Origin of the sequence: Methanobrevibacter boviskoreani JH1 (assembly GCF_000320505.1) — an archaeon.
Lineage (GTDB): Archaea > Methanobacteriota > Methanobacteria > Methanobacteriales > Methanobacteriaceae > Methanarmilla > Methanarmilla boviskoreani.
The window spans coordinates 57,672-107,381 of record NZ_BAGX02000016.1; the positions used below are offsets into that span (position 1 = coordinate 57,672).

Genomic DNA, 49,710 nt, shown 5'->3' on the forward strand with positions numbered 1-49,710 from the left:
ACCCTAATAATAAGGTTATCGTAACCTCTGTTGAAAGAGCTATACAACTTGGCGCAGATGCAGTGTCCATACATGTAAATGTAGGTTCCGAAACTGAACCATACATGTTAGAATCTTTAGGAGAAGTTGCTGAAACCTGCAGTCAATGGGGTATGCCACTTCTTGCAATGATGTACCCACGTGGACCTAATATAAAAGATGAACATGATGTTAATCTTGTAAAACATGCAGCACGTGTAGGTGCAGAACTTGGAGCAGATATTGTAAAAACCAATTATACTGGAGATCCAGCTAGTTTTGAAGAGGTTGTGGAAGGTGCATTAGTACCTGTCATTATTGCAGGTGGTCCTAGTGTAGATTCAAATAAAGATTTACTCCAAATGACCAAAGATTCCATTGAAGTCGGCGGTGCAGGAGTAGCATTTGGCCGTAATTTCTTCCAAGCTGAAAATCCTGAAAAGATAACAAAAGCAGTTTCAAGTATTGTACATGATAATGTTGATGTTGAAGATGCTTTAGAAATACTTAAATAAACCAAAAAATATCAAAAAATAAATTAAATATATAAATACCTATCATATAGGATTTATAAAATTTAATCTATTTTCAAAATCAAAAAGGAGATATGTAATGTCAGAAAAATTTGCTTGGATATTAAACCCACTAAGTAGTTGGGATGAAACAAAAGAAATGATTACAACATCTCTTGAATCTGGAATTGACCATATTGTAAATTTTTCAAGTGAAAATAATGAGAACATAAGAAAACTTGGAAATATAAATATTGTATCAAATAGTGAAGATAGTGATATTTATCTTGTTGGTATTTCCTCTGAGGGAGATGGAACACTTGAATTAGATGAAAATTTAGATAAATCTAAAGATTTAGCTGAGGCAAAAAAATTTAAAAACTTAAATAAACCAGTATGTGCCTATATAGAGATAACTGATAAGAATCATGAACAGTTAGCAGTTAAACTTGGAGATTATTGTGATTATTTAATTCTTGTTGGAAAAGATTGGACTGTAATCCCACTTGAAAACATTATTGCTGACTTACAAACTAAAGATGTTAAACTCATAGCAGCTGTAGAATCTGTAGAAGATGCAAAAGTAGCAATTGAAACTTTAGAAGTAGGTACAGATGGTGTTATCTTTGAACCTAAAGACTTTAATCAGATCAAAGAAATTTCAAAATTGATTGAGAATTTATCTCAGGAAACTTATAGTCTTAAAGATGCAACAGTCACCAATGTAACCCCACTTGGCTCAGGCGATAGAGTTTGCATAGATACTACTGCAATAATGGAACCAGGTGAGGGAATGCTTATTGGTTCATATTCAAAAGCTATGATTTTTGTTCACTCCGAAAGTTTAGAAAGTGAATATGTGGCATCAAGACCTTTTAGAGTTAATGCAGGACCAGTTCAAGCATATGTAATGGTTCCTGGTGGAAAAACACGTTATCTATCAGAGCTTGAAGTTGGAGATGAAGTATTAATAGTCAATACTGATGGTGAAACAAGAAAGGCTTATGTTGGTAGATCTAAAATAGAAAAAAGACCACTCCTATTAATTGAAGCAGAATATGAAGATGTAAAAATCAAAACATTAGTTCAAAATGCTGAGACAATTCGTGTAGTAGATAACGATGGAAAACCTTTATCTGTTGCTGACTTGAAAAAAGGAGATAAGATTAAGGTCTTCATAGATCAAAAAGCTCGCCATTTTGGAATGAGTATTGATGAAAATATTATTGAAAAATAGATACTTTTTATAAATTCAAAAAAACACAATAAAATTAAGTTTTTAACTTAATTTTTATATTTTTTCTTAAAAACAACTACTTTTTTTATGATGATATTATGAGTGATAATATTCGAAGTTTTCTTGCAATTGAAGTAGATAAAAACCTTCTTAACAAAATCAACACAATTGAAGATGATTTTAAACAAATTGACGCCAATATTAAATATGTTCCAAGTAAAAACATGCATTTTACACTAAAATTCTTTGGAAACATTGATTTAGAAATGATAGACAAGATTTCAAAATCAATAGAAAAAGTAATTAAAAACTATGAGCCATTTGGACTAAAAATTAAAGGATCAGGTGCATTTCCAAATGAAAAAAGAATAAAAGTTATTTGGATTGGAATTGAGGAAAACCCAGAACTTAAAAGTCTTCAAAAGGAATTAGATCATGAGTTTAACAAATTAGGTTTTAATCTCGAAAGAAATTATATTTCTCACTTAACAATCGGTAGAATGAAAAGCGGAAGGAATAAGAATCAGGTCCAGAATAAAATTAAAAAATATAGGGATTATGAGATTGGTGATATGTGTGTTAGGAAAATATATCTTAAAAAAAGTACATTAACACCGAATGGTCCAATATATGAAAATATAAAAGAGTTTAATCTTTAAACTTTATAATTTCTAATTATCCACTTTTAATATAAACATGATTTAAATCAATTCTATTTAAATATAAAAATATAACTTTAAACTAATTTTTATAATCTTATTCTAATTCAATCATCATAATTTTAGAAATAAAAGAATTATATTTATGTAAAAATTTTAAAAAAAAATCAGTCAAAACATAAATATAACTTTAAACTAATTTTTATAATCTTATTCTAATTCAATCATTATAATTTTAGAAATAAAAGAAAATTTACCTAAAACTTAATATATTCTTCTAATTTTTTAAATTAAAAAAGAACACTGATTAAATAAAATAGGCAAAATGAAAAATTCTAAAAATAATTAATTTAAAAAAAAGAAAAAATAGTCAAAAGATTGACTATCTTAAAAAATCCGATTTTTATTTTCTTACAGTTATCTTGCTGTTCATTGTCTTAGCATTAAAGGTACCGTCACCTGCAAATGCAGTCTTAATGGTATAAGTACCTGCCTTGGTAAATCTAACTTTCAAAGTAGCTTTACCATTCTTGTCAGTCTTTAAGGTATATGTCTTACCATTAACAGTAACCTTTAATGTTCTACCAATAGCATTAACATAAGATGATTTATCAATTGCCTTAACACCTTTTAAATTGAAGGTTAGGGTCCTGTAAGATCTAACTTTAACAGGATTGGTTCCTTTAACAGTGATAGTGGAAGATTTTTTAGTAACTGTAATCTTATTTACAACAAAACTACCGTTACACTCATCATCACCTAAAAATGCAGTAGCAAAAGTATAGACACCTGCATTTGCAAGGTTGATTTGAAGACGAGCACCACCGTTTTCATCGGTTGTACGATTGTAAACCTTACCATTAAAACCAATACTAATATGTTTACCAGCTAAAGCATTACCCTCAGAATCCTTAAGTGCAACAACAAAGTATCCACCACGCTCACCTTTATAATAATCAACAGCAGTCTGATTAAAATCAGAAGAAACAATTTGAGTAGCTAATTTTTCAGGTCTAGGAACCATTAAAACTTCAATAGATTTATTATTAGCTAAATAAGGATTTTTTCCATCATATACAGCTGTTAGATTAATATTACCAGATAAACCACTGATTTTTGCCATACCATTGTCATCTGTAACTAATGTTTGATTAACCGGTGTACCGTTAATTAAATAACCGATATCTGCATTATTAATAGGATTACCATTAGCATCAACTAATTTAACAATAACATTAGCTTTATTATCAAAACTAAATTCAAAATTAGTTGGAATTAATACTGATACTTTGGTTTCTACGTTTGATGGTAAATAATCATCAGTTCCTTTGTAACTTAATACTACATCATGATCTCCTAAGGTATTAAATTCTTCAGGAGTAAATTCAACTTTACCACCGGTAACAGTAACTTGATAATCTACACCATCAATATTAACTAAAACATCACCGTCAATTGGATTAGAATCCTCATCAGTTAATGTAATTACAGCAGCATTACCTCCAATAACAACATTTGGAGTAATATTAAGTTTTGATGACTTATAGATTGTAGTATTATAAGTTAATACTTGATCATCTACAGTAACATTTAATGTTTTATTACCGGTACTTGGGAAAGCAAATTCCACATTAACTGGACCACTAATATTACCATTTAAAGGAGTAATTGTACCATCATCACTTTCAAATTTAAAAGTTCTTACTGGTAAATTACCATTATAATCAGTTAAGTTTTCACCATCAAATCTTTTAAAGGAGAGTGTTGTATTTTGTGCTAAGTTTCCATTTGTAACATTATCTAATGTTAAAACTAACCAGTTTCTGAAATTAACAGTACTTGATTTAGAAGCATTTACAAATGTATAAACAGGTTGACTATTATTTCCAAACCAATTGTTTTCAAAGCTAATGTTACCTAATGCAATGTTCTGATATAAGCTTACATAAAATTTACCATTAGAGTTTTTAGTACTCTCATTAAACAGTATTACATTGTTAGACATTAAAACATTAGTTCCATTATAGGCTATTGAAATTGTAATATTTGTAATATTATTAAATACACATCCATCCACTAATCCGAAACCATCTTTAATGTTACTTATTTGGAATGCTTGAATATTATTAAATGTAGAATTGACAATAGTAGTATTTCCCATTAAATTAACGGAAATACCATCAGTTCCCCATTTTTGTTGACGATATCTATTACCATATTTATCAGTATCCATTACTTCAGGATGATCTTCAAATATATCATTTGAATATATGATAGTTCCATTGTTAAATAGATTATTGGAAAATAGTGGGTTATCTACTCTTGAAGGTCCCCACCATGATGCTTTTTGACCATATCCTACATTTCCTTTACCAATAATGTCCAATACTTCACTTCTGGTTTTGTTACTTGTAACAAATTTGGTTTCATTTACCTCAGCATTGCCAGTGTTATAGATTCTGTAGAAGAAGCCCATATAGCCGGAACGTAAATCATCCTCAAATAAAGAAGATAAAATAGTCATCTTACCACTATTATAGATAGTACACTGACTTGCATGGTTTAATATGAAACTTGAATTGATAATTTCTAATTCACCAGTATTATAGATTGCTGAAGCAATTTTAGAGTCTCCGTTATTAAAGAATGTAGAATTAACAACAGTTAATTTACCGTCATTATTAAATACTCCACCATTATAACCATTGTTCTTTGTAAAGTTAACATTTTCAATATATGCATTAGCCCCATTTGGGATAATTATATTATCAGATACTGGAGTATTCATATTACTTTGATTGTATTTAATTACTCCACTAGTAAATGTTAAGTTAGATAATACAAATTTGCCAGCACCAGGGGTGAGAGTAATTGAAGGTTGGAATACAGTATCTATTGGAGTTTCATCCATTATAGTTTTATCCATTCCTCTACCATTAATTGTAATATAAACGTTACCAGAAAAGTTTAAGTTAACATTACCTGCACCGGTGAAATTACCTTCTAATAATTCAAGGAAAATATTTCTTGAATTCATAATACCTACTTCATATGCATGATTTATAGTTTTAAATGGATTATCAATAGAACCATCACCAGTTTCATCTGATCCATTAGGAGATACATATAAGGTAATGTTTTCACGTTGACTTACAATATTTACTGTAATAGTACTCTTTTTGCTTGTAGAATTACTTCCTCCTAAAGAGTAGGTACCATTTAAAGTATATGTTCCATTACTAAATCCAACATAAATTAAGGTTGAAGTTCCATTGATTAATGGAGATTGACCTAAATAAGTACCATTAATATAGAATAATACATATCCACCAGATATCTTATTACCCATATCATCGGTAACAGTTGCAGATAAGTTATCTGACAATTTAGTAGTGGTTAAATCATCATATACCACATCAACATTCATATTAGAACTAATTCCATAAATCTCACTACCTTCAACAGTAGCGTTATTACCTTCCATAGTGTTATTTACAAAAGTGACATTACCTTTATATCTACTAAAGAAAGTATCGGTTGAACCTGCAGCAATAGCTCCACCATAACTTGCAGTGTTGTTATAGAATCTGTTATTGGATACTGTGATATTTAAGGTAGGATCTATTGCAAAAGCACCACCACAGGAAGAAGCAGTGTTATTAATAAAGAGACAATTATTAACTATAGCAATTAAATCTCCACCGGTCATAGAACCATGAGGATAATTAATAGCTGAACCGTTAGTTCCTTTATTATTAATAAAGGTACAATTATCGATTATGTATGAAACACCTTCATGTCCACTTACACCCTGAGATGCAGTAATTGCGCCATTACTATTGTTTTCAAATAAGGAATTGAAAATATTAGAAGTACGTAATGTTAAAGCAGTATTACCTGAAACACCACTGAAAATAGAATTTGTAACATTAGAAAGACTTACTGTTGCTGAAGAAGATAAAAATATACAATTATCAATTTTAGCATTACAAACATCTAATGCACTGGTAACATTTTCAAAAATACAGTCAGTAATATTTAATCTAGATTCGTCTGATTTTACAGAACAAATAGAAGAATTTGAATAATGATTTCCACCAACAAAAGTTACATTACTGATATCACCAGAAACATGTTCACCGAAATTAAAGTATCTTGTATTAGATTTATTATTTATAATTGTTGTTTTGTTATAGGAATCACCGATGATTTTAATATAACCTGGAGTATTTAAATTAAATCCAGTATTTCCATCAGCAGCATATTCACCTTCACCCATATGGACATATACATTAACATTGTTTTTAAATCCTTCAGTAATAGCTTTGTTTAAAGTTTTATATGGATTATCTGCAGAACCAGTACCATTCTCATCGTCACCATTTGGAGAAACATAAATGTGAACAATAGTTCTATTTATGTAAAAGTTAATAGCTCCATTATTAAGGGTTTGAGTTTGGTTGTCTTGACCTTCATAATAACCTGTAATTACATGGACACCATTATCAAGTAATTTAGTTACACTAATAGATGCCTCACCATTTTCTAGTGTATTGTCTCTACTACTAACTTGATTACCGTCAATATAGAAGTATACATATCCACCGGATATTTTATTACCCATATCATCAGTAACAGTAGCAGTTAATGGGAATGTTGAAGTTCCAACATTTACAGTTTCATTATTCATAAATGATATATTAAGGCCAGTTACATAACTACCTGAATAGATATAGAAAGGTGCATTATTGCCTAATTCGGAAACAGTGTTATTTGTTAAATTAATTAACTTACCATTAAGTAAATAAAAAACATCTGCATTTTTACTTTCAGATGCGGAACAATTAACAAATTTATTGTTTTTAATGTTAAAATTAGTTATACCTTTATTACTACCTAATAAACGACCTACTCCACCGTCTCTTCCTTTAATATTATTAAACTCACAGTTAATTATATTAAAGTACTCAGAAGCAGCTGACATATAACCATAATCTAATGCTCCACCTTGACCATCCCAACCTGATTGTTTAACAGAACAGTTTATGAATTTGGTGTTTTCAAAACTTACGTTTCCACCTAAATTAGCTGCTCCGCCTCTCTGAGAAGCATAGTTGTTAATAAACAATGAGTTTTTAACAGTAGTGGTGGATAAAGCACCGGTGTATATGGAACCTCCATAAGATGTTGCATTGTTACTATCAAATATACAAGCATCAAAGCTTACATTACCATCATTAGTAATTGCACCACCGGTATTATCCTTACAGTTAATAAAACTAATGTTAATAAAGTTTACACGAGAATCAGCAGAAATAGTAAATAATTTATACTGACCTTCACCATCAATTATAGTTTTATTATAGCCCGCACCTACAAATGTTAAAGAACCATTGTAATTATTATGTGCAAAGTTAATATTTATCATATTATTTCCATCACCGGAAAAAATACCTTCTGAAAGATGAATAACTGCATTATCTGATTCATTTACTTTGGATAATGAGGCATTAATAGTTTTTAATGCACTAATATTACTTTTACCAGTATTAGAATCATCACCAGTAGGAGAGACATAAATATCATTATTTATATCATTTCCATCACGTGATATATTATTTTGAGTATTTGTATTAACAGCATTTAAATTATTATTAGTATTTAAATCATTGGCTGTGTTTGCTGAAATATTATTTGAATCAGCAGCACTAACAGCAGAAACTGTTAAAAAAACACAGATAAAAAAAGTTAATACAAATATTATCTTTTTATTAATCTTTTTTACCTCCATTACATCTATTCTATTTCAAAAAAATTGTTTTTTCAAAATGTCAAAAATAATTGATAAAACATAAATTAATTTTGACAAAATTAATATATCGATAATAGTATTTATTACTTGTTAATTGAATTTTAAAAAAATTAAAATAATCTTAAACATATTGTTTAATTATACCATAAACAGATAAAAAACGAATTAAAACCATTTAAAATGGTTAAAAAAGCCATAGGAACTTCAAACTAAAATAGAATTAAATATCTATCAAAAGATAAGAGATATGATTTAAATCGCCAATAAAAATATAAAAAAACTTAATATGTATAAAATTTAATATATATATCGTAATCAAATTAATTTTATATTCTATAAATAATAGTTGATTTTTAATGATTTTAGTTAGAAATTAGAACAAAATTTAATTTGATTAAAAATCTAAACGGAGGTGAAAAGATAAAGAGAAAAAATTTGAATTATTATATTATCTTACTATTAATTATTTTATTAACATTAACTACAATAAGCACAATTAATGCAAGTAACAATACAGGCCCTAATACCAGTGGATTATCGAGTAACCTAACAATTAACCATGATTATAAAGATTTAACTATTGAAAATAATTCAATTATAAAACAAAAACAGATAAAAGATATTTCAATTACAGAACAGAACCAAACAAACAATGATTCAAGATCTTTAGACAATGCCAAAACTTCTAAAGAGAATATTAAAACATCACGCAATATTGAAATGAAAAATAAAGACAATAAAACAAGTAATATTTCTATAAAACCGACTAAACCATTAAGATCTAATAGTGATTATGCCGGAAAAACAATAGAAATTACAGATGACAATTACGAGAAATATTTTAATAAATATACTGGTTATTTATTATCCGATGATACATTTAAAGATGGAGACATTCTTAAAATAGGGAATGTTACTAATAGAATCTTTAAATTAAATAAAAAACTTTATATCACAAGTATAAGTCCAAATGATATAATTAGAAATGGAGCAATATATTTATTAAAAGGTAGTGATGGTTCAGTAATTACTAAAATCAATATTCAAAACAAAGAATCGAATATTAATATCAATGGAGTAAATATTGGATTATACTATGGAATCTATTTAAACAATACAAATAACAACATTATTTCATTTAATAAGTTTAATAATACAGAATGTAACTTCGGTTTTGCATTCTATGCATACAATTCATCTTACAACAATATAATATACAATTCATTCCACACTGGAAACTCCCGTACTGAATCTACAAGTTGTTTAGTAATGGATCTCTCTAATTACAATAACATTTCATATAACAATTTAACAACAGTTCAGTCAAATTGTATTTATTTTAATCATTTAGGATGGATGGGAGCAACTGACGTATGTATTGGAACTTTAATTTCAAATAATTATATGTATAGTGAAATACCTTCCCAGATGTCCTATGGTATGCAAATAGTCTATGGAAAACATAATAATACTAAAGTTATTAATAACACCATTGAACATGTATCTGACGCTATTAATCTTGATGGAGAAAATGTTACCATAACAGGCAATAAGATTTTAGATAATACCGAATCAGGAATTGCAGTAAAAAACGGAGGAAACGCCCTAATAGAAAACAACACTATTTTAACCAATAGAAGTGTGTTAAAAGGTATAATATCCAATGTGAATAATACTACAATATCCAATAATTACATATCTATGAGCAATGGTGCATATTCTGCTATAGACGTTTATGTTAATAGCAGCTGTTATGACAACATTGTTAAATTAAATACCTATGGTATTGGTATTGTTACATTTAACAACAATACAATATTTAACAACACAATTATAAACAATAAAGACTCAGGAATACAATTTAACGGATCAAATAATAGAATCCATGAAAACTATATCGAAACAAATTCAAGTGGAATAAGTGCTAATAGCCCTCAAGTAAGAATTAAAAACAATACTATTCTGGCAAACACCATATTTTCCGATGGTGAAGGTATCTATACCAATGGTTTAATTTATAACACAACTATTGGAAACAATATAATTACCACAAACGCTACAGGTATAAGAAGAGAGATAACCGATAATAAAAGCGATAATCTATTTGATAATATTATTAATGGAATATTAACAGATCCAACGGCAATTACAATTAATGATAATAACTTCTACGATTTCTTTACAAAGGATGGATATTTAAATTACACATTTAAAGAACATGCAAACAGGGTCATAATCTTTGGAATAATAACTAATAAGAAAATAGTAATCAATAACAAAATGGTTTTAATGTCTAATATGGACAATAACTTTTTGTATAATGTTACAATTGACCTAGTTTCAGGTTCTGATGGTACCATTATTAAAGATTTAACCTTTTATAATTTAAACAATGATAAAGCAATTACAGTAAATAATACAAACAATATTCAAATAACTGGAAATAATATTACCCTAATAAACAACAATAAAAATAACCATATAAATGGAATCTCAATTATTAACTCAGATGACGATGAAATAGCAAATAACAACATATATATTGAAACCAATACAAAAGCAGATGGAATCAATCTATCAAATAATAGTAGTTCATTATTAATATCCAAAAACAATATTGTTATAAAATCATATGATGATGCTAAAGGAATATCCGCTGAGCTATTAAACGAAAGTAAAATACTTGACAATTACATTAATATTTATATTTTAAATAATTCAGGATACGGAGTTTACATTAATGGAGGAAATACCTCAAATGGTACTAACATTGATTCAAATAGAATTATCATAAAAGGAAACTCCAATGCATATCCAATATTTTTAAACAATGTTAAAAACTTTACAATCAATAACAATGACATTAACACCAAATCAGATAGTAGTAAAACTATCATAATTAACAACGGATCCCATGTTAACATCAATAAAAATCAGATTACTGCAATAATTAACAAGGAAAATGGAAATGATTCAATATTTAACATATCAAGAAAATCAAATAATATTCAAATAAATGATAACTCAGTTGATTCCAATATTAAGGATATTTTAAATAAATATAAATATTCTCTTAATGTTGATATAAAGAATACCAACTACATTATTGGAGATTATAATTTCTTAAATTATTTCACAAGCAAAACTAATGGAAGACTAAATGGTTTAATCAAATCAAATGATAAAATTTTATTTAAAAACTTATCAACCGTTGATTCATTCATAATCGACGTTCCATTAAATATAAGTTCTTATGATGGAAATTCAATTATCTCATCTACAATAATATTTAATAAAAACGGCTCTAATTCAATCATCTCAGATTTAATATTTAATCAAGTAAGAATCATATTGAACAATACTGAAAATCTTAAAATCTACAATAATATTTTCAGAATCAATAATACTAATTCCAGTCCAATAATTATAGTGGATTCTGGTTTAGATAACAATGTTTCAAGTAATGAAATTGTTTTTGATAATTGTTCTAATGTTGAGTTTTTAGATATTAAAGGTAGTAGAAATAGTGTTTTTAGCAACAACATTATTCAAGGAAATACCACTGGATTATTTACATTAATAAATAATGAAAATTCAAGAGAGACTAGAATTACAAACAATAAGATTGTGTTAAATACAGATTTAGTAAAATTAATCGAATCAGTTAAATCCAATAATACAGAAATAAGTTCTAATGACATTGAGATTCAAAACCTTAAAGGTTATGGATATTTCGGAAATAATACCATTAATGAAACCATTAAAGAAAACAATATTCTCATAATAAATAAACCATTAAACAGTAGCAATCTAGAGGATATAACCAAGGATTTAATAACTGGAAATCAAACTGGCATTTACTCTTTAGATTCCAATTCAATATTAATTGAATATAACCACATAGAGTCTTTAAATTCCGAAAATGATTATTGTGTATATATTCCAAGTGAATCAAGTAATACATATGTTAGATTGAATTATTTAGTAAGTGATAATAATAGAAAAACCGCAAATAGTGCTGTTTACTTTATTAATTCAAAAGTTTATGACAATAGCCCTTACGAAATCTACATTTCACCAAAAGGTAGTGACGAAAATGGGGATGGAAGTAAAGAAAATCCTTATAAAACCATTGCACGTGGATTAAGTAAAGGAATTAATAGCGTTATTTATTTAGATGATGGAGATTATTTTGAATCTAATTTAACTATACTAAAAAATATTACATTATCTGGAATAAACCCTGGAAAAGTAACAATAAACCTTAATCAAAGCCAATTATTTACAGTTGATAAAAATGGATCATTAACTGTTGAAAAAATTAGATTTATTAAAGGAAACTCAAGTAATGGTACAGTTTTCTTAAATAAAGGTAGATTAAATATTGTCAATTCAACATTTGAGGATAATAGTGCAACTAATGTAAATAAAACAGAGGTATCTGGTTTTGGTGGTGTAGCTACAAATTATGGAGATTTAAATATAATCAACAGTAGTTTCAGTAATAATATTGCTCATAAAGGAGGAGTAATTAGAAATTATGGAAATTTAATGGTAAATCAATCTAAATTTTATAATAACTCTGCTAGTGAAGGTGGAGTCATATATAATCAAGGAAATTGTAGTCTATACAATTCTAACTTTAATAAGAACACTGCTATTAATTCAACAAAATTCTGTATAACCTACAAATCACGTAACGAGGATGTAAGTAAATGTTGCAATCTTGGTTCAGGTGCTGTAATATTTAATATGGGAAATTCCTCATTAGTTATAAGAAATTGTAAATTTGATTCAAACAATGCAATTAATGGAGGAGCTATATACTTCAATGGAGGTTCAAATTCTACCCTTGAGATATATAATTCTATATTCAATAAAAACAAGGCTTCAAATAGTGGAGGTGCAATTGACGCATCTACAACTAAGCTTATAATTAAATCTACAAACATTACTAAAAACGAGGCAAATAAGAATGGTGGAGGGGCATCCCTCTCATCAGATAATGGAATAATTGACAGTTCATCGATTATTGGAAATATTGCCAATAATGGAGGAGGACTTTATCTTTCAGGAAATATTACAATAACCAATAGTTTTATAAGCAATAACACCGCATCTGAAGGTGGAGCAATAAATTATAATGGAAATTATAAATACAACCACTTTACTAATCATGTTAACATTTTCAACTCAACTATAAATGGTAATCGTGGTTTAAATACAGGTGGTGCTATTCAAAGTGCTTATGGAAATATAAGTATCTCCCATTCCAATATTATGAATAACTTTGCACCTGATGACTCCACAATCAAATCATACAATAAGAATGTTTTTGATGTGGATAATCATAATTGGTGGGGTTCTTCAAAAGGACCTGATGACTCTGTTTGGAGAAATGCAAACCTAGATAAAAGAGACTGGGCTAAATCTGAAGTTGAATGGTACAAGATCAATGATAACAGTAAAAGCCAAGATAATACTGGAGGAATTATACCTGGAAATAGTAAAACTAATACAAATTTACCTTCAGGTACAGGAACTAGTTTAATACCTAATCCTGGTTCTGGAAACGGTAACAGTGGTTCTGGAAATGGAAATGGAAACTCCGGTAGTGGAAATGGAAATGGAACCGGTAATGGAAATAGTAATGGTGGAAATGCCAATGGCCAAGGTAGTGGAAATGGAGGAAATGGAAACTCCAATGGCCAAGGTAGTAGTGGTGCCAAGGGAGCAACCAATGGTCAAGGCCAAGGAAACGTTGGTGTTGACGGACCAAACTCTGGAGGTGCTAACCCATCAGGAGCAGGTAGTAGTTCTGGATCTTCATTATCCTCAGGATTGTCTAAAGCATATGAACTTACAAAAGAGGAATTAAAAAACAGCAAAAAAGTAGATCCAAATACATTAATATATGTGATAATTATGTTTGCAGTATTAATTTATATTGGATATAGAAAAGAAAAAAGAAACGATGATTATAAATGATTATTCATTTATTTCATCAATTTTTATTAAAATTAAAAGATTTATTAATCAAATATTAAAAGGGGATGTGAATTATTACGTTAAAAGCAAGATACTCTATTCTTCTATGTATAATATTTATAATAACTTTATCTATATCAGGAATTAGTGCTGTTAACAATAATGACAATAGTTCTAATTACATGGAACCCCATAATTCAACTACTTTAGAAACCAATAACACATCGATCCTAAGTAATGAATCAACAAACCATACACGTTTAGATGAAAATAATATAGCTTATGTTTCATTAAATGGTAGTGATACTTCAGGTGACGGTTCAAACAATAATCCTTATCAAAGCCTAGATTATGCAATTAATCATGTAGGTAACAATTCAACGATTTACCTTTTTGATGGAAGTTACAATATCAACGGCTTAACCATAGATAAAGATTTAACAATTAAATCAATTAATGGAAACGTAGTGATAAACGGATCTGGCAAGTTCATATTCAATGTTAAAGAGAATTCTAATTTATTATTAGAATCTGTTAATATTATAGATGGACATGGTGATGCAAATACTGAAAGTTCCTTTTATAATAGGGGTAATTTAACCATTATTAAATGTACTTTAACAAATAATACAGGGTTTGTATCTGGAATAAGCAATTATGGTACATTAACAATTAAAGATTCAACTCTTGATTTAAATAAGGGGGAAAATTACGAGGATATTGTTAATTATGGTAATTTATATGCAAATAACTCCAATATCTACAGAAATACAATCTATAATTTTGGAAATATTGATTTAAATTATTGTAATATCCAATATGGATTAATATCAAATACAACTGAAGGTGGTAAACCTTCAAATCTTAGAATGAATAATACAATCCTTATAAGAGATAGTTATTCCTACTTTGAAATTCTTAACTCCAATGGGATAGTAGAAAATTCAAAGATTTATGGTAGTGAGTCATTATATAGAATTTACTTCTATAATTCAAATATTACTATTAGTTCTTCTTTATTTGAATCCATTATAAGCTTAAATGGACTAAATAATCTAACAATTTCCTATTCTTTATTATACAAGGTATATAGTGATAAACCTGAAAATGAGAAATTTGTAGATATCTCAAACAACTGGTGGCAAATTAATGAAATACCTGAAAAGGATATTTTAAATAGTTTTAAACCTAAAACCTGGATAATTGCAAATTTTACATCAGAAACTCCTTTAAACAAAGGTGAAAACAACACTTTAATGGTAACTCTTCATTTAACTGATGGAAAAAATGTTTGGGACATTCCTAAAAACATCAAAGTTACAGATATTAATGTTAGATTTGAATGTGAAAATGGTAAATTCAGTCCAAACTCCGGAATTATAAGAAATAATATCTTCAAAACAAAATATAGTGATAATACAGAAGAGACTGTTATTTATGCTATTATTAATAAGGAAAGATTAAGTCTATTAATTGGAAAAGGATATACTAATTATAGCATTTATGTTTCTACAACAGGTCATGACGGTACAGGTGATGGTTCAAAAGAAAATCCATATGAAACCTTGACTAAAGCTGTATCAAAAGCTTTAAATGGAAATACCATTTATATTGACAAAGGAATATATGATGGATATTATAACAGCTTAATGAATATTAATAAAAACATAAACTTTAAAGCTTATAACGGACCTGTATATATTGAAACCTATGAGAGTAATTATATTTTTAAAGTTCCAAGATGGGCTAGACTAAGTTTAGAAGGCATAAACTTCTATTCAAAAGATAAAAGTTTTTCAAATACTCCCATAATTTCCAGTGCAGGAACTATTAACATAAACAATTGTACATTTAAAAATATCTTAAGTGAATATGTTGTTTATGTTAGTGAGGATTACTTTAGATATGGAAATTTAAACATCAATAATACATTATTCAGTAATATTGACGGATGTGCCATTTATGGAGCAGCCGATTTAAATATAAATAACAGTAATTTTACAGGATTTAATCCATACGGTACTTATTATCAGAAAAAAACCATTATTACAACAAACAACAATCTAGTAATCAATAATACACTATTTACAGACAGTACAGTTCCAGCAATTTACTCCGGTAGTAATAATGCTGGTGGTGGAAACCTAATCATTAATCATATCATAATCGAAAATTCGGAGATTAATAATGTTTATGGAAATACAAGTGACAACTATTACAATAAATTACCTGTGATATCCTTTGATAAATACTGTGCAAATCCAATCCAGATTAAAAATTGTAGATTTATAAAAAATCCTGGTACCTGTATAAAAGGTGGAAATTGTAATATTGTTAATTCAAGTTTTATCTCCAATTATGGAGATAACATAATCATTAACGATTATTACAACTTTAAAATTTATAATTCCACATTTATTAACAATACTAACAATTACACTGGATTAAACTACAATAATTTAGGTACAATATTTAATGGAGGCACACTTGATGTTGAGAATTCAACATTCATAAATAATAGCGCATCCTATGGTGGAGCTATTTACAATACCAAAACAACCAACATCAAATATTCCATATTTATAAACAATACAGCAAAATATTTAGGTAATGATTTATTCAATAAAGATGGAATGATGAATGCTTCATCTAACTGGTGGGGATCAAATCAAGGTCCAACCTCAGATAAGGCATATAGATTCCTTGGAGATTTAATCCTAGATAATTGGATAGTAATGACATTAAATATTGAAAATTATACCGGAGATAATTACACAGTTAAAGTGTCTTTAAATAAATTAACAAATCCTGAAGGAGAGGTCTTTGACAGTGAAAGTTCTATTCCGGATTCAAGAATAGCATACTTTAATTGTACCCATGGTAGTTTAGATCAGAAGATTGTCCCAATTATAAATGGAACCGGATATACTACAGTATATTCCAATCTTAAAGATAATGATGCCATAGTTTATGTTAATGTAGATAATCAGATATTAGACTTAAGAATAAGCAATAGAAGTACAAAGATATTAATTGATGATAATGTAGTTTATGGAGATAAACAAATAATCAATATAAGCTTAATCAACATTAACGGTTATAAAATAGCTAATCAAACATTATTTGTAAGCTTCATTAATTCTACAGGAGAAAATCAAGGAACATACAGACTTGATTGTAATGATACAGGTTCAGCAAATCTGGAATTAAATTTCAAACCAGATCTTTATCAAGTAATAGTAAGATATGACGGTGACAATTACTTTAAATCCAGTAATGCTACAGCATCATTACGTATATTAATATCCTCCACAAATCTTATTGGATATAATCAAATTTATTATGGAAAAAACAATGACTTTTATGTTATATTAAAGGATTCATTTAATAATCCATTAATGAATAAAAAGATTTACTTTGATGTAAATGATGGTAAGAACCATTATGCCTTTAGTACCAATACAGATCCAAGTGGAAGGGCAGATATCCAATTATCAATTGAACCTGGAAAATATGAAATTACAAGTTCATTTAAAGGAGATAGCTGGTATACTGCATCAGGCATAACTCTTAATGTTACAATTTATGCAACTAATACAAAAATAATAGCAACAGACAAAATATTATATGGTTATGGAGACATTTACTCCTTTAAACTTTTAGATAATGAAAATAATCCAATTAAAGGAGAAAGTGTAGAATTAACTATCAAACAAGGAAATATAAGTCAAAGCTTTAAACTTATTACAAATGATGAAGCTAATGCAGAAATAGCTATTAACCTTTTACCAGGAGTTTATAATATTACTGCCTCATATAAAGGTAGCCAAAGTTATAGTCCTACAAAGGTAAACGCTAAGATAACTGTAGAGAAAGTAATAAGTAGAATTAACTCTGATCTAAATATTAACCTTACTAAAACAGATGGTTTAATCCAGATAAAACTTATTGATCTATACATGAGAGCAATAACTAATCAAACTGTAAGTATTACTATTTACATGGAAAACCAGAATTATACAATAAACACCACAACTGACGAAGAGGGAATAGGATACATTAAGACCAAATTAAATCCTGGTGACTATCAAGGTATGATAAGTTATTTAGGAAATAATTGGTATTATCCAACAGTTAATGGTATATCATTAACAAAAGATTTAGAAAGTAACAAAACAAGCAACATTAAATTAAATGGAACTGACTTTAAACAGTATTATGGTGAAAATAAATACTTTAACATTAGTCTTATTGACCCTAATGCTAAAACATTAAATGGTAAGAACATAGTTGTAAGTATTATAGGTAAATCCAGTTATAAAACATATAATTTAACAACCGACATAGACGGTATTGTAAGACTAAAAATAGAGTTAGAACCAGGAAACTACAATATCACATACAAATATGATAACATATACTATGGAATACATGAAACTGGTAAAAATTCAATTACAATACTTAAAACCCCAACAAGAATTATCGGAGAAAACATTACAATCAAATACAATAGTGGAGAACTCTATGAAATTACCTTAAAAGACATTAACAATAACCTACTTAAAAACAAGAGAATCACAGTAAACCTCGATTCTGTATATGGAAACAAGAAATACAACCTAACAACCGATAGTTATGGAATAGCTAGACTAAAAACAAATCTCAATATTGGTGAATACTACATTACAATGAGATATACCGGGGACAACAGATATTTCAATAGTACTAATACTAGTAAATTAATAATTAAAAAACCATCAAGTAAGATTTCAACTAGAATAATATCTACAGATATGAAACAGGAATTCGTCTACTACAGAAATGGTGAAAGAGGAGGATACTTTAAGGTAATACTAAAAGATAAAAATGGAAAAATTTTAAAGAACAAGAAGGTCCAATTCCTCATCAACAACAAGAAATACATTAAGACAACTGACAGTAAAGGAGTTGCAAAACTTCAAATAAATCTTGAAAAGATTGGAACATATACCATTTCAATCGGATTTTTAAGTGATAGCAAATATGATGCAAGCTTTGCTAGATCTAAAATTACCATAACTAAAAAGAGTACAAAGATATCAACAAATACCAATACATACAAATTAAAAACAAAATCCAAATATATAACAGTAACACTAAAAGATAAAAAAGGTAAAGTCATTAAAGGTAAGAAATTGAAATTTACCATTAATGGAAAAACCTATACAGCAACAACTGATAAAAAAGGAGTGGCTAAAATTAAAGTTACTTTAAATCAAAAGAAAACTTACAAATACTCAGTAATCTTTTCCGGAGATGGCAAATACTATAAAACCACAGGCAGTAGTAAGATAAAAGTTATTTAAATATTTTAAAAAGTGGTAAATTCCACTTTAATTTCTTTTTTTTAAAAACTATTTAACCATATCCTATTAACTGAATTTTAACAATGACTAATTTTAATATTTTTCATAATGAACCTTAGATTCATCATATCTATCTTCAATAGCATATTCATGTTTCGGATAACCTAAGGCTACAAGTGAAAATGGAACAATATTTAATGGAAGGTCCATAGTCTCTTTTACATATTGAACCCTTTTTGAATCAGGATATAATCCCAGCCATACACTACCAATTCCCAAATTTGTTGCCTCAAGTAAAATATTTTCTGTAGATGCAGATAGATCCTGTGCAAACCATGGCCTGGTTTTCGGAACCTTTTCCAAATTTACCATGACTAATATTAAAGTGTTGGCTCTTTTTGCACATCCGGAATATTTACTCATTTTTGACAGTTTCTCAATATTTTCCCTATTTTTAACAACTAGAAATTCCCATCCCTGAGTATTACATGCTGAAGGAGCCTGCATAGCTGCTTTTAAAATGGTTTTAATTGAATCGTCGTCAATTTCCTCATCAGTATAATCCCTTATACTTTTCCTTTTAAAAATAACATCATAATCCATAAAAATCATTATAAAATATAAATCATATAGAATATATTTTTTTCTAAAAATGAATAAGAAATTAAAAAAAATAGCTCAATCTTATTAAAAATAGGTTAAAATAAACAACATTAAAAAAATCTTTAAAACAGTTAAAAGATGTATAAAACAACTTAATAAATAATATATTAAAAATAGAAAGACAATTAAAAAAAATAGCCCATTAGATAAGAATCTAATAAGCTATTAATATTTAACAATCATAATATTACTAAAAATTCATTAAAATAAGATTACAGTTATATTTTAAATAAACTTTAGTAATTCAACAACAGAGTACTACCAAGATCAAACTAATCTTAGTTCTACAACTTTATCAAACTAAAAATAAATTAAAGAAACAATATTATGTTTCAATAACTATTTTTAATCGTCAACTACATTTTTCACTTCTGAATATTAAAATATTCAAGTCATCTGTCAGTTTCAACTAAAACTACAAGGTCCCTTTCTTGTTTACAGTAATTTTAGCTCAACAGTCAATTTCCTTCTAGAATCTTAACAAATTCTAGTTCATCAATCAAATTCAATATTTAAATTCGTCAGTCAAAAATACAATTTAAATAAAAGCAATCTAGTATTTTTTAATTACTCCCCTGTAAAATTTTAAATCAACAGACAAAAATACAATCCGAATAAAAACATTCTAGTATTTTTTAATTACTCCCCTGTAAAATTTTAAATCAACAGACAAAAATACAATCCGAATAAAAACATTCTAGTATTTTTTAATTACTCTCCTTTAAATTTTTTAATCAACGTCAAGTACTTAATATAAATTTTCCTAGTAGATTTTAATTACCTTCTTTTAAATTTATAATTCAACTATCCAATACTAAAAAGTATTTCCTTGATTATAAACTCACTAGTAGATTTTAATTACCTTCTTTGTGTTTTTAGCTCATCAAACATATCTAGAACAAAGTCTAGTTTCTTGATTTTATAAATTTAAAACAAATATATAGCATTCAAATTTAATCATCTAAATTTGGAATCCCAGTTATTCTAAATCCACCATATTTAGATTTATATTTTATATTCAATCCAATAAGTAATGGAGTAACTGCCTCAATTAATTGTGATTTTTCTAATGCACCTGCATCAATAACCCTTATTCCAGGTATTTTACCAATTAATTCTGAAGCAATATCTTTTGCTTCCTGATCATCACCTGCAATTATACAATCACAATCAATAGGTTCAGTAATATTTAAAAGTAAACTATTACTAATATTATTAAAAGCTGCAACAACTTTTACATCTTCACCATCTAAAAGTGAAGCAGTTCTTTCAGCTGCAGATCCTTCGGGAAGTTTTAACAACCTTGAAACTTTTCCACCAATCGCAGTTTCAAGAGGCACGGTAGCATCAAGAATAATTTTTCCTTTTACATACGGTTTAATTGTTTTAAGTGTAGCACTTTGAGCTTGCAAAGGAACAGTAATTATCAAGATATCACCATTGTTTGCTGCATCTTCATTAGCCATTCCTTTAATGTCAACATCATAATCTTTTAATTCTTCAATTGTTTCTTTTACAATGTTTACGGCTTTTTCTTCTTTACGGGATCCTACAATAACAGATTCACCAGCAATAGCTAATCTTTTTGCAATACCTAAACCTTGAGGTCCAGTTCCACCAATTACACTAATCACCAAAGATTTATACCTCCCATATTTTTTTTGAGTAAAAAAATTTTTTTACATCTTTTTACTCATCTACTCTATATTATATGAATAACTTATATTTTAAGTTTTCTATATGATTTCCTTCAGTAATTTATTAAAAAATTAATGAAAAATTAGTCATTTTCAGTTAAAATATATACAAAATTAAAATTATTTCAAAAATTTTATATTTTAATTAAAAATAATATACAAACAAGCAATTAAGAAATATACCAATATCCTATACAATGATTCTGCTCATTAGTCTCTTAGATAGTCAATCTAGAAAATATTAATTACATCTTTTTCTAAAAAAAAGTTACATTAAAAAGATACATTTATATTATAATATTATTAAAAGTATCAAATAGGAATTTTATACAATATTAAAAAATGTTTAAAGCTATTTTTTTTAAGGAATAATTTTTATGGCAGAAAGTTAACATGAAAAGGAAGAAAAAAATTGATGCGAGAAAGGAAAACACATATCACCAACTTAAGGAAAGTCTTTTCTTACTTCTAGAAGAAAAAACATTAGAAGAGATTAAAGTTATTGATATATGTGAAAAGGCCGGCATTCACAGAAGTACCTTCTATTATCATTTTAATGATAAATTGGAACTTCTTAAGGAATGCCTTAAAGAAACCGTAGATGAACTATACAAAGATGTAGAACTAAAAAATCAAGATAACCTATATGACTATTATGATATTTTGATTGATACCTATCTGGACCATGTTGAAAAACATGAACAATTCTACTCAAAGATATTGAACCTAAAAAATAAAAGCATTTCCAGTTTTATATTATATGAGATAATCTCAGAAGAAATCTATGACAATCTTGAAGAAATAGAATCAGAGGGAGTTAAATTTACAATTCCTATAAAAATAATTAGCGATTTCTTTTCCGGAGGCATACTAAAAGTAACCGATGGGTATCTCAATAATAAAGAGGAATACGATAGAAATAAATTCTCCGAGGATTTAAAACTACTACTATATCATCCATATATAGTTGACGGTGGTACCGAAATATTTTAAAATAGAAAGGTTATTTTAATATATTAGGGTGGTTCAAATTTAAAATAATCTTTTAAACAAATATAAATCAGATAATGAATATTTTAATTAGATCAATGCTCATTTTAGAAATTAATATAATAGTTACTCTATTTTTAAAACACTTAAACAATAATTTATATTCTAAATTGAATTTACCACAAACTAATTTTAATAGAAAATTCCAAAAGAATAATTTAATATTATCAACTAAATTTTAAACTATTAACTTCGGAATATAATTATAATTCAAATTTATTAAAACAATCATTAATTTTAATAAAACCTCAAATCATCCACTTGTAATCTAATCTAATTATTAAAAAACCGTCTCAATCTAAAAATGAGATATTTATGAAAATTAGGAAATAATAACTTTAAAAATAATTATTTAGATATTTATATTATAAAAGATAAAAATTAAAGTTAGATATAAACTATTTTTAAAAAATTTATTTGTGGTTTGAATGGATTATAGAGGAATTTTAGATATTATAAAACCAGATACAGATGAGATAAATCAGATAGAAAAGATTTCATCTAAATTAATAAAAAGCATTAATAAAATTTGCAGAGAGGAAAATCTTAATGCCGAGGCAGTTCAGGTTGGATCAGTTGCTAAAAAAACCTTTCTAAAAGGTAAATCAGATATTGATATCTTTATTTCCTTTCCATTGAGCACAGATATGAATGTTTTAAAAGAAAAAGGTCTTGAAATAGCTTATAAAATTAATGAGGAATACAATGGAGAGTGCGATGAACACTATGCATCACATCCATACTTAACCTGCATAATTGAAGGATATGAAATAGACTTTGTTCCCTGTTATAAAATCGATGATGCCAAAGACATGAAATCTGCAGTTGATAGAACCATATTACATACCAGATACATTAAATCCCATATTAAGGAGGAACAGATTGATGAGATATTACTTCTTAAAAGATTTATGGACTGTGTAGGAGTTTACGGATCTGAATTTAAAGTAGGTGGATTTGCAGGATACTTATGTGAAATCTTGATTCTTAAATATGGTAACTTTGAAAACCTAATAGATGAGGTTTCAAACTGGAGATATGGAACCGTAATTGATTTAGAAGAATATGGAACATCAGACCTATTTAATGATCCTTTAATAGCTATAGATCCAACAGATAAAAATCGTAATGTAGGTGCGGCTTTAAGATCCGATAAAATGGAAGAGTTCATTAATGCCTGCCGTAATTTTAGAATAAGTGAAAACAAGTTAGATTTCTTCTATCCCCTTAAAAAGGAAAACATTAGTAGAGAATCCATTTTAAAAGACTTTAACGATATTGGTGGAAAAACATATATTGTCGAATTTGAAATTCCGGAAGTTCCTGCAGATACATTATATCCCCAACTTAGAAAAACTGAGGAGTCTTTAAGTGAAAAACTTGAAGAGGAGGACTTTAAGGTATTTAAAAGTGGTTACTGGACCAATGAGAAAGACAAAGGAGTTTTAATATTTAACATGGAAGTATATAAACTCAACAATATTAAAATCCATTATGGACCTAAAATATGGGTAAGACAAGCTTGTGAAAACTTTAAAAAAGCTAATGGACCAGATTGTTATTGTTTAAATGAATTTTTAGTAGTTAATAAGGAAAGAGAATTTAAGAACGCAACCGACTATATAGAATACATATTCAAAAGGGAGAATATTTCACATATTAAAATAGGTAAGAATCTTAAAGAAACTGCAATTAAAACATTTAAGATATATTTACTTGAAAACTATTTAAAAACATTAAACAAAGAAGATTCAAATGGTTTTTTAGATTATCTAGATGATTTTCTACATCCAAGCCAACATACAAGAAGATAAATAAAATTATTTTCTTAATTCAAAAATTAAAATAAAACATTAATTTTTTTTAATCAGGATTATTTACTTTAAGACTTAATTTAAAAAAAAGAATAAATAAAAATAAAAATAAAAAGTACTAATCTAAATAAAAAATACTACCTAAACGAGATTTATCTAAAAACTAAAATAATAATATTTTTAGATTCAGAAAATTATCTAAATAAATTTCCTTTAAAAAAAACATTATTTTTAAATATTAAGTTATTTATCTGGATGAGACTCATCTTTACGTTCATATACGAATTTGGGAACTGCATATTTTAAAGGATCAAAGGTTTCTCTATCTTTAACCTCCACACACTTCATACTAACCTTTGAATGTAGAGAGCTTGGAAGTCTTAAAATACGTTTAATATCAATTGATACCTTCGCATCTATAGTGGATAGATTAACATTAGCCATGGCTTTTACAAGATTATTATAACGTCTTGGACCTATATTTAATCTAAACATGCCCCAATTATCATCATCCAATAAATATCTGAATTTAATTATATCCTTCATTAATTTTTTATTAATTCCATCAATTTCCTCATTACCTCTAAGATGTTGAATGTTATATTTCACCCGATCTGTAAAGATTTTGTTGTATCCGATTGGTAATGCAAAGTGAGGAATGTTTAAAGTACTTGCAGCCTCTCCGGGGTTTGGATTTGGAAAGGCAGATTTAGGAACTGTAGCACCTGCCACATATTTTAAAACCTCAGAACGTAGGTCACTATCTGCAGTCATCATGTCAGGATCCAATATTCGTATATGGTAACCCCTTCCAGAGTAGATCAGATGAATGTTTTTAAGTCCCAGATTAGAATCCAAAGTATCAATAAGATTGTTTACGATTTCTAGTGATTCAGCCAAACATACCGGACATACCTCACCTTCCCTACAATCACATGAACGTATTGGTAAATCCTTTGCATCTACATCAAATACATATTCTGCCTTTTGCCAATCTTCCCTAGCTCTTGGATTGATATAATAGGCAATAGAAATATAAGCCGCAAAGGGAGCCTTGCTTCGCAGAAATCTTCTTAGAATATCCGGATTTTTAAAGACCTTATATCTGTCATTTGGTCCCTTACCATAATGGTCAAAACCAAATTCCCTTCTTGGAAGCTCATCTGTAATAAAACTTGGTAAGTCTTTCAAGGACCACTCTTCCCTATAAAATTCCCTTCTTTCACGAATACTAGATTTACCAAACATTTAATCACCTCCAGTTGAAGATTCGGAATCAATTTTTCCTTCCTTTTTAAGATTCCATTTAGCCCTTGTATAATAGGATAATGGATTTGAAATCCCTTTACATCCTTTATCCTTTTTACATAACTGTGGAAGATGAATCTTAACCTTTTCACAACTCATAGGAGTATACCATTTCGTTTCTCCCTCATGTTCCAAACTAACTTCATTATGCATTCCAAAACCAAGCTTTGATATAATGTTTATTTTTTCCTGTGGCTGGTCCTCAAATAATGGAGGTGTACAATTATCTGCAGCCTCAAATATCAAAGGCAATATCTCATTTTCGGTGATATTTAGATTCTTATCTATATCTGATACCTTAACATTAGCACCCTCATTGGCAAATATTGCAGGATATAATCGTGCATATGATACAAATGATGTTAAAAATAATACGATTGCATCATTACGGCCACCGGAGGATACACCCTCCAATGTTGATTTAATACATGGTGGAAAGGCTTCTTTTACTAGTTTTCCAATTTCCATAAAACCGGAATTGTTATTTACACTAGCGTAGAATTCACTATATTTAGTCATCTCCTCATCAATTAATTTTTCTATCTCATCAGCCAGTGTTTTAATACTTGGGTGAATGTTAACAAATTCAATATTGTCCTGAATCCTTTTAATATATTCCTCGGTTTCCTCCATGACAATATTTTTTAAAACCTCTTCCTTTACATTATCCCCTACAAGAACATCATAGATAGTATCAATAGAATAATCCTTTAAATATTCATCAAAACGGGAGACAAACTCATCCTTATCGAGAACAACCTCACCGTCATCAATTACCAAATCAGTAAGTGATAATTTACGACTTGATAAGATATCCTTTAAAAACGTCCATTCTACCGTACCTGAAACCATAAGTTCAGATAATACATCATTTACAATCATTCTTCTTTCATTTAAAAGCAATCTTGAAAGTCTTTCCTCAATAATGGCACCTTCAGATTGAATAAACAACCTCATCTCACGGGAATTATAATTAAATTTATATGCTATAGCCTGAGAACTCAAATGGAATGCAATAACATCATAATCCGTTATATCGTCATTAAATAAATAGGAATAATCATGAGAATCGTAATTTTTATTATTAGATTTTTCAATATACCAATTAATCCTTTTTAAAACTAGATCTGATATTTTTTTAGGTAATTTTGAATCATCGTCAAGATTTTGATTATTTGTACTGCTAACAATATCCAATAAATCAATATCCTCATAGAAGACAGACTGCAAATCTGACTTTCTTCTAACAATCTCTTTACCAGTATCAGATAAAGGATTTAAATATGCTATTTGAACCATGAAAATAAATCTATTATTTATATAATAAAAAATTATTTATTAAAAACAAAAGTTTAAAGAAATGATTTAAAAAATAATATTCAAAAGCAATAAAAGAAATCAATCAAAGACTTGGAATATGAAAATAAAAATCAGGACTTTTTTTTTAATAAACAGATTATATTAATAAAGTTTAGATGAAAATTTTTTAAAAAAATAAAAGTTTAAAAAAGATAAAATCAAATATTTTTATGCAATATCTATTAATATTTTTAAAATATTTTAAAGTATACTTTTTTTAAACATTTAATTAAAGGAATAAAATAATGATAATTTCCAAACAACTATCTAAAGAACTAAATATTAGACCTCAGCAAAGTGAGGCTGTTATAAAACTAATTGATGATGGAAACACAATACCATTTATTGCAAGATATCGTAAAGAAGCAACAGGTTCCCTTGATGATACTGTTTTAAGAAAATTCAATGAACGGTTAAACTATTTAAGAAATCTTGAAAGTAGAAAGGAAACAATTATGGAAAGCATCAAAGAGCAAGGAAAATTAACCTCTACTTTAAAAGATTCAATTGACAAAGCATTAACCCTTGTTGAACTTGAGGATTTATACCTACCCTATAAGAAAAAACGGGCAACACGAGCAAGCAAAGCACGAGACAAAGGTCTCGGACCATTATCTGAAATCATACTTGATCAGGATATTAATGAACCGGTTGAAAACATTGCAAAGGATTTTCTAAATGACAAGGTTAAGACCATTAAAGATGCAATTAAGGGTGCGATGGATATTATTGCAGAGGACATTGCAGAAAATGCTAAATTTAGAAAAAGAATACGTGATGATACTTATAAGAATGGAGACATTTCAATAAAGGCCAAAGATGATAATGTTGAATCCGAGTATGAGATGTATTATGATTATGATGAATCCATATATGACATTACACCTCACAGAATCCTTGCAATTAATCGTGGTGAGAAGGAAGGTATTTTAAAAATCAAAATCGATACCGATGACGATGAGATTAAACAATATATTGCAAACCATACAATAAAACCAAATAAATACACTGATGAGATCATAGAGGATTCCATTGACGATTCATATAAAAGACTTATCAAACCTGCAATTGAAAGGGATATACGTTCTATCTTAAAGGAAGAGGCTGAGGATAAATCTATTAAAGTTTTCTCAAAAAACCTTGAACAATTACTTCTTACAAGCCCAATCGAAAATAAAACAGTTTTAGGATGGGATCCCGCATTTAGAACAGGTTGTAAAATAGCCATTGTGGATCCAACTGGAAAGGTATTAGACCACTGTGTAATATATCCAACGGAACCTCAAAATAAGGTTAAGGAAAGTAAAGAAACAATATCAAAACTCATTGAAAAATATAATGTTGATTTAATAGCCCTTGGAAACGGTACCGCTTCAAGGGAATCTGAGCAGATCATTGCAGATATGATTAAAGAATACAATCTTAACTGCCAATATGTTATTGTATCCGAAGCAGGTGCTAGTGTTTATTCTGCAAGTAAACTTGCAGACAAGGAATTTCCGGATTATGATGTAGGTGCACGTAGTGCAATATCCATTGCAAGAAGATTGCAAGATCCACTTGCGGAACTTGTAAAAATAGATCCCAAATCCATTGGTGTAGGACAATACCAACATGATATGAATCAGAAAAAATTAAATGAATCATTAAGTGAGGTTGTAGAAAAGGTAGTAAATGACGTAGGTGTAAACCTCAATACTGCATCACCTGCACTTTTATCCTATGTATCAGGTATTTCAAATACAGTTGCAGGAAACATTGTTAAATACAGAGAAGAAAACGGGGAATTCACAAGTAGAAAAGAACTTAAAAAGGTAAAGAAATTAGGTCCTAAAACATTTGAACAATGTGCAGGATTTACAAAAGTACCGAATTCTAAAAACCCGTTAGATAACACCACCGTTCATCCAGAATCATATAAGGCTACCGAAAAGCTATTGAAACAATTAGGTTACACTTTAGATGATATCGGTCGTAACGATTTAAAACTAGATAATCTTGACTATAAAGAACTTTCCTCTGAATTAGGTATTGGAGAGATAACCTTAAAGGATATTGTAAAGGAGCTTAAAAAACCAGGCCGTGATCCCCGTGATGAAATGCCCGAACCAATACTTAGAAACGATGTGCTGGAAATGAAAGATTTAAAAGAAGGAATGATTCTTAAAGGTACAGTGAGAAATGTAGTCGATTTTGGTGCATTTGTAGATATTGGAGTTCATCAAGACGGATTGGTCCATATCTCAGAGCTTGTTGAAGATCAATTTGTAAAACATCCACTAGATATTGTAAGTGTCGGGGATATTGTAGATGTTAGGGTTTTAAGTGTTGATTTAAATAGAAATAGAATTAATCTATCTATGATAATTTAAATTAAATCACAATCAATTTATCCATAATCATTCAAGTCACCATTAAATTTCAAATAAAATAGAACTAAGTCATTTATGATAAGTTAAAAAAGTATTTGGGATTTGAAATAAAAACAAAGACAAATAATAAGAAACTTGGATTAATAAATAATAATATTTAAAAATTATTTTTTTTAAATTTATAAAAAATATAATTATTTTTATTAATTTTTTAAATGAAACCCTAAATTTTCATATTTTTTATTTTTAATAGAGTTAATAAGCTGTTTTTCACCATATTTAACAAAACATATTTTTTAAAATTAATGTGTAAATATGAATCCAAAAATTTTTTTAATAAATAAAAATTAATATTACTAAAATCAATTGAGTATTTTATAATAATTAAAACTATATATAACTGGTTTAAGAAATATAAAAATATTATATAAATTTTTAATTTATTTACTATTAATTTTTATAAAAAACTTATTTCAAATCAATTAAAGGAGAAAATCAAATGGCAAAATATTTTGTATCTACAGCACTTCCATATGCTAATGGTCCTTTCCATTTAGGACATCTAAGATCAACTTATTTACCTGCAGACATATTTTGTAGGTACCACCGTATGATTGGTGACGATGTACTTATGGTTGGTGCAACAGATGAACATGGAACTCCTATTGCAGTACAAGCAGACAAGGAAGGTAAAAAACCTATTGATATTGCAACTAGATACCATGATATGATTGTGAGAGATATTAAATCATGTAATATATCACTTGATAATTTTTCACGTACTACAAATCCACTACATTACAAAATATCACAGGATTTCTTCACTTACCTTTATGAACATAGATATATGTATAAAAAAACCATTGAACAATTATACTGTCCAAATTGTAAAAAATTCCTACCAGATAGATATGTGGAAGGTACATGTCCAGTTTGTGGTGGTGAAGCAAGGGGAGATCATTGTGAAAATTGTGGTAGAGCATTGGAGACTACAGAACTTTTAGAACCTCATTGTTTAACATGTAATACAAAACCAATTATTAAGGATTCAACTCAATATTACTTTAAACTTAGTGAATTTGAAGATGTATTAAGAGATTACATTGAAAATAACGATAAATTACCTAATAATGTAAAAAATTATACAATAAATTGGATTAATGATGGTCTTAAAGATTGGGTATACACCCGTGATATGGACTGGGGTATACCTGTACCACTTGATGAGGCCAAAGGCAAGGTAATATATGTTTGGGGAGAGGCTTTTATAGGTTATATCTCATCAGCAGCAGAATGGTCTAGAAAAGATGGAAACCCTGCATGGGAAGACTACTGGAATGATAATGCCATTCATTTTATTGGAAAGGATATTATCTATCACCATACCATATTTTGGCCAGCCATGTTATATGCACATGGTTGTAAAATGCCAGATTCCATTTTTGCAGGTGAATTCTTATCTCTTGAAGGACGTAAAATGTCTACAAGTAAAAATTGGGTTGTTTGGGTCGATGATTTTGTTAAGAAATTCGATGCGGACTTACTCAGATATTATTTAACAATTGTAGCACCTTTAAATAAAGATACCGACTTTAGTTGGGATGATTTCCAAAGAAGAAACAATGATGAACTTGCAGATGTAGTTGGAAACTTCTTACATAGAACAATTACATTTACAAACAAGAACTTTGATGGAAAAATACCTGATTATAAATTCCCAAGTCAAGATGATTTAGAATTCATTAAATTAATCAAGAAAACACCTAAGAAAGTAGGTGAACATATTGCAAATATGGAATTTAGAGATGGTCTTGTAGAAATAATGAAAACATGTAAAGCGGCTAATAAATACTTTAATGATCAGGAACCTTGGAAAGCTGTTAAAGAAAATCCAAGAAAAGCTAAAAACTGCCTTTACCTTTCAAACCAATTATGCCAATCACTTGCAACATTACTCAAACCATATATGCCAACTAAAGCAGATGAAATAGCTAAAATAATGAATATGGAATCAAGTGAAGATTGGGCTAATGCAGGTCATTTCCTAGAGGTAGGACATTCAATCAATAAAGCAAAACCATTGTTCAAGAAGATTGATGACGATGTAATATCTAAGGAGAAAGAGAAACTATATAAAAATCTCGAAAAATCTGAAAATAAAGATAAAAAAACCAAAAGAGGAGATAAAATGAGCGAAGAAATGATTTCAATTGATGATTTTGATAAAATAGTAATGAAGATAGGACAGATTAAAGAAGCTGAAAAGATTGAAAAATCCAGAAAACTATTAAAATTACAAGTAGATATTGGAGATGAAACTAAACAAATCGTCTCAGGTATTGCAAATGAATACAAACCTGAAGATTTAATTGACAGAAAAGTAGTTGTATTATGTAATCTTAAACCTGCAAAACTCTGTGGTGAAAAATCAGAAGGTATGATTCTTGCAACCGAAGAAGCAGCAGCACTTTTAGGTGTACATGAAGACTGTAAAGTCGGCGAAAGAGTAATGTAAATAATCCTTAATTGGATTTTTACTATTTTTTTAAAACACTTAATAAAAATTAAAAATCTAGTTAACTAATAATTAGATTTAAATAATTAAAAATATTAAACTATAAATTTAGAAGAGTAAATTTTATTTTTAAATAAAAGTTTGAAAACAAAATAATAACTTACTTTAAAGTCTATAGGCGGCAATAGATTTTATAAAAGTCCTCACGGTGAGTTAATGGATTCAAATAGATTAATTACAAAAGCTGAAGAATATCTAAAAAAAATATCAGAAGAACAAATAGAAACAAGCAGATTATCAGATTTTGAATATTTTAAAAAAACATATGACAATTTAAATAATCACTTAAACGTTCTTCAAGAATTTAAAGAAACTATGGATACACAGGGTTATACATCACCCTACAGATCACTTAGTAAATATGGTATCAGTACTGTAGCAGATGTAACTGCAGAGGAAGCATCAGAAACACATAGACACAACCAATACTTCAGATTAAAAGCATCTGCAAAGAAAAACATTTTAGATAGAGTCAAATCAGCCATTGATGCACATAAAATAGCATTAGGTAATCTAGAAGAATATGGATTAATTCACTGCAAGAATTGTAATAAAACCTATAGAATTGACAATTATAAAGCAGAATGTGATTGTGGTAAAACAGAATACTCTTTTTCCATCAATAAAAACGGCAATCATAGAGTTGACATTATTCCATACCTCCCCCTTGCTGGAGATTATATGGTAAAGATGAGTGAACTAACTAAGTGGGGTAGGGAATCCTTTAAGAAAGTCATCAATATGCTGAAACAGGAACGTAAAGGTTCTGTAAAAACAGTATCATTAATTATTCGTTATAGAGAAGATAAAAAATTAATCAGAAAACGAGTATCTCTTGGTTCAGACTATGTAAATAGCTATGAAGAGGAAATTAGAAAAAGATATGGGAAAAATGTACGTATTGAAGCTTTACAATTTCATAGAACCAAACCTGCAATAATTGATGATAAAAATACAAGAACCGCCCTGGCCATTGGATATGTTAAACTTGCGGAATTAATTGCAAATAGACATAAAGATGAAATCCTCAAAGAAAACATCAAGGATATTGATAAATTAAATAAATATGATGAGATTGTAATTAATGCAAAAACTGCAAATCCAGGATTTTTAGATGAAACAGATTCTATAGAAGCATGGAGAGAAGAGAAAATAGATGCCGATTTAAAGGATGCAAATCTCAAATATAGAAATGGAGATTTAAACAGAACACTAGAAATCGATTTAAGAAATAGGCAGTTACTTGAAAAATCTGTCTTCATTAATATTGCACCTTCCCTCATTCTATGGGACATTTTCAAATATTACCTTACAAGTTCTAATGACAAACGTAAAAGACAAAGTGGACCTTTCCCATACATACGTAGTGAAATAGATCGCCAACAACGTAAAATTTTCCAAATAACATTTACAAAAGCTATCGAATTACTAAACAAGAAGGAACATGAAAATATTCTTCCTGTAAAGGAAATGGATTTGATTTTACATAAAAAGTTCAAATTGGAAGAGGAACTTAAAAATTCCAATCTTAAAGTCAATTATCAGGCACTTGGAGCTGCAATGATTTATAATGAAGGAACTATTCCTATAGAGGAATGTGCCAAAAGCTTTAATTTAGATGTTAAAGATGTTAAAAAAGAATCAAAGAATATTGAAAACATTGCAAAACCAAAAAATGATAAAAGTAAGAAATTTTTAGAATTAATTAAAAGCTAATTAATTTCTATTAAATTCTTTTAAATACTATTTTTAAAATACAATTTAAGTAAAATTTATACTACCTATTTATTAGGTTTTAAATAAGATTTTATATCTAAATAATTTGTAAATCATGATATTAAAGGAATATGTCAATTTATCCCTATTTTTAAAAGCAATATTAAAAGGTTAAATTATTATATTATAACAATTAATAATTTCTTATAACTTAGACAAACTTTTAATAAATAAATAATTTTTAGGGTCACATATGAGTGATGAAGACAATAATTACAAGATACATATTACCGAGGCCTTAAGTTCTAAAAAGATTATGGAACTTATTAATGAGAACCCTGAACTTAAGTTGATAACATGCTCCAAAAGTCTATATGATAGAATTCCGGAAAAATATTTGAATGCACTTGAGCAACTAGATATAAATGTTGAAATCGAATACAAACAAGGTGCAAAACCTAAATTCTCCAAAGAGTTAATTGATAATGTAATTGAGCTTAAAAACAATGGATATAAAGCTGCGGAAATATCCGATGAGGTAAATATTAAAACCAAACAAGTCTATTATATTATTGAAAAATACTCAGATATTAAATTAAAGGGATATAAAAGTAAATACCCCGATGAGCTTAAAGAAAAAATCAGACAAATGAAGAAAGATGGACTTAAAGTCCAGAACATATCCGAGGAGACTGGAATACCAATAAGATCCATATATTACATTCTAAATAAAAAATAAATAGTTCTATTCTAAAAAAAAATCATTTGATATTTACACCATAACAATTCAACCAACAAACCTATGGGATTACCTTAGAAATTGAGAAAATTATTTTTTTTAAAGATTATTAATTAAAATAGAATTTCACCAACATAATGATAAAATATTCTATTTAACTAAAAAATCGAATATTCCTCAAATGATAATTGAATATTTTTTAAATAAAATAAAACCAGATATTGTTTGATTAATAAAAATTAGACATTAAAGGAAGAATTAGATGAAAAAAACTGTCCTTATTTTATTGGTTATATTATTAATTATCTTAGGCATATTTACATTAGGAGCATTTTCTGTAGATATTGAAAATCCATATGCATCTATGGACGTAAAACATCCAAGTAATACGGGAAATCCAAATCAGGAAAAGATAGACAACAATACAAAAAATAAAAATCCGACAAGCGAAAATATTAATCCTGGTGTAAACAATATCTCAACCGTTTATCCCTATAATGATCCAGACTGGAAAGACTATAATATTACGATTAGGAAAGATTATTTAAATCTAAGTGATGGAGACCATTATCTCCTATACACAGATATCCCAAATATTAAATCTAATTCAACAGTCCTGGTAGATAATGAAACCGATATACATATTGAAAAGGACAATAAAACAAGTTCCAATAATATTTATTTCTTAAAGGATAAACAAACCACATTAAATCTAAAATATAAAAATTCAAACAAAACCTATCAACTTCACAACATAACCGTTTATTCAGGTTTTGGAACTGAACTAGGTACAAATAAATTTATATATGGATACTGTGTAGAGGATTACGACGATTTTGAAAAAATATCTGAGGATACCTTTAAAAAATACACATATAAATTATATGGACAAACTTACTCATCCTCATCAGGACTAAAATCAAACAAATATGGAGACTGTTGGGGTTTCTCCGAATATCTTTATGAATCATTAGCCAATGCAGGATATACTGTCAGGGTAATTGAATATCCTACTTTATTTTCTAAAAACCATAGAAGCGTACAAATAATGTTAACCAATAACTCATGGACTGCATTTCCTTATAGGGAATATGGCTGGAGCAATTATTATGATAAGGAATTAAACAATGATAAGAATGAAACGAATTCAAGCCTAATTAAAGTTGTCATGACAAATGAAAATAAAACCAATAGAACAGGTAAATGATAGAATACTGATTTAAAAAATTATTCGAAAGTAGAGGATGAAAACTTTAATATATTTCTACTAGAAAAATTATTGAAAAAAGGTATGAAGGATTGAAAATAGCTAAAGATAAAAATATTGAAAACCGATTAAAAAAAGTTAGATATTAAAAAAAAGATGAAAGGGTTTAATATTAAAAAAATAGCAAATAAAGTATAACCATTTAAGGAATACTTATAAACTCTTGTTCTGAGAAAATAATTAAATAATGGGAATATCCGTATTTGGTCTTAATTCCCAATCTTTCATTGAGAATCTCAATTGCAAATCCCTGATTATAAAAATACTTCTCCAATTCATTATGAGATAATCTATATTTAAAATCTGGACCAAAAGACATTGGAACCTTTCTAAATTCTACAAGGGCAACCTGACCACCAGGAGTTAAAACCCTTTTAATCTCGGACAATACTTTATATTTATCCCTTTTAGTTTTAAATTCATGGAAAACATTAATCATTAAAACCGTATTTACTGTATTGTCCTTAAGTGGGATATGTTTATCTACATCACAACAAATAGCTTTAATATTTTTAACATTATCCTTGTTTATTTTATCATTAACATAGTTTATTGCATCTTCTGATTTGTCAACTGCATAAATTATTGCATCTTCATTTAATTTATTAACAGCAAATGAAATATGTCCGTCACCACATCCTATATCCAAAAAAGAATTAACCTTATCCAATTCCAAAATTTTTAAAATATACTCCGTATCAATAAAATCTTTACTAGATTTTTTATCTATCTCATCCATAATTTCTACCTATTTAATACAAAATTAGATTACACCTAAATAAATATAATATTTGAAAGCCTTTACTAATATTCCAAGTCCAATTCCACCTAAAAGACCTGTTACTAATCTTAAGTAATTGTTACTTTCCCTTAATCCAAAATATTGTGTAGTTCCATCAATACCTGCAGGTACATTTAGCAATATTGCCACTAGAAGCAAAGTAGGAGTATAATTAACAAAGAAGAAAAAAGTATACAAAAAATAAGCAAATAGACTTATATAAAATCCTGTACATCTAGCACAAACTGGAAAATAATGACCTTTATAAGAGAAAGTTCTCTCCGGCATCCTATGACATATCAAATTTAATGGATTGAAACTCATTTTATACACAACATAAAAAATTAAATAAAAAATAAATTAACCATGTACTATGTTTATTCTAACGGGAGTACCATTTTCATCTACCCCTGAAATATTATAAGAACTATTATCACTGTCAACAGAAACATTGTTAATATTACTCATATGAGTATTATTAACACTTGAAGCCTGATTTTGATTGTCCTCATATTGACTTTGTTCCATAGTGTTCTGATCCATAAAACCAAAACCAAAAATGAAACTAATAAGAATCAGACCAATACAACAACAAGCAAGTGATAATATTAGATTATTTATAGTGTCAAAAATCCACCACATTTAATATCCTCCATTCATAATTTATATAATTTATAATAATTAAAATTTATTATCAAACCTGTTTATTAATAAACCAATTTAATGCATAATATAAGATTATGGTAATAACAACCAATTGAAAATAAAATATCCATGATAGGAAGTTTGAATTTTCCAGAATTAAAATAATTAAAGAGATTATAAGGCATATAGTTAACAGTTTATTTCTTTCAATAATCTCAATATGTTCTTCAGGAACTAAGTTAACATTACAATATGGACAAGTAGGCAAATCTTCCTTAATAATTTTCAGACAATTAGGACATTGTCTATAACCTTCTTCTAAATCAACACTGCAAGTAGAACATTTTTCACTCATATTAACACATAGCAATTATTTACGAGATTATAATATAACTTCATAATATAAAAATATTTCTTTTATTTAAAAAAATAGAATAAAAATTATATTTATTAAAATTAATAGTATTTATTAATTATTTTAATCACATTAAAAGGAGAGATTAGATGTCAAATGATTTAAAAAGTTTAGGAATGGAAGAAGGATTACATTATGAGGGAATTTATACTACAATAAGCAAGGACGGAGTTAAAGACGCAGCACCAATTGGTATTAACTGTAAGGCAGATAATGAAATTGGATGTAGAATATTTGTAGGAAGTCAAACCCTTAAAAACATTCAAGATACTAAAAGGTATGTTATTAATATTACAAGTAACCCAATAGCTTTCGTTAAAGCCACTGTAGGTAATCTGGATGAGGACGAATTTACTGATGATGAGGATGTTCCTCTAATGAAAGATGCCGAGGCTTATATATACTGTAAAGTTAACAATATTGAAAAAATGGAACCAATTGCAGATCATGTCAATGCTCATGGAGAAGCTTATCTGATTAATGCCAGAGTGGACAAGATTGTTAAAAACAATCCATGTGCCAAAGCATTAAACAGAGGTTTGTGCTGCCTTATTGAATCATTAACCAATTTTACCCGTCTTGATTTAGTGGATGAAAATCAGCAGGAATATTATATTGGAAGATATAATGAAAATAAAAGAGTAATTGACAGAATAGCAGATAATAAAACCAAGGAAGCTATGAAGTTACTTGGAGAAAATATGAGTAAAAAAGGATTTGATGTAGAATAGTTTAAAAAACTATTCTATTGAATTTACTATTTTTTTAAAGTTTATTAATAAATTCTATTTAGAAAAACAAGAAAAATATCTACTTTATTAATATAAATCATTAATAAAAAAAAATTATTTTATATGAATATCATTAAAATTAGTGAGTAAATAAAATACAGTTAAACTATAAACTCTTTTTATCAAAAATACAAATTTATTTAAAATAAATTAGAACTAAGATTTATAACTTGAATATAAACTATTTTTATTTAAAACATGTATTATAAAACTTAAAAAAAGATTTTAAACCCTTAATAAAACAAATTTATAAAAAAAATATTAAAAAAAAGAAAATAATTAGTTCTTAATAACATCTGCAAATGCATTTTCATTAGGGTTTGACGTTCTAATCACAATTTCATCAGAACCATCCTTATACATAAAGGATTGATCTTTCTTATTTTTGTTTATAATTACACCCTTATGATTTTTAATTGTAACATTCTCAGAATTATTTATTGATATAACTGCGTCTGAAGGAGACACAATTTTATTCTCTTCATGACTTATAACAGTAAATCTATAATAATCAGTTCCGTTTTCAATTTGAACTGCATTAATAGAGATATTATCTGTTGAATTATTTGACAAAGAATTATTAACACTATATCCCATAGGAGTATTGAACTCATGTCCAGCAACATTTAATGTTAGATTATGGTCTACAATAGCCCAAATTCCAACAATAGCAATTATTATGATAATAATACAAATAATTAGTGTTCTCATCCTTTTAGAAGACTTATCTCCACCTTCTGAAATATTAAACACCTCTTAATATTTTATTTAAAATAATTTTAAAAGATTATTGCAAATAGGTTATAATCTTTCATACATATTATTTCATATTATCTTTTATACTTAAAGTATTTTATGGACAATGCTTTAACAGATTATAGAAAGAATCAATATAGCAAAAACATATTTTAAAATTTTATATTGATTAATTAATAAATACCAATATTATATGAATTTTACAACAATGATAATACTTCCAGTTTTAGGTTTCCTTATTGGTCTATTTGTAACAATAATTGGAGGGGGAGGTGGAGGACTTTACACCCCCATACTAATTATGTTAGGAATAGATCCACAGGTAGCAGTAGCCAGTTCCCTTGCAACAGTTCTTCCAACCACAGCTGTTGGTGCATATAATCATAATAAAAACAATAATGTGGATATTGAAACGGGAATTATTCTAGGTGTTGGCGGATTTTTAGGAACCTTTATAGGAGGATATATTGGGACCCTGATTGGAGCAAAGCTTCTTAAAATATTATTTGGTGTTCTATTTCTAACACTTGCATTAATAAATCTTAAGAATTACATTAAAGAACAGAGATCCAAGGAAAAAATAGAGAAAAAATCACATGTAAAACTTACAGGATATAAAAAGATATTCGTTCCATTGTTTGGTGTTCTTGGTGGAATACTTGCAGGTTTATTTGGTTTAAGTGGAACGCCTCCAATACAATTGGTCCTACTTATGTTAGGATATAATGCCACAACAGTAATCGGTACTACAATTTTTGTATTGATTTTTAATTCCATCGGTGGAATCTGTACATACGGATTTTTAGGAAGAATTGATTTGATGCTTGTTGTGCTTTTATGTTCAGGTACAATAATCGGAGCAGTCATAGGCCCTAAAGTATTAAATAGAATAAATAAGGAAAAGCTAGAGAAAGCACTTCCCCTTATCCTAATTTCATTAAACCTAATATTTGGAGTAGCCATGTTTATCTAAATATTAAAAACAACACTTCCCATACCTAACTTTATAAAATCTAATATTTCTAGCAGATATGTTTATCGAAATATCAGTTTTTTAGATATTTTAAAAAATGCTAATTTTTTAATTATTTAATAAAATAAAAAATCCATTTAAAATCCTTTAGATTATATAAAAACAGCAAAAACAGCCCATCTATTAAAACCAGGAACAAATAAGCAAATAAACAAATATAAAAATAGAATTAAGAAAACACGATGTCTTTCTTATCAGTATATAATGTATGCAAAATAAAGAGAATCAAAAAAGGACTAAAAAACAAAACTAAAAATAAAAAACAGGCAAAAATAGAAAAATTTAAGAAAATTTTTAAATATAAATGAAATAGACTAAAAATAAATAGATTTACCTAAAAAATAAGGAAGAACCTATGGAAAAAATAATCGATATACAAATAAAGTCATGAAAAATTAGAAAGGATAGTCAGATATAAAAACAAGAAAAATTATTAGATTTAATCAAAAATCAATGAGAAAAAACTAAAAATAGAAAAAAGTATAAAAAAAGTATCTAGTAAGAGTGAAACTAGATACTACTGTAATTTGGAAGCCTTAGAAAATATAGATTTATAAAATAATAGTGGGAGCTAAATCTAATTTATAAAGACTAGCTAGAATTCCTTATCAAATAAATACTACAGCAAATATTTACTGAATTCTAGAAAATAATATAAGATTGTTTTGAAAATGAGTCCAAAAAATTATTCCTAAATAACTTAATTTTCCATAAATCAATAAAAATAAAAAATTATTTAATTAAAATATTATCTAATAAATTCATTTCAAAACATATGAAAACCATTTCTGATTTTCATAAAATCAATTATATTTTTTCTAAATATAAAGCTTGCTATTTTTCATTAAAAATTTTATAAAGTATTATTAAAACTATTTTAAAATAATACTAAAACTATGAAATTAATCTTAATTTTACATCTAAAATTTAGTATAATGATCTATTTTTACTTGAATACACTATACATTTAACATATAAACAATAAAATAAAAATGACTAATATTATACGGGAATATTAAAATACAATTTATATATCAAAAATACTTTTAAAAAAAGGATCAAATTTATTATAAAAATTTAAAATACAAAAAAGCAATTAGATTAAACTTGTAAAAATTAAAAAACTATCAAAAAATAGATAAAAAGATGTTAAAAATTAAAAACCGTCATAGGAAACTCCAAAATTATCCTCATATCTTGAATAATAGGCGGACATATAATTTGTATTATGTTGCTGACCACTACAGAATATGAAGTTCTTCTCTTTTTTAATCTTGGAATGAATCTCCCTAATCTGCTTTTCACGTTCCTTAGGTAGATTTGAAAATCTATTAGGTTTAGGTTTACCCTCTTTAGTATATCCAAATGTAGGTGACTGTAGATATTTAGTATTTCCACCTAACCAATGATTATACATATCATAATCATTTTGCATAAAACCCATTTCAGGAGGTGTTTGATTATGAATTCTATCAATTTCACAGCTTTCAAGCCATACTTTAAAGATATGTCTTTGATGACGAAGACGTCTAGCATTATCTTCCTTATGTTTTAACTGTGCACATTTCTTATGCATTTTCTGAGCATTATGTCCCTTACTATAAAATGGCTTACCACAATACTCACAGATCTTTCTAACCATGAAATCACTTTATAATTTTAAATCAATCATAATATAATTTTTATATTATATAACATTTCCTTAGTAAAATATATTAATAGGTATATTATTGTATTTAAATTTAAAAAATATTTAAAAAAAAGATTATTAAAGTTTAAAAATTAAAAATCTTATTTAAAATCAATAAAAAATAAGACAATATTGATATTTAATTATTTTATTTTAATTAACATCACCATAATGTTTTAAAAGATAATATCTATTTCTTCCAACTGTTTTATTTCCGTATTCAATTGCATTGGAGGGACAACCTGAAAGACAAGCCATACAATGCATACAATTATCTCCCCATTCTGGTTTACCATTGAAAAACACATTATTTAATGGACATCTTAAAACACAGCTGCCACATTTTACACATTTATCAGATACTGCAAAATCCTTTGTTTTAATCATCATCTTTACAAATATTGGATTTAAAATTGAGGATTGTATCTTACCTTTAAAATCAGACGGTCTGTTAAAGAATTCCTTACCTTCATTGATATCCCTTCCAATCCTTTCAATTTGGGATTTTTGATAGACTAATGAATCATGAACAGCCTCGCTATTTACATCAGGAGGATTATACATAACAATATAACTTGCAGGCATATTTATGGCATCGAAACCTTTTAGTTGAAGATTAACCTTTTTACATGTATTCTTGATGTATTTTAATGCATTACCTGGACTTCCACCACAGTCAACAATAAAATAAGCATCAGAAGATCCTGTAAACTTAATAGTTTCAATAAACTCACTGATTTTTCCAGGAATTCTAAAAGCATGAATTGGTAAAACAAAAACAAAAGGCTTATCTGAATGTAATTCACCTGTTCCCCCATTTTTCATTAAGTCTTTTAGATTGATTAGTTCATCATCACATATTTTAGCTAAACCTTCAGCAATAAACCTACTATTACCTGTTCCAGAAAAATATAAAATCATATTATCACATTTTTATTCTTAATACCTTTTCCATATAAATAATTTTTTATATAAATATTTTTAATTTAAAAAAAAGTAATAAAAGAATAATTTAATTAGTTAAAATATATAATATTATTTAATAATGATGTGATATTATGGCTAAATATAAATGTGAAAATTGCGGATATATCTATGATGAGAAATTAGGTGATGAAAAATACAACATTGCTCCAGGAACTAAGGTTGAGGATATTCCTGGTGGGGAATGTCCAATATGCAAAGGAATACTTCCAACATTCTGGGTAAAAATTGAAGATTAATAATTATATAAATCTTCCTAACCATTAAATTGTATTTTATATACACTAAAAAATATTCCCATATTTTTTTATAAAATACAATAATCTTTAATTTAATTCTATAAAGAATATTGTTTACAACTAAACTATAAAAAAACAGTAATTTCCAATTATTAAAAAAATAGAACAAATTATAATTAGACTAAATCAATTAAAAGCAAAACTTAATGAATAAAAAATTTAAAAAAAACTAAAATAAATTAAAAATAAATTATTTATCATTTTTAAAACGTTTATTTATTAAAGATTTTATTTTACTTAAATCACTATCATCTGCAGGTTTTATTCCTTCCTTATTTAATGAATCAAAATCAATAGGATCTAAAATCAATCCCTCATCCTTAAAATCATCCATAAGACCTCTATTTTTATTGTCCATTAAATCATTACCATCAATTAAATCATTGTCATCACTGTTAATTTCAATGAAATCTTCAATATGCTTATCCTCATTATCAGTTTTATCGTTTATTGATTGTTTATAACCTGAATCAAGTTCCCCATTCTTTTCACTGAGCATTTTTTTAATTTCATTGATTTCAAATAAGAATGCATTCTCTTCAATTTCATTATCATCCATATGGAAATTAATCATTGAATTAATTGGCTTTCTCATATGAAATGGATCATAATCATAAGGTTTTTTATGGAAATCATCATCCCCACCATATTTAGAATAGTAGAAAGTTAAAATATTATAAACATTACGATGAACATTTAACGCAGATTCCAAAGTACTCCTATAAACACCATGCGCCACATTATTTGAAAATACTCGAATATTATCAAATGAATTAGCTGTAGGCTCATTAATAATATTAACCTTAAATAATAAACTTATTTTATCTTTTTGATTATTGGCTTCAGATTCATTAAAATCAATATTTTCCATTTTAGCAATTTTTTCTATGGTGTTTTCCCCAATTACCCTTGCTGTAATAATAGAATCAGTATAATACCCATTACGGATATAAGCCTCCATTTCCACACATTTTTCTAATAATTCCCCGTCAAATGAATATAAAAATTCGAAACAGAAATCAGACATTTTACCACATCAATATTAAATTTATTTAAGTTATTATTATATTATCATTTCCTTAATATAGTTTATATATTAAAAATTTTAAAACTAAAAAATTATAGGAATAAATTTAAATAAAGATAATCAAAATTATTAATAATTATTATATTATTTAAGGGATAATATGGACTACATAATACTAGATAACTCCGATGATATTGAAAGAGCAGAAAATCAGCTATTTTTCACTTTTCAACAAGAATTTACTCAAAAAATTAATTTTACTAAAAAATATGGGAATAAACATATTGAAAACCCTAAATATTATTCCAAATCAAAAAGAATTTGGTTTTCAAGAATTAAAAGAAACTTTGAATCCCATTATTTCTTCGGATTTAATTACGATGAAAGTGAAAAGGGATTTGATGCAGGTAAAACAATCCTCTTTTTAAATTTCAATATTTTTGGAGAAAAAAACAATAGTCATTTCTTAAAGGATTTAAACACTAATGAAATCCATTGCGGAATAAATATCTACTACAGAAATTATCAATCCAATCATAACAAATCAGAGGAATTAAAATCTCTTAAACGAATTAAAATCAACAAAATCGACGGAGAAGAAGAATTTTTAGATTTAGGGGAAATTAATAATCAGAAAGAGATTGTTGAAAACCTGAAAAAGGTTTTAAATGAAGCGGAATTACTATTTTATCCTAAACTTCATCAAAAAAGATTAAAATATCTAAACGAACAAGAAGAAATCCAGAAAGAATCAGATAAATGTGAAATATGTGATAAACCTTTAGATAATAAATCCCCAAGCAGAACATGCAACAGTTGTAACAAAAAAGTTGCAAACAATCTTAAGTTATTATATGGAGATTTAACTTTAAACCAAGTAATATCAGTGAACCAATTAATGAATGATGAAGAATTCTATAACTATGATTCTGAAATGATTGCAGGTGTTACCACACTATTATATAATTTAAATTCCATCTTTTCAAATGAAAATCAATATTTCTTTAAAATCAATCAGGACTTAATAGATTTTATAAATAAATACTCCCATATAAGTCAGGAAGATAAACATATTTTTAAAAATATTGAGGAGAAAAAACTAAAGGATTTATTCGATAAAATAGGTTCAGAAATACCTTATTCAATTGATTATTTAACCGATGAATTAGATTACACCAATTATGAGGTTAAAAAAATCATAAAACTCCTGGAAGAAAGGGATGCGATTGTAATAGATGACGAGGACAATTTCTATTTAATTGATAAAGAGAATCTTAAAAAAGTAGAATCAGATGATAAAAACGAAATAAACCTATTCAATCAATACTATGGACAGATTGTAACCCTACTTAAGAATGGTAAAACATTAGAAGAAGTTTCCATGATTATAAACATTGATTTTAATCAACTAAATGAATGGATTAAAAAAGGAGAATCCAAGGAAGAACCATTCAACAAACTCTACAAAGAATATATTAGTATTAAAGACAATTTTGAAAAAACCACCATTTCAAACAAAGAATGGAAAAGAATCATTAAAAACGTTAAGAAGGGTAAAACTCTTAAAGAATCCTGTGAAGGTGAAGATGTTGATTATTTCACCATTAATTATTACATAAAACGGGGAAGGGAAAATAAGGAATATGCTAAATACTATAATGATTATAAAGATGCATTAAATAAAATCAATACACCTTCAGAGGGAAATACATGTAAAATCTGTAATAAATTATTGGAATCAAATGAAGAGGAATTCTGTAAAGAGTGTAAACAGAAATACTTAACTGCAAAAGCAATAAATCTTCTTCTACCTAAATTAAGCCATAAAAACAATTTTACCAAGGAAGAGTTAAACAAATATTACACAGACAAACATACTGAGGTAATAATCAATAATTTAAAGAAGTTCGATTTGATAATGGAAAACAAAACCTTGGAACAATATTATTTTAGAGAAAAAAATCAAATCAGAAACTTCATTGAGAAATATTATCCCGAATATGAAAACATTGAAAAATACAGTTTAATCTGTAAATTATGCGGAAGATCATTTGATTCAAAATACAAATTTGAAAAATTCTGCCCCAAATGTAGATTTATATATCAACCTACAAATGGAAGATATGCAATCATATATAGGGGAAAAGAGGATATAAAAGAGATTGAAAGGATAGAATCCGAAGAGGAAGTAAGAAAAATATGTCTTAAAGCCAATGAATCATTAAAATACAAAGATCCTGAAACAATTATTAATGAAATTGTATTCAACTCAAAAACAGATAATACAGAAACCGGTATGCTCTGTGGTAAAGAATTTAATCAGGAAAATTATGAGAAATTATGTTCCGACTGTATTGTAAAGCCAATTAGCAAATATGGAATATGGGAAGTGAGAAATAAAAACACATTGTTTGATAAGTTTTCAAACTACAGTAACGCTAAAAAATGTGCTGATGTGTTAAATGAAAAACTAGAAGCTAAAGTTTCAATTGAAAAAATTAAAAAGGATTATGAATCCATTAAAGAAAACATTGATTTTCCAATGATAGAAAATTCCCTGCAGAAAATAATGATTGAAAGAATTAGCAACAACTCTGAAAACAATGATAAAATTAAAGATATTAATAGAATTGGCCCTAAAGAGAAAAACACTGATGAAGTATCTCCAGATAATATTACAGAAGGCAAATACATTACATCAAATAAAATCAATAACACAGATAATGAAGGTTATATACATCAGGTTATTAGCGGTATGATTAAAATAGATAATATTAACCCTGAATTATTTAAAATATTTAATAAAATAAAAGCAGTAAACAAAGAATTAAACTTTATGCCATCTAAAGAAGAGGGTTTTATTAATTTAAACTTTAGACTCAAAGTAGACAAAAACGATGAGAATTATAATTTAAATCTATTATTATCTAATGGCTGGATTTACAAGTTATATGATTAATCACAAAAAATATCCAAACACTACAAACCTATCAAATCCGACTCTACAAATCATGTAACTAATCACAAAAAAATATTCAAATACTATAAACATGTCAAAATCATATAAAAATTAAATCTTTTTTTATCTCTTTTTAAGAAAATTATTATTAATAAAGAATTTCAGTAATCGATTTTTACGTTTTGAATTAATACCTCAAAAAATAAAGTTAAGCATCATAATATCTTTTTTTATTAAAAATTTTATAATATAATTTATCACGAAATTAAAAAAACAATAGAATTAAAAAAAATAGTAATTTAATCAATTAATCCTACATATGAAAGTATATCATCAACCTGATCCTGTAAGATTTTTACAGATTCCTCAAAACAAGTATTTAGAACATCTTCAATACTCTCATCATCTGTCCATAAATCCTGTAAAAAATCATAACCATATTGATTAACTACCTTTCTTAAAACATATACAGATATGTAAATATCATCAATATAGCCATATGGACCAAATACCTGTTCTGGAATAATATCCATAGGAACAACGTAGTATGCTATTGCAGCACTAATGTTTAAACGTAAACCACTGGATAACTGTTTAGAATTTAAACAATCACATAATAACTTATATAAACTAGGACCATAATCAATGAAAGAATCATACTCCCCTTCAAAACAATTTAAGTTATTTACAAGAGTATCATAATAATCTTTAAAATCTACTTCCATAATATTCCCTCACTACTATTTTTTAAAAATTATTTAATAAATATTTCGTTTAAGTAATAATTTATATAAAATAAAGATCAGTTTAGATAAAATGAGAAAATGTTCAAATAATTAAATATTATAAAAAAAGGGTATATATTAAATCGAATTCCCTTTTAATCACCATCATCTTAAATTTAAGGTTAACATAGACCAGTACCAAAAATCTATGTCAATATAATAATTAAATTATTATAAACAGATATTATTCTATTACCACCATCATCACCTAAAAAAAAGTTTACATCAACATCTTCAAAATAATAGAACAATAAATGTACCCTCGATATAATATATACCTAATGAAAATATTAAAAAATATTTCCATAATAACTTCTGAATTTATTAGTATATAAAATTTACTAATAAGAATTTATTAATTAATCCTTAGTTTTTTGTTAAAATTTAAATAAAATATTTAATGATATAAAATAATCAAAATTGAATAAATTTTTTAAATCTCAGAATATTTGTCCATGTTTAATTTTTCTAATTTAAAATTATGTAAACTATAAAAACAAATATTCTACTATCTTTTCTCCCAATGAAAATTTTTTTTATCTTCTTTAATTCCAAAGAAAAAATAATTAAAAAAATAATATTAATATTAGAAAAAACATAAAATAAAAAAAAGTAAGATATTAAAAAAAAATTTTAAATTTAAACAGAGGATTTACATGGAATCAAAAAGTGAATTAATGAATAAATATTTAGATAAAAGCTTTGTAGATTATATTAAATCTTTATCCTACTTAGAATACTATGAATTTTTAATCAATAATTATAAACCCTATTTTAAAAAGATATATGATTATTTAAATGAAAACAATAAGATCATATTAGATGAGAGTCAAGTAGAAGAGGATAATAAAAAAGAATTGGAATTTTTAATAAATTTTAATCGTTTTAATTTAAGTCTTAAAGCATATGACGTATTAGAACCTAATTATGAACAAATAATTAAGGATGCCACTGCCGAAGTATATAAAGAAAGTGAAAATAGAGAAGACTTTAATCAGAAACAATTAGAAATTATTAAAGAATCAAATATTAAAACCATATTAAGTTACTTCACATCAATTTATAGAAGCACTGAGGAATTAGACAATATTTATTTAGATAAATATGACTGTACTTTATATTACTACTGTCTTGACAGACTTGATGAATTAGTACATAAAAATATAAGAAGGATTGAAGAAAAAAATAAAGATAATTAAAGTATTCACATTTTCTTCTTATTTTCATTTATTTTGATTAATTGGACAATATCCTATATTTTTTAAATAAAAAAATCCATATTCCATTAAATATTAAAAAACTAATTTTAACTAATTTTAAAAAATAAAAAAAAACATAATACAACATTAAAAACTATTTTTACAATTTTTAAAAATAAAAACACTATTAAAAATATATAAAAAGCTTATAAGAT

Annotated in this window: 31 protein-coding genes (1 of these 31 cut by a window edge); 17 read left to right on the plus strand and 14 right to left on the minus strand. The window is 27.1% G+C overall.

Translation table 11 applies throughout. The features are described from left to right. The 3 genes from ON24_RS03710 to thpR form a co-directional block, all read left to right on the plus strand. A protein-coding gene (locus ON24_RS03710) for a 2-amino-3,7-dideoxy-D-threo-hept-6-ulosonate synthase (protein WP_016358252.1) crosses the window boundary here: on the plus strand, positions 1–533 show its 3' portion. Its footprint begins 259 nt before the window's first position; the window shows 533 of its 792 coding nt (coding positions 260–792); its start codon lies off the left edge, out of view; its stop codon occupies positions 531–533. Between the two features lie 97 nt (positions 534–630). After that, a complete protein-coding gene (locus ON24_RS03715; protein WP_040682004.1) occupies positions 631–1,767 on the plus strand; it encodes a 3-dehydroquinate synthase II in 1,137 nt (378 codons plus the stop codon). 98 nt (positions 1,768–1,865) lie between these two features. Continuing rightward, positions 1,866–2,426: an RNA 2',3'-cyclic phosphodiesterase gene (thpR, locus tag ON24_RS03720; protein WP_050553545.1), complete on the plus strand. Its 561-nt coding sequence runs from the start codon at positions 1,866–1,868 to the stop codon at positions 2,424–2,426. A gap of 403 nt (positions 2,427–2,829) precedes the next feature. Here thpR and ON24_RS03725 read toward each other — a convergent pair whose 3' ends face one another. After that, entirely contained in the window at positions 2,830–8,217 is a 5,388-nt protein-coding gene (locus ON24_RS03725; RefSeq protein WP_040682005.1) for a beta strand repeat-containing protein, read from the minus strand. 456 nt (positions 8,218–8,673) lie between these two features. Here ON24_RS03725 and ON24_RS03730 point away from each other — a divergent pair, with 456 nt between their 5' ends. Both ON24_RS03730 and ON24_RS03735 read left to right on the plus strand, forming a co-directional pair. Next, the gene (locus tag ON24_RS03730; protein ID WP_040682006.1) at positions 8,674–14,226 is read left to right on the plus strand and encodes a right-handed parallel beta-helix repeat-containing protein; all 5,553 of its coding nucleotides are present in this window, start codon (positions 8,674–8,676) and stop codon (positions 14,224–14,226) included. A 182-nt stretch (positions 14,227–14,408) separates the two neighbouring features. Beyond that, positions 14,409–19,571: an MSCRAMM family protein gene (locus tag ON24_RS03735; protein ID WP_040682007.1), complete on the plus strand. Its 5,163-nt coding sequence runs from the start codon at positions 14,409–14,411 to the stop codon at positions 19,569–19,571. Positions 19,572–19,664: 93 nt separating this feature from the next. Here the strand turns inward: ON24_RS03735 and ON24_RS03740 are convergent, their stop codons facing one another. After that, a complete protein-coding gene (locus tag ON24_RS03740; protein WP_016358246.1) occupies positions 19,665–20,174 on the minus strand; it encodes a nitroreductase family protein in 510 nt (169 codons plus the stop codon). A 1,013-nt stretch (positions 20,175–21,187) separates the two neighbouring features. Further along, the gene (gene npdG / locus ON24_RS03745; protein WP_040682008.1) at positions 21,188–21,871 is read right to left on the minus strand and encodes an NADPH-dependent F420 reductase; all 684 of its coding nucleotides are present in this window, start codon (positions 21,869–21,871) and stop codon (positions 21,188–21,190) included. A gap of 453 nt (positions 21,872–22,324) precedes the next feature. Between npdG and ON24_RS03750 the strand changes: the two genes are divergently transcribed. Both ON24_RS03750 and cca read left to right on the plus strand, forming a co-directional pair. Next, positions 22,325–22,924, plus strand: coding sequence for a TetR/AcrR family transcriptional regulator (locus ON24_RS03750; RefSeq protein WP_040682009.1), 600 nt, complete (start codon positions 22,325–22,327; stop codon positions 22,922–22,924). Positions 22,925–23,409: 485 nt separating this feature from the next. Then, positions 23,410–24,795, plus strand: a complete 1,386-nt coding sequence (gene cca / locus ON24_RS03755) for a CCA tRNA nucleotidyltransferase (protein ID WP_040682010.1) — start codon at positions 23,410–23,412, stop codon at positions 24,793–24,795. A 243-nt stretch (positions 24,796–25,038) separates the two neighbouring features. Here the strand turns inward: cca and priS are convergent, their stop codons facing one another. Both priS and priL read right to left on the minus strand, forming a co-directional pair. Then, positions 25,039–26,043 (minus strand): DNA primase catalytic subunit PriS, encoded by a 1,005-nt coding sequence (gene priS / locus ON24_RS03760; protein WP_016358242.1) that lies wholly within the window; start codon positions 26,041–26,043, stop codon positions 25,039–25,041. Beyond that, positions 26,044–27,402, minus strand: coding sequence for a DNA primase large subunit PriL (gene priL, locus ON24_RS03765; RefSeq protein ID WP_040682011.1), 1,359 nt, complete (start codon positions 27,400–27,402; stop codon positions 26,044–26,046). It lies immediately after the preceding gene. 308 nt (positions 27,403–27,710) lie between these two features. Here priL and ON24_RS03770 point away from each other — a divergent pair, with 308 nt between their 5' ends. The 5 genes from ON24_RS03770 (at position 27,711) to ON24_RS03790 (ending at position 36,071) form a co-directional block, all read left to right on the plus strand. Continuing rightward, positions 27,711–29,834, plus strand: coding sequence for a Tex family protein (locus ON24_RS03770; RefSeq protein WP_338093127.1), 2,124 nt, complete (start codon positions 27,711–27,713; stop codon positions 29,832–29,834). 481 nt (positions 29,835–30,315) lie between these two features. After that, a complete protein-coding gene (gene metG, locus ON24_RS03775) occupies positions 30,316–32,349 on the plus strand; it encodes a methionine--tRNA ligase (RefSeq protein ID WP_268869982.1) in 2,034 nt (677 codons plus the stop codon). Positions 32,350–32,565: 216 nt separating this feature from the next. Then, the gene (locus ON24_RS03780) at positions 32,566–34,125 is read left to right on the plus strand and encodes a DUF530 domain-containing protein (protein WP_040682013.1); all 1,560 of its coding nucleotides are present in this window, start codon (positions 32,566–32,568) and stop codon (positions 34,123–34,125) included. A gap of 253 nt (positions 34,126–34,378) precedes the next feature. Then, entirely contained in the window at positions 34,379–34,864 is a 486-nt protein-coding gene (locus ON24_RS03785) for a hypothetical protein (RefSeq protein WP_040682014.1), read from the plus strand. Positions 34,865–35,126: 262 nt separating this feature from the next. Beyond that, a complete protein-coding gene (locus ON24_RS03790) occupies positions 35,127–36,071 on the plus strand; it encodes a hypothetical protein (RefSeq protein WP_040682015.1) in 945 nt (314 codons plus the stop codon). 202 nt (positions 36,072–36,273) lie between these two features. Here the strand turns inward: ON24_RS03790 and ON24_RS03795 are convergent, their stop codons facing one another. From ON24_RS03795 to ON24_RS03810, 4 genes are read right to left on the minus strand one after another with little or no spacing between them, the layout of a single operon-like run. Next, entirely contained in the window at positions 36,274–36,870 is a 597-nt protein-coding gene (locus ON24_RS03795) for a class I SAM-dependent methyltransferase (protein WP_040682016.1), read from the minus strand. A 24-nt stretch (positions 36,871–36,894) separates the two neighbouring features. Beyond that, positions 36,895–37,236 carry a DUF2085 domain-containing protein gene (locus ON24_RS03800; RefSeq protein ID WP_040682017.1) on the minus strand — a complete coding sequence of 114 codons (342 nt, stop codon included), beginning with the start codon at positions 37,234–37,236 and terminating at the stop codon, positions 36,895–36,897. Positions 37,237–37,272: 36 nt separating this feature from the next. Continuing rightward, positions 37,273–37,554, minus strand: coding sequence for a hypothetical protein (locus tag ON24_RS03805; RefSeq protein ID WP_016358233.1), 282 nt, complete (start codon positions 37,552–37,554; stop codon positions 37,273–37,275). Between the two features lie 52 nt (positions 37,555–37,606). Next, entirely contained in the window at positions 37,607–37,912 is a 306-nt protein-coding gene (locus tag ON24_RS03810; RefSeq protein WP_016358232.1) for a hypothetical protein, read from the minus strand. A 149-nt stretch (positions 37,913–38,061) separates the two neighbouring features. On the opposite strand from ON24_RS03810, the gene ON24_RS03815 reads away from it, so the two are divergent. Further along, positions 38,062–38,703 carry a DUF447 domain-containing protein gene (locus ON24_RS03815; RefSeq protein WP_016358231.1) on the plus strand — a complete coding sequence of 214 codons (642 nt, stop codon included), beginning with the start codon at positions 38,062–38,064 and terminating at the stop codon, positions 38,701–38,703. Between the two features lie 339 nt (positions 38,704–39,042). Here the strand turns inward: ON24_RS03815 and ON24_RS03820 are convergent, their stop codons facing one another. Then, on the minus strand, positions 39,043–39,516 hold the full coding sequence (locus ON24_RS03820; RefSeq protein ID WP_016358230.1) for a hypothetical protein: 474 nt from the start codon (positions 39,514–39,516) through the stop codon (positions 39,043–39,045). A 196-nt stretch (positions 39,517–39,712) separates the two neighbouring features. Here ON24_RS03820 and ON24_RS03825 point away from each other — a divergent pair, with 196 nt between their 5' ends. Further along, positions 39,713–40,492, plus strand: a complete 780-nt coding sequence (locus tag ON24_RS03825; protein ID WP_040682019.1) for a sulfite exporter TauE/SafE family protein — start codon at positions 39,713–39,715, stop codon at positions 40,490–40,492. A gap of 1,216 nt (positions 40,493–41,708) precedes the next feature. Here the strand turns inward: ON24_RS03825 and ON24_RS03830 are convergent. Beyond that, the gene (locus ON24_RS03830) at positions 41,709–42,194 is read right to left on the minus strand and encodes a hypothetical protein (protein WP_040682020.1); all 486 of its coding nucleotides are present in this window, start codon (positions 42,192–42,194) and stop codon (positions 41,709–41,711) included. A gap of 201 nt (positions 42,195–42,395) precedes the next feature. Beyond that, entirely contained in the window at positions 42,396–43,163 is a 768-nt protein-coding gene (locus ON24_RS03835; protein WP_040682021.1) for an EFR1 family ferrodoxin, read from the minus strand. A gap of 137 nt (positions 43,164–43,300) precedes the next feature. Here ON24_RS03835 and ON24_RS09100 point away from each other — a divergent pair, with 137 nt between their 5' ends. Beyond that, positions 43,301–43,465, plus strand: coding sequence for a rubredoxin (locus ON24_RS09100; protein ID WP_016358226.1), 165 nt, complete (start codon positions 43,301–43,303; stop codon positions 43,463–43,465). A gap of 250 nt (positions 43,466–43,715) precedes the next feature. On the opposite strand, the gene ON24_RS03840 is transcribed toward ON24_RS09100, so the two are convergent. Beyond that, complete coding sequence (locus ON24_RS03840; RefSeq protein ID WP_016358225.1) at positions 43,716–44,552, minus strand: DUF4145 domain-containing protein; 837 nt, start codon at positions 44,550–44,552, stop codon at positions 43,716–43,718. 160 nt (positions 44,553–44,712) lie between these two features. On the opposite strand from ON24_RS03840, the gene ON24_RS03845 reads away from it, so the two are divergent. Beyond that, entirely contained in the window at positions 44,713–47,511 is a 2,799-nt protein-coding gene (locus ON24_RS03845) for a hypothetical protein (protein WP_040682022.1), read from the plus strand. A gap of 299 nt (positions 47,512–47,810) precedes the next feature. On the opposite strand, the gene ON24_RS03850 is transcribed toward ON24_RS03845, so the two are convergent. After that, positions 47,811–48,236, minus strand: a complete 426-nt coding sequence (locus ON24_RS03850; protein WP_016358223.1) for a YkvA family protein — start codon at positions 48,234–48,236, stop codon at positions 47,811–47,813. Between the two features lie 716 nt (positions 48,237–48,952). Between ON24_RS03850 and ON24_RS03855 the strand changes: the two genes are divergently transcribed. Then, positions 48,953–49,495 carry a hypothetical protein gene (locus ON24_RS03855; protein WP_016358222.1) on the plus strand — a complete coding sequence of 181 codons (543 nt, stop codon included), beginning with the start codon at positions 48,953–48,955 and terminating at the stop codon, positions 49,493–49,495. Positions 49,496–49,710 lie beyond the last annotated feature (215 nt).

Coding starts and splice junctions, on each gene's coding strand:
- ON24_RS03715 (WP_040682004.1), top strand. CDS start 631: ATGTCAGAAAAATTTGCTTGGATATTAAACCCACTAAGTAGTTGGGAT.
- thpR (WP_050553545.1), top strand. CDS start 1,866: ATGAGTGATAATATTCGAAGTTTTCTTGCAATTGAAGTAGATAAAAAC.
- ON24_RS03725 (WP_040682005.1), bottom strand. CDS start 8,217: ATGGAGGTAAAAAAGATTAATAAAAAGATAATATTTGTATTAACTTTT.
- ON24_RS03735 (WP_040682007.1), top strand. CDS start 14,409: ATGGAACCCCATAATTCAACTACTTTAGAAACCAATAACACATCGATC.
- ON24_RS03740 (WP_016358246.1), bottom strand. CDS start 20,174: ATGGATTATGATGTTATTTTTAAAAGGAAAAGTATAAGGGATTATACT.
- ON24_RS03750 (WP_040682009.1), top strand. CDS start 22,325: ATGAAAAGGAAGAAAAAAATTGATGCGAGAAAGGAAAACACATATCAC.
- cca (WP_040682010.1), top strand. CDS start 23,410: ATGGATTATAGAGGAATTTTAGATATTATAAAACCAGATACAGATGAG.
- priS (WP_016358242.1), bottom strand. CDS start 26,043: ATGTTTGGTAAATCTAGTATTCGTGAAAGAAGGGAATTTTATAGGGAA.
- priL (WP_040682011.1), bottom strand. CDS start 27,402: ATGGTTCAAATAGCATATTTAAATCCTTTATCTGATACTGGTAAAGAG.
- ON24_RS03780 (WP_040682013.1), top strand. CDS start 32,566: ATGGATTCAAATAGATTAATTACAAAAGCTGAAGAATATCTAAAAAAA.
- ON24_RS03785 (WP_040682014.1), top strand. CDS start 34,379: ATGAGTGATGAAGACAATAATTACAAGATACATATTACCGAGGCCTTA.
- ON24_RS03790 (WP_040682015.1), top strand. CDS start 35,127: ATGAAAAAAACTGTCCTTATTTTATTGGTTATATTATTAATTATCTTA.
- ON24_RS03795 (WP_040682016.1), bottom strand. CDS start 36,870: ATGGATGAGATAGATAAAAAATCTAGTAAAGATTTTATTGATACGGAG.
- ON24_RS03800 (WP_040682017.1), bottom strand. CDS start 37,236: ATGAGTTTCAATCCATTAAATTTGATATGTCATAGGATGCCGGAGAGA.
- ON24_RS03805 (WP_016358233.1), bottom strand. CDS start 37,554: ATGTGGTGGATTTTTGACACTATAAATAATCTAATATTATCACTTGCT.
- ON24_RS03810 (WP_016358232.1), bottom strand. CDS start 37,912: ATGAGTGAAAAATGTTCTACTTGCAGTGTTGATTTAGAAGAAGGTTAT.
- ON24_RS03815 (WP_016358231.1), top strand. CDS start 38,062: ATGTCAAATGATTTAAAAAGTTTAGGAATGGAAGAAGGATTACATTAT.
- ON24_RS03825 (WP_040682019.1), top strand. CDS start 39,713: ATGAATTTTACAACAATGATAATACTTCCAGTTTTAGGTTTCCTTATT.
- ON24_RS03830 (WP_040682020.1), bottom strand. CDS start 42,194: ATGGTTAGAAAGATCTGTGAGTATTGTGGTAAGCCATTTTATAGTAAG.
- ON24_RS03835 (WP_040682021.1), bottom strand. CDS start 43,163: ATGATTTTATATTTTTCTGGAACAGGTAATAGTAGGTTTATTGCTGAA.
- ON24_RS09100 (WP_016358226.1), top strand. CDS start 43,301: ATGGCTAAATATAAATGTGAAAATTGCGGATATATCTATGATGAGAAA.
- ON24_RS03840 (WP_016358225.1), bottom strand. CDS start 44,552: ATGTCTGATTTCTGTTTCGAATTTTTATATTCATTTGACGGGGAATTA.
- ON24_RS03845 (WP_040682022.1), top strand. CDS start 44,713: ATGGACTACATAATACTAGATAACTCCGATGATATTGAAAGAGCAGAA.
- ON24_RS03850 (WP_016358223.1), bottom strand. CDS start 48,236: ATGGAAGTAGATTTTAAAGATTATTATGATACTCTTGTAAATAACTTA.
- ON24_RS03855 (WP_016358222.1), top strand. CDS start 48,953: ATGGAATCAAAAAGTGAATTAATGAATAAATATTTAGATAAAAGCTTT.